Genomic DNA, 57,671 nt, shown 5'->3' on the forward strand with positions numbered 1-57,671 from the left:
AGACCCTCACCGCCGGCGAGCTGAGCGTCAACGGCGAGTCGCGCGCGAAGGGCGTGCGGCGGCTGCCGGACCGCCGGCGCTGGGCGCGCGAGGTGCAGTACGTGTTCCAGGACCCGTACTCGTCGCTGAACGGCCGCCAGCGCATCATCGACACGATCGCGTCGTCGGTCGCGCTGCACGCGCACCGCTCGCCGCAGGACGCCAAGCGCACGGCACAGGAAGTGCTCATCAGCGTCGGGCTCGGCACGATGTTCTGGCAGAAGTTCCCGCACCAGCTCTCGGGCGGCCAGCGTCAGCGCGTCGCGATCGCACGCGCGCTGGCGGCGAACCCGTCCGTGATCGTGCTCGACGAGGCGGTGGCGGCGCTGGACGTCTCGATCCAGGCGCAGATCCTCAACCTGCTCGCCGACATCAAGAAGGACCGCAAGGTCAGCTACCTGTTCATCTCGCACGACCTGGCCGTGGTCAATCAGATCTCGGACCGCATGATCGTGATGGAGAACGGCAAAGTGGTGGATGCCGGGGTGACGGCCGAGATCCTCGCCAACCCCGTGCAGCCCTACACGCGCGCGCTGCGCGCGGCGGTGCCGCGTGCGGGGTGGAAGCCGGTGCGGCGCGAGCGGCTCGCCTCGTGACGATGCTGCTGACCGCCGACCACGTGCTCGTCTCGCACGGCGGCTCATTCCGGCTGCAGCGGCGCGGCGCCGTGCTGGTCGACGGCGACAGCGTCGCCTGGGTGGGCGCGGCATCCGACGCCCCGCCGGCCGACGAGCGCGTGGACCTGGGCGAAGCGCTGCTGATGCCGGGGCTCATCGATCTCGAGGGGCTCGCCGACATCGACCACCTGCAGCTGGACTCGTGGAGCGACGAGGATGCCTCGCCCCACCTGCGCTGGTCCCGCTCCTGGGCCGCGCACCCGGTGAGCGCGCTGAGCGCCGAGGACCGCCGCACGATGCGCCGCTACGCCGTCGCGCAGCTGGCCCTGCACGGCGTGACGAGCTTCATGCCGATCGCGTCCGAGATCCACACCGCCTGGGCCGAGACCCACGACGACCTCGTGGACGTCGCCCGCGCGGCGCAGGAGTTCGGCATCCGCGCCTTCCTGGGCCCGTCGTACCGGTCGGGCGTGCACATCACGGCCGACGACGGCGCTCCGGAGATCTTCTGGGACGACGCGCGCGGCGAGGAAGGGTTCGCCGAGGCCGTGCGCTTTCTGGACACGGTCGCCGCATGGGACGATCCGCTCATCACCGGGGTGCTGGCGCCCTGCCGCATCGAGACGCTGCGCGAGAGCCTGCTGGCCGCCACCGGCCGGGTCGGCGCCGAGCGTGGTGCGCTGGTGCGCGTGCACGCGTTCCAGTGGCTCGGCGAGCGGGCGCACTTCCGCCGCGAGTCGGGCGCCACCCAGCTCGAGGTGCTCGCCCGGTGCGGGCTGCTGAACGACCGGCTGATCATCGCGCACGGGGCGTATCTCGACCTGCACAGCTCGGTGGACGGCGCCGACGACGGCGAACTGGCGGCGGTCGCGGCATCCGGAGCCTCGATCGTCCACTGCCCGCTCACCAACGCGCGCTACGCGATGTGGCTCGAGGACTTCGCGCGGTACCGGGCTGCCGGGGTGAACCTGGCCCTGGGCTCGGACTCGTTCCCGCCTGACATGATCCGCTCGATCGACCAGGGCGTGTCGCTGGCCAAGGCGCAGCGGCCCGACCGGCCCACCGGATCGCTCGCCGAGTACATAGAGGCGGCGACCCTGGGCGGGGCCGCGGCCCTGCACCGGTCCGACCTCGGGCGCATCGAGGCGGGGGCCTGCGCCGACCTCGTGGCGTTCCGGCTCGACGACCCGCGCACCGGCGCCGTCGAGGACCCGATCCGCACGCTCGTGCTCGCCGGCACGGGCCGCGACGCCGTGTTCTCGATGGTCGCCGGCCGCGTCGTGATGCAGGACGGCGTGCTGCCGGGTGTCGACCTCGAGCAGCTGCGCCGCGACGGACAGCGCATCTTCGACCGGCTGCGCGCCTCGTACGCCGAGCGCGACTACGCCGGGCTCGGCGTGGACGAGCTGTTCCCGCCGGTCTTCCCTCCTGCGGGCTGAACCGGGGCGGGCTGAACCGGGGGGCCGGTGCTCGCGCGCACGATCAGGGGCGCCGGGATCGTCTCGACCACGGGCGGCACGACTCCCTCGATGCCCGAGATCAGGATGTCGACGGCGCGGGCGCCGAGCGTGTCGAAGTCCTGCCGCAGGGTGGTCAGCGGCGGGCGGTACTCGGCGGCGTCGGTCACGTCGTCGAACCCGACCACGCTCACGTCCTCGGGCACACGGCGACCGGTCTCGGCGAGCGCCCGCAGCAGGCCGAGCGCCATCTGGTCGTTCGCCGCGAACACGGCCGTCACCGCGGGATCGGCGGCGAGCGTCTCGCCGAAGCGGTGGCCGGATGCCGCGGTCCAGTCGCCGCGCAGCGGCTCGGGGGCCATCGCACCGGCCGCGGTGAGCGCCGCACGCCAGCCGCGCTCGCGCTGATCGGCCGAGAACGATCCGCTCGGGCCGGCGAGGTGGTGCACGGTCGCGTGACCCAGCGACAGCAGATGCTCGACGGCGCTCCGGGCGCCGCCGGCGTGATCGGTCTGGACGACATCGAACCCGCCGGCCGCGGCGGCCTCGGGTGCGCCGGCGGCGCGATCGGCGATCGGCGCGTCGACCACGACCAGGCGCAGGTCGTCGGGAACAGCGGCTCCGCGCACGAGCGCGGTCGCCTCGTTCAGCACGATCGCGCCGTCGACGCCCTGGTCGCGCAGCCGTTCGAAGGCCGTCCCGATCCGGTCCGCGCCGAGCGTCACGACCACGAGCGCATAGCCGCGGGCGGCCGCGGCATCCGCCACCGCCTGCAGCATCCGCGAATTGCCCACCGTCGCGAGACTCGCGGCCACCAGACCGATCGTCTGCGTCCGCCCGGTGCGCAATGCCCGCGCGCCCCGATGCAGCCGATAGCCGAGCTGGACCATCGCCTGCTCGACGCGGGCGCGGGTCGCCGGGTCGACCCGCGGGCTCGCGTTGACGACGCGCGACACCGTCTGGCCCGACACCCCGGCGCGGGCGGCGACATCCGCCATCGACACCCGCCGCACCGATTCGGCCATGTCCCCGTCCTCCCCGACCCTGCCGACGCCTGCCGAGCCCCCGACCCCGTCGAGCCTCCGATCCCCGTGCAGAACTCCGGTGATCCATCCGTGTTGACGATAACACAGCGCGATTGCTACCGTGTGATCGTCAACATTGAGGAGTTCTGCACATGCCCGTGAACGTCCCCGCAGACGGACCGACCACCCTCGCCGCCGGCGTCGTCAAACGCCCCGCGCGACTGGCCGACGGGCGCGAGCTCATCTATTACGACGACCCGGGCACGACGCTCGGCCCCGACCGGGCGATCGACGCCCGCGCCCTCGATCCGCGCCCCGAGACGGCCACGATGCGCCAGGACGTGCTCACCGGCGACTGGATCTCGGTGGCCGCGGCGCGGCAGAACCGGGCGTTCCTGCCGCCCGCCGAGCTCGACCCGCTCGCGCCGCAGTCGGCCGCCAACCCGAGCGAGATCCCGTCGCGCTACGACGTCGCCGTGTTCGAGAACCGCTCGCCGTCGTTCGGGCCCGCCCTGGCCGAGCGCACGCCGTCCACGCCCGCGCCGGTGAATCCCCCCGAGGATCTGGCCGACCTCGCCGCGCTCGGCCTGGGCCGTGAGCGCACGAGCGTGGGTCGGTGCGAGGTCGTGTGCTTCAGCCCCGAGACGACCGGCTCGTTCGGCACGCAGACCGAGACCCGGGCCCGCACCGTGATCGAGGCCTGGGCCGACCGCACCGCCGCCCTGTCGGCACTGCCCGGCATCGAGCAGGTCTTCCCGTTCGAGAACCGCGGCGAGGCGATCGGCGTGACCCTCGGCCACCCGCACGGGCAGATCTACGCCTACCCGTACGTCACGCCGCGCACCATCCGCACCCTCGCGAGCATCGAGCGCACCGCCCCGACGATGTTCCAGGATGTGCTGGACTTCGAGCGCGCATCGGAGCGCGTCGTGCTCGAAGGGCTGCGCTGGACCGCGTTCGTGCCGTTCGCCGCCCGCTGGCCGCTCGAGGTGCACCTGATGCCCAATCGCCACGTCGCCGACTTCGCCGAGACGACCGATGCCGAGCGCGACGAGCTCGCCCGTCTGTACCTGCTGCTGCTGCGCGGCGTCGACGCGCTCTACGACTCGCCGACGCCGTACATCGCCGCCTGGCATCAGGCGCCTGTGCACATCGCCCGCGACACCTACCGCCTGCACCTCGAGCTGACGAGCCCGCGCCGCGCGGCCGACAAGCTCAAGTACCTGGCCGGGTCCGAGGCCGCGATGGGCGCCTGGATCGCCGACATCCCGCCCGAGACCGCCGCAGCCCGGCTGCGAGCGGCGCTCGAAGGAGTCGCCCGATGACCGCCGGGAAGGAAACAGATGCCGCGGCCCGCGCCCTGTTCGCGACGTCGTTCGAGACCGTCCCGGCCGGCGTCTGGTCGGCCCCGGGCCGGGTGAACCTCATCGGCGAGCACACCGACTACAACGACGGCTTCGTGCTGCCGTTCGCGATCGACCGGCGCACCCACGTCGTCGCAGCCCTCAACGGCACGGGCGACATCCGGGTGGGATCGACGTTCGCCGACGCCCAGGTCGTCGTGCACGTCGACGAGCTGGATGCGATCTTCCCCACTGCGAAGACGCCGGCGGTGCCGGAATGGGCGGCCTATCCCCTGGGCGTCGCGTGGGCCCTGCGGCAGGCCGCGCGGGCGGCCGCCACCATCGTCACCGCGTCCGGCGTCGACATCGCGATCGCCTCGGACGTCCCGGTCGGGGCAGGGCTGTCGTCGTCGGCAGCGATCGAGGGGGCCGTGGCATCCGCCCTCGACGACCTCTGGGGCGCAGGGCTCGACCCCGTCGCGCTCGCGCAGGTCGGCCGCCGCGCCGAGAACGAGGCCGTCGGCGCGCCCACCGGGATCATGGACCAGATGGCCGCGATGCTCGGCCGCGCCGACGCCGCGATCTTCCTGGACTGCCGGACACTGGCCACCGACGTCGTCGATCTGGGCTTCGCCGCGGCGGGACTCGAGATCGTCGTCATCGACACGCGGGTCTCGCACGCGCACGCCACCGGCGGCTACCGCGAGCGCCGCGACGCGTGCGAGCGGGGAGCCGCCCTCATGGGCGTGTCCGCCCTGCGAGACGTGTCGGTCTCGGACCTCGATCGTGCGCAGCAGGTGATGGATGCCACGACCTTCCGCCGCGTGCGCCACGTCGTCACCGAGAACCAACGCGTGCTCGACGCCGTGCGCGCGCTGCGATCCGACGGACCGGCCGCGATCGGCCCCCTGCTGGACGCCTCGCACGCGTCGATGCGCGACGACTTCGAGATCTCCACCCCCGAGCTCGACCTCGCCGTCGAGGCGTCCCGGGCCGCGGGCGCGATCGGGGCGCGGATGACCGGCGGCGGGTTCGGCGGGGCGGCGATCGCGCTGACGCCGCACGGTCGGGTCGACGCGGTCGCCGAGGCCGCGGCGTCCGCGTTCGCGACCGCCGGCTTCGGCGCGCCGCACGTGTTCACCGTGACCCCGTCGGACGGCGCCCGCCGCGACGGCTGAGGGCCGGCCCGCGCTCCGCGCTCAGGCGAGTGCGGGGATGACCTCGCGCTCGAACAGCTCGATGCCCGAGGTGTCGTAGGCGAGCTCGGGGAAGTAGTGGATCGAGTACCCGAGCCCGTGCGCGGCGCGGGTGGTGAGCCGCTCGACGATCTGCGCGGGCGTGCCGAACGCGTACGAGCCGAGGTAGTCGTGCTCGATCCTGTCTGCGCGCTCCTGCCCGACGTGCGGCAGCAGCCGGGCCTTCACCGCGGCCAGGCGCTCGCGCGCCTCGGCCTCGGTCGCCCCGACGATCGTGTTGACGTTCGACGATCGCACGATCTCGGCCTGATCGCGGCCGAGATCTGCACAGTGCGCGCGGAGCGCGGCATCCTTCCGGTCGAACTCCTCGAGCGTGCCGGTGAAGTTCGTGTACGACGCGTAGCGTGCGGCGATGCGCAGCGTGATCTTCTCGCCGCCGCCGGCGACCCAGAACGGCACGCCACCGGGCTGGATGGGCAGCGGCCGCACGATCGCACCGTCGACCTGGTACTCGCGTCCGTCGAGCGTGGCCGACCCGGTGGTCCACGCCTGGTGCATGATCTCGACGCCCTCGCGCAGCTTGCGCAGGCGCTGCGGCACCTCGGGGAACCCGTAGCCGTAAGCCCGCCACTCGTGCTCGTACCAGCCGCCGCCGATGCCCATCTCGAGCCGGCCGCCCGAGACATGGTCGACGGTCGCGGCGACCTTGGCGAGGTACGCGGGGTTGCGGTAGCCCATGCATGTGCACATCTGGCCGAGCCGGATCCGTTCGGTGGACGCCGCGAACGCGGCCATCAGGGTCCAGGCCTCGTGCGTTGCCTGGTCGCTGGGCACCGGCGAGGTGTGGAAGTGGTCGTACACCCACAGCGACTCCCACGGCCCGGCGTCGGCTCGCTGCGCGAGCGAGCGCATCGTCGTCCAATGGTCGGCGGGGTCGATGCCGACCAGATCGAAGCGCCAGCCCTGGGGAAGGAAGGTCCCGAATCGCATGGCGCCAGCCTACGTCGGGGCGCCGGTGCGCGGTGTTCGGTGCACGGAGCTCGGTGCGCGGAGCTCAGTGCACGGAGCTCCGTGCACGGTGGCCCGCGGCATCCTCTGCCTCATGACCTCGATCGCGTCGGCGTTGTCGTCCACGAGCACGGCGTGCCGCCCGAGGGCCGCGGCGACCGCGCCGGTGGTGCCGCTGCCGGCGAACAGGTCGAGCACGCGGTCGCCTTCGCGGCTGGATGCCTGGACGATGCGCCGGAGGATCCCCTCGGGCTTCTGCGTCGGGTAGCCGGTCTTCTCGCGCCCCGTGGTCGGCACGATCGTGTGCCACCAGACGTCGGTGGGGAGCTTGCCGCGCGCGGCCTTCTCGGGGGTGACCAGGCCTGGGGCCATGTAGGGCTCGCGGTCGACCTCGGACGAGTCGAACCAGTAGCGGTCGGGGTCCTTGACGTAGACCAGGATCGTCTCGTGCTTCGTCGGCCAGCGGCGACGGCTCTTGGCGCCGTAGTCGTACGCCCAGACGATCTCGTTGAGGAACTTCTCGCGGCCGAACAGGGCGTCCATCAGCACTTTCGCGTAGTGCACCTCGCGGAAGTCCAGGTGCAGGTACAGCGTGCCGTCGTCGGCCAGCAGCCGCCACGCCTCGCGCAGCCGCGGCTCGAGGAAGCCCCAGTAGTCGTCGAACCGGTCGTCGTACGCGCGCAGATCGCCGCGCAGCCGCTCGTACTCCCGCCCGTGGAACCCGCGCCGCACGACCGGATCGGGCCCGGGCTCGGCGGCGGGCTCGGTTCTGAACATGGATGCCGCGGACCGGGCGCTCTCGACGGCCCGGGTGCGCATCCGGCCGGTGTTGAACGGCGGGTCGAGGTAGACGAGGGTGAACGAGCCGTCCCGCATCGTGCGGGCGATCTCGAGGTTGTCGCCGTGGTGGATCTCGACGGTGCCCGTACCCGGCGCGCGGGTCGCGGCATCCGTCACCGCGCCCGCGGCACCGCCCGTCACGGCACGCGGTACAGCCACGCGTCCGTCGCGAACTTCGAGGCGACGAGGGCCTCGGCCTCGGCGTATTCCTCGTCGGTGATGTGCCCGATCGTCGCGCCGTAGAGGTTCGCGAAGGTCTGGACGAACCGCTCGATGATCTCTTCGCGGGCAAGACCGGTCTGGCTGCGCAGCGGGTCGACGCGCTTGGCCGCCGACACGGTGCCCTTGTCGCTGAGCTTCTCGCGGCCGATGCGCAGCACCTCGGTCATGACCTGGCCGTCCATGTCGTAGCTGAGGGTCGCATGGTGCAGCACGCCGCCGTTCGCGAGGCGCTTCTGCGCGGCTCCGCCGATCTTGCCGCTGGGGCCGGCGATGTCGTTCAGCGGCTGATACACCGCATCGATCCCGAGCGAGCGCAGCGCCTGCAGCACCCAGTCGTCGAGGAACGCGTATGAGTCCGCGAACGTCATGCCGGCTACGAGCGACGCGGGCACGTACAGCGAGTACGTCACGATCGAGTTGGCGCCCATCATCATGGCGCCGCCGCCCGAGATGCGCCGCACGATGTCGAAGCCGTGGTCGCGCGCGCCGTCGGGGTCGACCTCGTTGCGCACGGACTGGAACGATCCGATCACGACGGCCGATTCATCCCACTCCCACATGCGCAGCGTGGGGTTGCGGCGACCGTCGCCGACTCGGGTGGTGAGCACCTCGTCGAGGGCGAGGTTCATGCGCGGCGAGACGGGCTTGTCGTGCACGATCTCCCACTCGAAGTCGCGCCAGCCCGGCGCGGTCACCAGCGCCCGGCGCACCGCGGTGCCCACCGACTCGGGGGTGAATCCGAGCAGCTGGGCGCCCGCGGGCAGCGCCGAGCGGACGGCGGCGGCGATCGAGGCGGCGTCGGTCGTGTCGGGCAGGCCGTTGACCGCGGCGTCGATGTCGGCGAGGGCGTCGTCCGGCTCGAGGAAGAAGTCGCCCGCGAGATGGAAATCGGCGATGCGCCCGTCACGCACTTCGAGATCGACGACGACGAGCTTTCCGCCCGGGACCTTGTACTCACCGTGCATGCTCACAGCCTAGGGCGGCGCGGACCGGTAGGGTGGATGCTGCGGCCCTGCCGCTGCGTCGTCGATACGCTCCCCCGGCCCGGGCATCAGCCCGCCGCGGTTTCTCTCGAACGGCGAACCGATGCGCACACCTGCGCCGTCGCCATCTCGCGCGTCTTCCACGCGCCCTGCCCGAAAGCACCTCTTTGTCTTCCTTCACCTCGCTCGGCGTGCCCGAGAACCTGGCCGCCGTGCTCGCCGCCTCCGGCAAGTCCGAAGCCTTCCCCATCCAGCGCGACACGCTGCCCGACTCGCTGGCCGGCCGCGACGTGCTCGGCCGCGGCCGCACCGGCAGCGGCAAGACGATCGCGTTCGCCGTGCCGCTGGTGGCCCGGCTCGCCGGCACGACCGCCCGCAGCCGCCGCCCGCGCGGCCTCGTGCTGGCCCCGACCCGCGAGCTCGCCTCGCAGATCGCGGCCACCGTCAAGCCGCTGGCGGATGCCGCCGGCCTCAGTGTCACGACCGTGTTCGGCGGCGTCAGCCAGCGCCCGCAGGAGCAGGCCCTGAACCGCGGGGTCGACATCGTCGTGGCCTGCCCCGGCCGCCTCGAAGACCTCATGAAGCAGGGCGTAGCCGACCTCGGCGACGTCGCGATCACCGTGCTCGACGAGGCCGACCACATGGCCGACCTCGGATTCCTCCCCGGCGTGAAGCGCATCATGGCGGCCACGCCCGCGAACGGGCAGCGGATGCTGTTCAGCGCGACGCTCGACCGGGGCGTCGACACGCTCGTGCAGCGGTTCCTGCACGATGCCGTCACGCACTCGGTGGACGAGGCATCCGTCCCGCAGGGCCAGATGACCCACCGCGTGTTCGTCGTCGACGCCGACGAGAAGGCGGCGCTCGTGCGCCACCTCGCGTCGGGCCGCGGACGGCGCATCCTGTTCACCCGCACCAAGCACCAGGCCAAGAAGCTCGCCAAGCAGCTGACGGCGGCGGGCATCCCCTCCGTCGACCTGCACGGCAACCTGTCGCAGAACGCCCGCGAGCGCAACCTCGCTGCGTTCGGCGCCGATCCGGACGCAGGCGGCGTGCGGGTGCTCGTGGCCACCGACGTCGCCGCGCGCGGCGTGCACGTCGACGACGTCGAGCTCGTCGTGCACGTCGACCCGCCCGTGGAGCACAAGGCGTACCTGCACCGCTCGGGCCGTACCGCGCGCGCCGGCGCCGAGGGCGCCGTTGTGACCGTGACCCTGCCCGAGCAGCGCCGCGACGTGAACGACCTGCTGCGCAAGGCGAAGCTCAAGGTGCCGTTCGAGGCGGTCGGCGCGCGCGATGCCGCGGTCTCGACGCTCGTCGGAGAGCCCGCCCCGCACGTGACCCCGGCTGCGCCGGCGGCCGCTCCCGCCAAGGGCGGCCGCAGTGGGGGCGCCGGTGCGGTTGTGGGTGGCCGCCGCGAGGGCGATGCGAACGCCCCCCGGCGCAACGGCCGGCGCGGCGGCGCGCGCACGCCGGAGCAGCGCGGCACGCGCACGCCGGAGCAGCGCGGCGCGCAGGAACAGCCCCGGACGCAGGAGCAGCCGCGTAACAAGGACCGCCGACGCAGCGAGCCGCGCCGAGGCGGCGAGCAGCGCGGCCAGCGGGCGACCGGACGCACGTCGGCTCCGCAGGCCGGTCGCACCGCGTCGGGCAAGCCGACGATCGGCGCGACGGTGGGCAGCGTCCGCTCGCGCGGCTCGCGCCGCGCCTCGCACCCCGGCGGCCGCTGAATCCGACGCGTTCAGACGACAGGAACATCTGCAACGGGGACGGGTGGATGCCGCAGCGGCGCGCAGCGCGCGGGCTGCGGCATCCGTCGCCTTCTGTGCGGGCGGCCGAACGGCTCGGCCCCGCATGTCAGACGATGCGGATCGTCCGCACCTGGGTGTTGCCCTTCGTCTCGACGTAGACCTTGTAGGCGCCGACGGTGTAGGTGCCGGTGGCGTTCTTGCCGATCCTGAACGAGTCCCGCACCGTCGTCACGCTGCCGTCGACGTGCGTCTCAGCCACCGTGACGGTCAGGTCGTTCTTGTCACCCGCGCGCCCGGTGACCACCGCCGACGGCTCGGCGCCGACCACCGCGTTGTCGACGGTCACGAAGACGGCCTCGGGCGAGGAGAACTCGGCGTTCTTCTGTCCGTCTCCGAACAGGAAGAAGCCGCGCTGCTCGACGGCTCCGCGCCCGGGGAAGGGATCCGGGTTCGAGGCCAGGAACGTCGGGTTGACCGTGTACAGATCGGTCTTGGAATCGGCGAGCACGCTCTTGACGCCGGCGTACGGCGCGTCGGTGATCGCGAGGTTGACCGACAGGTAGATCGCGTCGGGGTTGGTGGCCGAGATGCGCGACGAGAAGTACTTGTCGGCGCTCTGCCCCGCGGGCACGGCCAGCGGCACGATGTCGTCGCCCACGCGGATCTTGAACCGGAAATCACCGTAGCCGCCGGCTGTGAACCTCGCCCAGGCCGCGTCCGACATGTGGTCGGGGCGCTCCACCTTGAACTCGAGCCGCATCGGCGCCACGTACGTGGAGTCCAGGTACTCGGCGTCGGTCAGGGGCAGATAGACCCCGCCCGGCTCGTGCCCCAGCGCGAACGCCGAGGCCGTGGGGGTCGAGTTGCCGCGGCCGTTCCACATCGGGATGTCGAACGAGGTGGCCCCGAGCAGCGCCTGGCCGCCCAGCCGGCTCTCATCGACCGCGGCCGACGCGTCCTTGAAGGTCCCGATTGTGACGTCCAGCAGGTCGAGGTCCGACCGGTCCGCGTTCAGCCCCGGCATGTCGGCCCACATGAACTTGGCGCCGGCCGGCCCCGAGTACCGTGCCATCTCGAGCATGCCGTCGGCCATGATCTTGGTCATCTGCACGGCCGAGTCGACCTTCATCCGCTCGTTGGCGGTGTGCCACCAGCGCTCGTTGCCCGGGATCACCGCGCCGAAGGCGGTCATCTTGTTGCGGAAGCTGCTGGCCAGGGTGCCGCCGGTCGTGCCCTGCGGGAAGACCACGTCGCGAAGCGCATAAGGATCCGCGAAATCGGCGGGACTGCGGTCGATCGTGGCCTGGTAGCTGCCGAACTGCAGTGCCGTCAGCGGGTTGTCGTGGGTGACGTACAGCCCGGCACCGACCGGCGAGCCGAGCGAGCCGATCGTGAACCCCTTCGCCTCGAAGGCGGCCGTGACCGCCGTGGTCGCCCGGGTGGAGTCCGCCGCCGTGACGTGCATGCTGCGCACGTACATCGGAATGCTGAGGCTTGCGGTGTCGTCCGTGTAGAAGCTCGTCGGGGTCTCTGAGCGGATGCCTCCCATGAGGGCGAACGTGAGGTTCGGAGTGCCGTTGCTCGGATTGCGCAGCAGCTCCGACGGGATCCCCATGTATCGGCCGATGTAGGCCTCGCCTTCGACGCCGCCCTGGAAGAACAGGTCGGTGATGCCCTCGGCGGCCTTCTTCAGCTGCAGGTCCGCGGCTGTGACGCCCACGGCGTCGAGGCCCGCGGAGAGCAGGTACATCCCCCACACCACGGCGTTCTTGCCGTACTGCGGCGTGGGCATCTCCATCGCCACGTCGGTGTTGACCTCGAGGGTCAGCGCATCGCCGTCGACCATGGCTTGCACCTTCGGGGTGGTTCCCGCAGCGGTCGGCAGCCAGCCCTTCGCGGTCGCCGCAGCCTCGACCGTCGACACGAACCGGTCGCGTTCGGTCGATCCCGCCCCGGTCAGGTCGAGCGTGAAGATCGCGCGCGACGCGATCTGCGTCGTGCTGCCGTAGGCGATGTCCTTGAGCGTCGGATCGCCTTCGCGCAGCGTCACGCCGGCCGCGGCATCCGTCAACCGGAAGGCTTTCGCGCTGTCTGCAGACAGATCCATCGACACCGACGGGGTCACGGCCCCGGAGTTGCCGACGATGACCGGGAAGCGCGAGTCGGACGTGTATGCGGCGATCGGGATCTCTTCGCGGTTGAGGTTCTTGTATGCCCAGTTGTCGTAGAAGCCCGGGTTCGAGTTGTACGGGATCGACTGGAAGGTCGCGGTGTTCGTCGTCGACGGCGTGCCGGGTCCGCCGTCCTCGTAGATGCCCATGACGATGCGAATGCGCCGGTCGATGGGCAGCCCCGCCTCGAGCAGCGCCTTGGCCGCGAGCAGCGTCGCGAGCGTCGGGCCGCTGTCGTCCTGCATGCCCGCGCCGTAGATCCATCCGTCCTGGACATACGGCGAGTGGTACGCGCCCGGCGCGCCGAGAACACCGTCGGCGTCACGCCAGCGGGCCAGCTGCTCGGGGGTGACCGAGGCCTTGGGCGAGTCGAGGTGGCTCAACGCCATGACCATCTCGGGGGCGTCGGGGTCGCCGATCTCGGCGTAGACGTACTTGTCGGGCTGGCGCTGGACGACCACCGGGAAGCCGAGAGCGGTGGCGAGCTTGACGACCCAGGCGAGCTTGGCGACCTTGCGGTCGTACTCGTTCTGGTTGGCCTCGGTGTTGCTCACGGGGAACGGGTAGGCCGTCGCGGCCGTGCCGCCGCGCGAGATGGAGTCGTAGCTGGACCCGTCCAGCATCGCGCCCACGAGGCTGAGCGGGTCGTAGCTGCCGTCGCCGGAGCGCGCGCTGCTGACCCGTCCGGCCAGCGCCTCGACCTCGGCGTGGATCGCGTCGCGCTCGGCGTCGGTCACCGACAGGTCGTAGGTGACGCTCGGTTCGAAGCGCTCCTGGCCGAAACCGGCCGCGGGGACATTGGCCGAGACGCCCATCGACACGAGCAGTGTCATGCCGAGCGTCAGTGCAAGGGGCTTCTTTCGCATCACCGTGATCTCCCTGAACGGTCAGAGCCCCAGATGACGTGGATTCGTTTACGCGAGACCCTGTCAGGGTTCTCTCAGCTTGTCAATGGCGTGCGCATAGAAAAGCCACCGACCCGGCCGTGTCAGTCGCGCGCGGCGAACCGCGCGTCGAGCCACGCGAGCACGTCGGCGCGCACCTCGGCCTGCATGACCTCGTTGAACAGCTCGTGGCGCGCGTCGGGGTAGACGAGCGTCGTCACGTCGGTCAGGCCCGATCGCGAACGGTACGCATCGGCGAGGCGGTGCACGCTGCGCGGGCCGCCGACCGGATCGTCGCGGCCGACGATCAGCAGCAGCGGGATGTCGTGGCCGAGGTTCCTGCGCGGACGTCCGAACAGCTGCGCGGCGTTGATCGGGCCGAACAGGCGCAGCAGCGGCAGCGACACCGTGAGCGGATCGGCCAGGAACGCGTTGGCCACGCTCAGGTCGGAGGAGAGCCACTCCAGGCCCGTGGCATCCTTCGTCTTCCACTTGGCGTTGAGGTCGCCGGCGTTCAGCGCCCCGGGCACGCGCAGCGCCGAGCCAGACAGGATCACGCCGTCATAGGCTTCGGGATGCTCGTTGACGAGGATCTGCGTGAGGAACGACCCCCACGAATGCCCGAGGATCACCAGCGGCAGCCCCGGGTTCTCATCGCGGATGAGCTGCGTGAAGCGCCAGCACGCCTCGACCGCGGCGCGGTGCCCGCCCGGCCCGAGATGCCCGAGCCGCGCGGCGTCGCCATGCTGTCCCATCCCGGTACGGCCGTGCCCCCGGTGGTCGTCGGCGTACACGGTGAAGCCGTCGGCGGTGAGCGCGTCGATCAGCGCCCCGTAGCGGCCGGCGTGCTCGCCCACGCCGTGCAGCAGCTGGACGACGCCACGGGCCGTGCCTCGGGCCGGGTGGACGTCGTAGACGATCGCGATGCCGTGTGCATCGATGAACTCGGGCATGGCGCGAGCATATCGGCACTATTTACTTAGCAAGACTAATAAGCTATGCTAAATACTCAGATGGTCGACGCGCAACAACTCCCCCAGGCATCCCTGCACGAGCGCACCGCCGACGAGATCGACGTCCCCGAAGAGGATGCCGCGGCCGCCCGCGATCTGCGGATGGCCACCTTCCGCCTGAGCCGGCGCCTGCGTTCCGAGCGGGCCCTCGACACCATGAGCGACCCGCAGTTCGCCGTGCTCGCCACGCTCAACGGACACGGTCCCCACACGCTCGGCGAGCTCGCCGAGCGCGAGCGGGTGACGGCGCCGTCGATGAACCGCACGGTGAACTGCCTCGAAGAGGGCGGCTGGATCACACGCACCCCCGACGAGGAGGACCGGCGCAAGGTGAACATCGAGATCACCGACGCCGGGCGCGAGCTCGTCGGCGAGACCGTGCGCCGCCGCGACCTGTGGCTGGCCTCGGTCGTCGCGAGCCTGACCCCCGCCCAGCGGCGCACGCTCGCCAAAGCCGCCGAGATCATGCGCGAGGTGGCCGCACGATGAAGGCGATGTTCCGCTCCCTCGGCCTGTTCAACTACCGTGTCTGGTTCATCGGCGCCCTGATCTCCAACATCGGCGGCTGGATGCAGTCGACCGCGCAGGACTGGGTCGTGCTGACCGAGCTGACCCACAACGACGCCACCGCGATGGGCGTCACGATGGCGCTGCAGTTCGGTCCGCCGCTCGTGCTGGTGAGCATCACCGGCTGGGTCGCCGACCATTTCGACAGACGCAAGCTGCTGATGTGCACGCAGACGGCGCTGGGGCTGCTGGCGATCACGGTCGGCGTGCTGCTGCTCACCCACGTGATGACCCTCCCGATGATGTGGATGTTCGCGGGCCTGTTCGGCGTCGCCAACGCCTTCGACTCCCCCGCGCGGCAAGCGTTCGTATCGGACGTCGTGTCGCGCGAGAACGCGGCGAACGCCGTCGCCTTGAACTCGGCATCCTTCAACACCGCACGTCTGATCGGACCCGCCGTCGGCGGCATCATGATCGTGCTGGTCGGCACCGGCTGGATGTTCATCGTCAACGCCGCCACGTTCATCGCGATGCTGATCGCGCTGTCGATCATGCGGCAGAACGAGCTCGAGCCGCGCGTGAAGGCGACGGATGCCACGCGCCTGGCCGACGGGTTCCGCTACGTCGCGCGGCGCCCCGACCTCATCGTGCTGTTCGTCATGGTGTTCCTGATCGGCGCTTTCGGCATGAACTTCGCGATCTTCGCGTCGACGATGGCCCTCGAGTTCGGGATGAACGCCGACGGGTACGGAGCCCTCAGCTCGATGCTCGCGGTCGGTTCGCTCGCCGGCGCCCTGATGGCCGCCCGCCGCGACCGTGCCCGCCTGCGCGTGGTGATCTTCGCCGCCGGCGGGTTCGGCATCACGTCGCTCGTGTCGTCGGTCATGCCGGTCTACTGGATGTACGCCGTCGTCGTGGTGTTCGTGGGCTTTTCGACCGTGTCGATGCTGACCACCGCGAACGGCTATGTGCAGACGACGACCGAGCCGCAGCTGCGCGGCCGGGTGCTGGCACTGTACATGGCCGTGATCATGGGATCGACGCCGGTGGGCGCGCCGATCGCCGGATGGGTCGCCACGACGTTCGGGGCGCGGGCGGCGATCCAGGTCGGCGCCGTCGCGGGCCTGGTCGCCTGCGCGATCGGGGCGACGTGGCTGATCATGTCGGGTCGCCTGCATCGGACCGAAGCGCGCCGGTTCGCCCTCACGATCGACGAGACCCGGCCGATCACGATCGTCGAACGCCTCGCCCCCGAGGAGTTCAGCGACGAGATCGCACAGACCACGCCCATCCCGCTGGCCGACGCCGAGGTCCAGGCGCCCGCCCAGAGCATCGCCGACAGCGCGTCGCGACCGCGGCCGCGCGCGGCGGGCGAATCGGGAGCGTGAGCGCCGATCGTGCTGACCCCGGCCGACCTGGTGATGCGGTTCGTCGCGTGGCGCCTGGCCCGCACCGGCACGGCTGCGGATCCGCGCACCGACATCGACACCGCGTCGCTGCAGAGCCGCTTTCCGCGTCTGGCGAGCGTCGAGGTCGCCGACGTCGCGATCGCGGGCTCTGACGGAGGCGTGCCCGCGCGGCTGTATCGCGCGCACTCGGCGGCGGCGCGCAACGCGTTCGTGTGGGTGCACGGCGGGGCGTGGCTGGGCGGCGACCTCGACATGCCCGAGTCGAACTGGGTCGCGCTCGAGCTCGCGGCCGCGGGCATCCCGGTGCTGGCCGTCGACTACCGCAAGGCCCTGCGCGGGGTGCGGCATCCGGCCCCGCTGGAGGACGTGTGGGCGGCGTGGCGTCATGCGACCGCGCACGCCGAGGACCTGTTCGGCGTGGACGCGTCGCGCGTGCACCTGGGCGGAGCCAGCGCCGGCGGCGCACTCGCTGCGGGAGTCGTGCTGCGGGTGCGGGATGCCGCGGCCCACCGCGCGCCGGGTTCCACGGGCGACGACAGAGTCCCGGCATCCCTCGTCCTCGCCTATCCGATGCTGTATCCGAAGCTGCCGCCCAACACCGCCCAGACGAAGAAGCTGATGGCGAAGATGCCGACGCGGCTGCGGTTCGGCCCGAGCGTCGTGCGGGCCCTCGCGAAGCACTACGCGGGCGCGAAGGGGATGTCGGACCCGGCCGCTTTCCCCGGGCTCGCCACCGATCTGCGCGGCTTTCCGCCGACGTACGTCCTGGTCGCGACGATCGACGACCTGCGCTCGTCCGGCGACCGGTTCGCCGAGCGGCTGCGGGCGGCGGGCGTGCGCGTCGAGCTGTTCGCCGAGCGCAGCGCCACCCACGGGCACCTCAACCACCCCGAGGCCGCATCGGCCCAGCGCAGCGTCAGGCGCATCGTGACCTGGATCGACGGATTCGGCTGAGCGCGACGCCCGCGGAGCGTCCGATCAGGCCTCCGGCGCCGGTTCTGACGCCGCCAGCAGGCGGGAGGCGGCCGTCGCCATGTGCACGGCCATCGCCGATGCCGCGGCATCCTCGTCGGCCGCCCGCACCGCGCGGAAGACCACCTCATGCTCGTCGACGGCGATCCTCGCGTCGCTCTCGTCGTGAACGGCCCGATCCGCGTAGACCTGCAGCAGCGAGCGCACCACGTGCAGCTGGTCGAGCAGCACCGGGTTGCCGGCGGCTTCGGCCAGCGCATTGTGGAAGTCGGCGTCGGCGCGCGCGAACGCGAGCAGATCGTCCGCGCTCGCCCGCATCCGCTCGAGGGCGCCCGCGAGCGACTCACGGGCGGCGGCGTCGGCGCGGGAGGCCGCCAGCCGGGCCGCGAAGATCTCGAGCCCTCCGCGCAGCTCGAGCAGCTGCAGCGTATTGTGCTCGCCGATCAGCAGACCCCAGCGCAGCGTCTGCGGAAGCAGCTCGCTGGCCTGCCCGCGCAGGTACGTGCCCGATCCCGCTCGCACGTCGACGATGCCGAGGATCTCGAGCGCGGCGAGCGCCTCGCGCACCGCCGAGCGGCCGACCCCCAGGGTCGCCGCGAGCTGTCGTTCGGGGGGAAGACGCGTTCCCGGCGCGAGCGAGCCGCCGGTGAACAGATCCAGCAGGCGACGGGCGACCTCCGACACCGGAGTGCCGGCGGGGAGGGCCCCCAGCGCCGCCGTGATCTCGTCGGAACGGTCGTCGGGAAACGCAGGCATGCGAACAACCTACAGCGCCAGGTTCGACAAAACTCTTGCAATTGGTCAACCGGTTTGCCAAAATGACATCCGGTATCACAGCCATCGTCAACGTCGATCAGGAGCCACCGTGGACCAGTCCCCTCCCCCCGCCCCGACCGCAGCGCAATCGCTCGCGAAATCCACCATCCGCAAGGTCGCCTGGCGCCTGGTGCCGTTCGTCGCGCTGATGTTCTTCATCAACTACCTCGACCGCACGGCGATCGGATTCGCCGCGCCCAACGGCATGAACGACGACCTCGCCCTGTCGGCCGCGCAGTTCGGGTTCGCCTCGGGCGTGTTCTTCGTGGGCTACATCCTGCTCGAGGTGCCCTCCAACCTCGCGCTGCACAAGTTCGGCGCACGGCGGTGGCTCGCCCGCATCATGGTCTCATGGGGCGTCGTCGCGATCCTGTTCACTTGGGTGCAGAACGTCGAGCAGCTCGTCGCGCTGCGGTTCCTGCTCGGTGTGGCCGAGGCCGGGTTCTTCCCCGGCGCGATCCTCTTCCTCAGCCTCTGGGTGCCGGCGAAGTACCGCGGCCGCATGCTGATGCTCTTCTATCTCGCCCAGCCGCTGACCACCGTGATCGGCGCGCCCCTGGCGGGCTGGCTCATCCAGCAGCACGGTGTGTTCTTCGGACTCGAGGGCTGGCGTTTCATGTACCTCGGCGTCGCGATCCCCGCCATCGTCATCGGCGTCATCGCCTGGTTCTACCTCAAGGACAAGCCGACCGACGCGAAATGGCTGACCCCCGACGAGCAGGCCTGGCTCACGGATGCGCTGCAGCGCGAGAAGGACGAGACCGAGACCCGCGAGAAGCACGTCTCCCTGCGCTTCGCGTTCTCGAGCGGCCGCGTCTGGGTGCTCTCGTTCATCTACTTCGGCTTCATCTACGGGCTGTACGCGCTGGCGTTCTTCCTGCCCACGATCATCGAGGGCTTCCAGACCCAGACCGGCGCGACCTTCGACGTGCTGCAGAAGGGCATCATCACGGCCGTGCCGTACGTGCCGGCTGCCATCGCGATGTACTTCTGGTCGCGCGACGCGACCAAGCGGGGCCTGAAGACCTGGCACATCGCGGTGCCCGCCGTGGTGGGCGCGGTGACGATCCCGCTGGCACTGTTCGCCGGCTCGCCGGCGCTGACCATCGCGGTCATCGCGCTGACGGCCATGTCGATCTTCGCGGCGCTGCCGAACTTCTGGACGCTGCCCACGCGGTTCCTGACCGGCGTGGCGGCGGCCGCCGGAGTCGCGCTGATCAACACGATCGGCAACCTGGCCGGCTTCAGCGCGCCGTACATCACCGGCGCCGTGCACGACTGGACCGGCGGCTACGAGATCCCGATGACCATCGTCGGCCTGTTCATGCTGCTGTCGGCGGTGCTCATGGTGCTGCTGGCCCGTCACGACCGTGCGTCCCGTGCGCAGGCGGCCGCCGAGCCGGCCGCGGAGGAACTGCGCCGATGAGCCGCCCGCGGAGCGCGCCCGATCACGTCGCCGGCGAGGTGGCGCCGTGATCGGGTTGGGCACGTACGCGTTCTTCTGGCAGCACTCCGACCATGTTCCGCAGCCGCTGTCGCTGGTCGGGGCGTTCGAGGCCACCCGCGAGCTCGGCGTCGGCCTCTTCCAGATCTGCGACTACGCCCCGCTGGAGCGCATGACCGACGCCGAGCTGGCCGACGCCGCAGCCGCCGCCCGTGACCTCGGCTTGACGATCCAACTCGGCACGAAAGGGATCGAGCCCGGGCGCCTCGCGCGGTTCCTGGAGCTGGCCGCCGTGTTCGACGCCGCGCTCGTGCGCTCGATGCTGTACGGCCCCGACTCGCACCCGACGCTCGCCGACGCCGAGACGCTGCTGCGCGCCGCCCTCCCCCGGTTCGAGGCCGCCGGCGTGACCCTCGCGCTGGAGACGTACGAGCAGGTCGCCACCGACGACCTCGCAGGCCTGGTCGAGCGGATCGGCAGCCCGCACCTGGGCGTGTGCCTCGACCCCGCCAACGTCGTCGCGCGGCTCGAAGCGCCCCGCGACTGCGTCGAGCGCGCCGCACAGACCACCAGGAACGTGCACGTGAAGGACTTCGCGTTCGCCCGGCAGCCCGGCTGGGTCGGCTTCACCTACAGCGGCGCCGCGATGGGCACCGGACTGCACGACTACCCGCACCTGCTGCGCACCGTGCACGTCCGCGAGCGCGACATCGACGAGATCGTCGAGCACTGGCTGCCCTGGCAGGGCGACGCACAGACCACCATCGAAACCGAGCGGGAGTGGACCCGCATCACCCTCGAGTATCTGAGGAGCACATCATGACAATCGCCGACACCCACAAGATCGCCGTCATCGGAGCGGGCGGGAAGATGGGCATGCGCGTCTCGGACAACCTCGCGCGCACCGCGCACACCGTCTGGTATGTCGAGAACTCCTCGGCCGGTCAGCAGCGCACGATCGACGCGGGCCGTGCGCTGACCGACGCGGGCACTGCCGTCGCCGACGCCGACATCGTCGTGCTGGCCGTGCCCGACCTGGCGCTGCAGTCGGTGACAGCCGACCTCGTGCCGCAGATGAAACCGGGCGCGGTCGCACTGACGCTCGACCCCGCCGCCGCGTACGCCGGGCTGCTCACCGACCGCGACGACGTCATCCGCGCCGTCGCGCACCCGTGCCACCCGTCGATCTTCCTGCAGCGCACGACCCCGGAGGAGTATGCCGACACGTTCGGCGGCATCGCCGCCCCTCAGGACGCCATCGCCGCCGTGGAGTCCGACGATCCGGCGGTGCGGGCTCTCGTCGAAGCCACCGTGCGGGCGATCTACGCACCGGTGATCGACGTGCACTTCGTCACCATCAAGCAGCTCGCGCAGCTCGAGCCGACGCTCGTGGAGACCGTGGCGTGCATGATCGGCGCCCTGCTCAACGAGGCGCTCGACGAGGCGATCCACACGATGGGGGTACCGGAAGCCGCGGCCCGCAGCATCCTGTACGGCCACACGCAGGTGGCGCTGGCCAACGGCCTGCGCGGCGACAATCCGTTCAGCGACGCCTGCCTGATCGCGATGGACTATGGTCGCGAGAGCATCATCAAAGAGGACTGGAAGAAGATCTTCCGCGACGACGAGCTCGACCGGAACCTCGCCCGCATGCTGCACCTCGACCGCATCGAACGCTGAGGAGTCGCCATGGCATCGCTTCGGGGCAAGACGGCGCTGGTCACCGGCTCGGCCAGCGGCATCGGGCGCGGCATCGCCGAGCGGTTCGCCCGCGAGGGGGCGCGGGTGGTCATCGCCGACAGAGATGAGGATGCCGCGACCGCCGTCGCAGGGTCGCTCGGAGCGGACGCGCGGGCGATCGTGGTCGACATCTCGGACGAAGCGTCGGTCGCCGCGGCGTTCGGCGAGCTGGAAGGGGCCGGGTGGGCGCCCGACGTCGTGGTCGCCAACGCCGGCGTGCAGCTGTTCGGGCAGGATGCGAAGGCAGCCGACCTCGACCTGGCCGTCTGGCGGCGCACGGTCGACATCAACCTGACCGGCACGTTCCTGACGATCAAGCACGCGGTGCGTTCGATGCTGCAGCGCGGGGGCGGCTCGATCATCCTCACCGGCAGCCCGACCGGGCTGAACGGCGAGGGCGCCGATTTCACCGCGTACAGCGCCACCAAGGCCGGCATCCACGGTCTCGCACGCACGGTCGCGGCGGCGTATGCGAAAGACAACATCCGGGTCAACACGGTCGTCCCCGCCTACACCGAGACGTCGCTGGTCAGCACGATCACCGACGACCCCGCGGCGCGGGAGGCGATCATCGGCCGCATCCCGCTGGGGCGCGCCGGAGCGCCGCGCGACGTCGAGGGCATCATGGTGTTCCTCGCCTCCGACGACGGCGCGTTCGCGACCGGGTCGCTGTTCGCCGTGGACGGCGGGATGTCGACGCTCTGATGGGCTGGCGCCACCCCTCCCGCACCTGGGCGAGCGGCCCCTGGGCCCTCGCGCTGCGCGGCGACGAGCTCGCCGACATTTCGTTCGACGGCCGCATCGCGCTGCGCGGCATCCGCGCGGTGGTGCGCGATCGCGACTGGGCGACGGCGACGCTCGTGGTCGACGAGCTCACCGAGGGCGACACCGAGGACCACGGCCTGCTGCTGCGTGTGCACACCGAGGGTCTGGATGGGCACCTCGCCGGGACGCTGCGCGTGTCCGCGACCGCGTCCGGCCTGACCGCGGATCTGGATCTCGTCGTCCGTGACGAGTTCTGGACGAACCGCACCGGTCTGGTCGTCCTGCATCCTCCGGGCGTCGCCGGAGCCGAGGCCCGGGTGCGGCATTCGACGGGTGCGCTCGAGACCACCCGGTTCCCCACCCTGATCAGTCCGCACCAGCCGATGAAGGACATCGCGGGCCTCGCCTGGACGGCGGGCGGACTCGAGGTGGATGTGCGCTTCGCCGGCGACGTGTTCGAGATGGAGGACCAGCGCAACTGGACGGATGCCTCGTTCAAGACGTACAACCGCCCGCTGGCGCTCCCGTTCCCCTACCTTCTCGCCGCCGGCTCGCACGTGCGGCAGAGCGTCGAGGTGCGCGCGCGGACGGCGCCCCCTTCGGCATCCACCGCGCCGACCGATGTCATCGTGCTGGAGCAGGCGGCGGCGTTCCCCGAGATCGCGCTGGGCGCGGCCACGGCGCCGGATCCGGCGCCGTGCTTCGACCCGGTGGGCGCGGCGGTGCTCGTCGAGCTCGACCTGGCCACACCGACCTGGCGCGCGGCCCTGGATCGCGCGGGCAGCGCGGGGCTGCCCCTGGACGTGCGGTTCGTGCTGTCGGACGCCGATCCCGCGGCGATCGCCGCCGGGGCTCAGGCGCTGCGCGGCCGTCGGCTCGACCGCGTCGCCGCCTTCCGTCCGACCGGACCGGCGCGGCACGTCTCCGACGGCGACGCGACGGCCGCGCTGCGGACCGCACTGGCCGAGGCGGGGATCGCCGTCCCGGTCGTCGGGGGTGCGAGATCGCATTTCACCGAGCTCAATCGCGAGCGCCACCGCCTGCCTGAAGACCTCGACGGCATCGTCTTCGCCATCACGCCGCTGTTCCACAGCCTGGGCACCGAGCAGCTCGTCGAGTCGCCGGCCATGCAGCGACTGGTGGCCGCACAGGCCGTGGGCCTCGCCGGCGGCACGCCCGTCCACATCGGCCCGGTGACGCTGCGACCGCGGTTCAACGACGTCGCGACGACGCCGGCGCGCATGCCGGACCACGACGATCTGCGCGACGGCTACGGTGCACAGTTCGTCGACGCGGACGACGAGCGGCAGGATGCCGAGCAGCTCGCCGCCTGGACGATCGCCGCAGCCGCTGCCCTTGCCGTGCCGGGCGTGGCCTCGATCGCGTTCTTCGAGGAATGGGGACCCCGGGGCATTCGCACGGGCGACGGCCGCGATCGGCCGGCCGCCGCTGCCGTGCGCGCCCTGGCCGCGCTGCGCGGCACGCGACTGCTGCAGGGGGCGAGCCCCGACGGCTCCGTCTGGGCGATCGGCGGCGCCGGCGAAGAGCACGAGACGGTGCTGGTCGCCAATCTCGACGACACCGCGCGCACCCTCGACATCCGGACCCCGCGCCGCCGCCTTCACGTCGTGCTCGAGCCCGGATGCTGGACGCAGGCCGTCGTGCGATAGCCGGCCCCGCCCTCCGGGCGCGAGCGCGTTCTGCGACCTCACCCCCGTGTGGAATCGCGCACCACGAGTTCCGGAACATATCGGATGGTGCGCGGGGAGTCTCGGTGCGAGCGCAGGGCGAGCTCCATCGCGGCCGCGCCGATCTCGGTGGCAGGCTGACGGATCGAGCTGAGCGGAACGATCGACGTCGCAGCGAAGTCGATGTCGTCGTAGCCGATGAGCGCGATGTCGCCCGGGATCGTGACACCGCCGACGAGGAGGGTCTGCATCAGACCCAGCGCGAGCAGATCGTTCGCGCAGAAGACGGCGTCGGGACGCTCGTGCGCGGGCCGCGCGGCCAGCACCTCACCCGCCCGCTGACCGTCCAGCACCGTCGAGGCGCCGTAGCCGAGGACTTCGAGCGTCACTCCGGGCGCCTCGGCGACCGCCCGACGCGCCCCCGTCAGCCGGTTCGCGACCTGGGCGAGCGAGAGCGGCCCGCCGACGAACGCGATGCGCCGCCGGCCGCCCTCGATCAGATGCCGCGTGGCCATCCAGCCGCCCTGCACGTCGTCGACCGTCACGGCGTCACCGTCGAATCCGGGGATCTCCCGATCCACCAGGACCACGGGAGTGCCGGATTCAGCGAGCCCGGTCAGCAGCTCGAGGCTCGAGCCGACCGGGGTGATCAGCACCCCTGCGAGCCGCTGCTCGCGGAACACCTCGAGATAGGCCTTCTCTCGAGTGACGTTCTCGGCGCTGTTGCCGACCAGCACCGCGAGACCGGATTCGGCCGCGCGGTCCTCGGCCCCGTGCAGCACCTGCGCGAAGAACGGGTTGGCGACGTTGAGCACGACGAATCCGACGCACCGGCTGTTGCCCGCGCGCAGCTGCCGTGCCGCATCGTTGCGGGCGAATCCGAGCTGGGCGATGGCCTGACGCACCCGTTCCGCCGTCGCCGTCGAGACCTTCTCCGGCCGATTCAGGACATTCGAGACGGTGCCGACCGACACGCCCGCCAGCGCCGCGACATCCTTGACACTCGCCCCCACGACGAGCCTCCCCTTCATGGTCGACTACCCAGCAGGCTATAAGAACAGTCCTATTGAAACGTCTCAATTCAACTGCTAGCCTACCGCTACGACACACCACAACCTGCGGCGCTGCCATGTCATCGACGACAACAGAAACTGTGGAACCTATGAAGCCATCCAGACGCCCGTCGGCATAGCCGGCTCTGTGTGCATCAGGCCTCGTCCGCCCCGCGTCCGCCTCCGGAGGCCGCGTGAGGACGGGCGATGAGGAATGACTCGAAGCATTCCGTCTCGCCGAGGCATCCATTCAAGACGCCTCGCCCCACACATGCGCCTCACCCATCGAGGCGCTCGCACCTGTTCCCGCAATCAACGAAAGACTCTCCCATGTCCATGAAGCGCGCACTCCTCGCCGTGACGGCCGCGGTCGTCGCGGGATTGACACTCGCCGGCTGCTCGCAGTCCGCTTCTCCCGGCAACTCGGGCGCATCTGGCGGAAACGCCCAGGCCAAGAACATCACGGTGGCGTTCGTCCCCAAACTCCAGGGCATCCCGTACTTCCAGGCCATGAACACCGGCGGGATGAAAGCGGCCAAGGACCTCGGGTTCACCTGGGAGTATCAGGGCCCGACGACCGCGGATGCGGCGGCCCAGGCGAACATCGTGCAGTCCTTCATCCAGAAGCACGTCAGCACATTGTTCGTCGCACCCAATGACCCGAACTCCATGGCCCCGCTTCTGCAGCAGGCCAAGACCGCCGGGATCAAGGTGGCCACGACGGACACGGATGCGCCGAACTCCGTTCGCGAGCTCTTCGTCGAACAGGCCACGAACACCGCACTCGGAAACGCCATCGCGAAGGGCCTCGGCGACGCGATGAAGGGCACCGGGGAATGGGCGATCGTCTCCTGCGGACAGACCGCAGAGAACCTGAACTCGTGGATCGCCGTCGAGAAGTCGTATATCGCGAAGAACTATCCGGGAATGAAGCTCGTCGACACCGTCTATGCGGGTGAGGATCAGAACAAGGCGACCCAGATGGCGACCAGCCTGATCAACGCGCACCCGAACCTCAAGGGCCTGATCGGCCAGTGCACGTCCAGCGCCCCGGCTGTGGCGCAGGCGGTGGCCAACACCCACAACATCGGCAAGATCTTCACCGACGGCCTGGGCACGCCCCAGTCGATGGCACCGTACCTGAAGTCGGGCGCATCGACCGTGTCGGTCCTGTGGGACGTCGAGAACCTGGGCTACCTGACCGGATGGGCAGGCGTGCAGCTCGCCGAGGGCAAGACGATTCCCGCCAGCCCGACCGTCGGTGACATCAAGGGGGTCTCCTACGACGCCAGCACGCACATCCTGCTGCTGGGCGACCCCCTGCTGATCACCAAGGACAACGTGGGGCAGTTCAACTACTGACCGTCACCTCGTCGGCGGCCGCCGTCCCGGGCTCCATGAATCAGCCCCCATGGATCGGCCCCCATGGATCGACCAGGATCAGCGGCACGGCGGCCGCCCCACCCGCGGTATGGAGAGCGATGGACGTCTCGCAGGAACGGCTCCAGATGGCCGGGATCTCGAAGCACTACGGCGGCGTGCGCGCCATCCGGCACGCCGATCTGACCGTCAGACGCGGCGAGGTGATGGCCCTGGTCGGCGAGAACGGCGCCGGCAAGTCGACGCTGATCAAGATCCTCTCCGGGGCCGAGTACGCCGACACCGGGACGATCACCCTCGACGGCGAGGATCTGCGAGTCCGGTCGACGACCGACGCGATGCAGGCGGGGATCCGCACGGTCTACCAGGAGCCGCGGCTGTTCAAGGACCTCACCGTGGCCGAGAACCTCTTCATCGGCCGCGAGGTCACCAAGGGGCCGATGGTGGACTGGTCGCAGCAGGCCCCGCTGGCCACGGACCTGCTGACGACCGTCGGCCTCGATCCCAAGGTCGCGACGATGACGGCCGGCTCGCTCACGATCGCCGACCAGCAGCTGGTCTCGATCGCGAAGGCCCTCTTCGGGGACGCCAAGGTGCTCATCCTCGACGAGCCCAGCGCCATCCTCGCCGAGAGCGAGATCGCCATCCTGTTCCGGGTGATCCGCAACCTCACCACCCACGGCGTCTCGATCATCTACATCTCGCACCGCCTCGACGAGCTGCCCCGGGTCGCCGACCGCATCACGATCATGCGAGACGGTGCGACGATCACGAGCCGCGAGATGGCGGGACTGAGCATCCGCGAGATCGCCGAGATGATGGTCGGCAACCGCGACCTCGGCGTCGATCCTGCCGAGCGGCCCGCCGCCGGGCCCGTCGTGGCCGCGCTCGAGAACGCGTCCACGCGCACGCTGCTGCGCGACGTGAGCCTTGCCGTGCACGCCCGCGAGATCGTCGGGATCTACGGACTGGTCGGATCGGGCGTCCACGAGATCGGCGACGTCCTGTTCGGGATGCAGCGGCTGTCCTCCGGCACGGCCACGATACGCAGTGCCAACGGCAGGACCACCCACATCCGCACGACAGCGGGCGCGCGCCGCCGCGGGATCCGGCTCCTCCCCTCGAACCGGGGAACGTTCGGGATCTTCAGCTTCCAGTCGGTTGGATTCAACATCACGATCGGCTCGCTGTCCAAGCTGTCGCGTTTCCCGGGCCTGGTCAGTCCCACTCGGGCCCGCGCGATCGCGGACGAGGGGATCGCCCGCTTCGCGATCAAGACGCCCAGCGAGAGACAGCTGGTCAGCGCGATGTCGGGCGGGAACGCGCAGAAGGTGATCCTGTCGCGACAGCTCGTGACCCCGCCCAAGCTGCTCATCCTCTCCGAGCCGACCCAGGGCGTCGACGTCGGCGCGAAGCAGGAGATCTACGACTTCATCGTCCAGCTCGCCGACGACGGCGCCGCCGTCCTGGTGCTGACCACCGACATCGGCGAGGTGCAGCGGATCTCGGACCGCATCCTCATCATGCGGCAGGGCCAGCTCGTGCACGAGTTCCCCGCGAACACCGACCAGGCCGACATCCTGACGGCGGCGGCCGGAGAGACGGCCGAAGAGACGGGCGGCGCCGACGATGACTGATCAGACCCAGACCGAGGACACGGCCCCGCACAGTCCCCGCCCGGCCGCGCGCGTCGTGATCTCGCGCCGGCGCTTCCTCAGCCCCATCCTCTCCGGCCAGGAGTACGTGCTGATCGCCGTCGTCGCCGTCCTCTGGGTGCTGCTCGGGATCTTCACGCCCTCGTTCCTCTCCCCCGCATCGATCGGCCCGCTCTTCGTGTCGGTGGCGCCGATCGCCCTGGCCGGCGTGGGCATGACGCTCGTGATCATCACCGCCGGCATCGACGTCTCGACCGAGGGCGTCCTCATCGTGACCGCCGTGGTCGTCGCAAAGCTCATGGTCGCGTGGAACATGCCGCTGCTGCTCGTCCTTCTCACAGCGCTGGTCTGCGGCGCGGTGCTCGGCGCGTTCAACGGGCTGCTCGTGTCGACCACCGGAGTCCACCCGATCATCATCACCTTCGCGACGTGGAACATCTTCCTGTTCATCGGCTACGCCGTCTTCAACTCGAGCACGGTGAACAACATCCCCGACACCCTCGCCGTGGTCGGGCCGGGCAGCGCAGGTCGCATCCTCGGCGTCCCCTCCATCCTGATCGTGACCCTCATCGCGGTGGCCGCGGCGTGGTGGATGCTGCGCTACACGCGATTCGGCCGCAGCCTGTACGCCATCGGGAACGATCCCGACGCGGCCCGCCTCGCCGGCGTCCCCGTCCGCACGCGTCTGTTCATCATCTACCTGGTCACGGGGGCGCTGACCGGCCTCGGCGCGTGCGCGATCATCGCCAGCGGCACCTCGACGCTCGACCAATCCGTCGGGAACGGCGACGTGCTGCTGGTGATCGCGTCGGTGGTGATCGGCGGCACATCGATCGTGGGCGGCCGCGGATCGGTCATCGGCACATTCCTCGGGGCGGTCCTCGTGCAGTCGGTGACCAACGGGGTGACCCAGCTCAACTGGCCGTCGCAACTGGCGCCCTTGTTCGTCGGCATCTTCATCATTATCGCGGTCGGCGTGGACATCGCTCGAGCCCAGCTCAGGAGGCGAGCAGAATGACATCGCAGGCGACGCGTGAAGGCCCGATGCCGACGACGCCGGCCCGGCCGCGCAGACATTCCTGGCGCGCCATCGGCGGCCGCAATGCCCTGCTCGTCGGCCTGATCGTCCTGCTGATCGTGCTGATGTACCTCATCAAGACGCAGAACCTCAACGTGCAGGCCTTCAGCGCCTCGTATCTCGCCTCGACCCTCACCAACTACATACCGATCGCGCTGCTGGCCATCGCCGAGCTGTTCGTGATCGCCACCGGAGGCGGCGCGATCGACCTCTCGGTGGGCGCGATGGTGTCGCTGTGCGGAATGATCTTCGGGGTCCTCTACCAGACCCTGGACATCCCGTTGTGGCTGGCCGTCGTCCTCGCGCTCGGATTCTCCGGCGTCCTGGGTCTGATCAACGGAGTGCTGACCGCCTACCTGAGGTTCCCCGCGCTCATCGCAACTCTCGCGACGTTCTACGCCTATGAGTCGATCTCTCTGGTCATGACGAATGCGCAGCCCATCTCGGGCCAGCGGATCACCCAGATGTTCGACGCCGTCGCTCCGCGCCCCCTTCCGCTCGTGGGCGGATTCGTGCCGCCGATCCCGATCGGCCTGTTCCTGTTCCTTCTGCCGGTCGCCGTCGTCACCTGGGTGCTGCTGAACCGGACGATCTACGGCAACAATCTGTACGCGATCGGCACCAATTGGACGGCCGCACAGTGGGTAGGGCTCAAGGTCCGCGCGACCCAGTTGCTGGCATTCGTCCTGGCCGGGCTGATCAGCGGCGTGGCGGCCATCTACACGGTGGCGCAGTTCGCCTCGGCTCGCGCCGATGCCGGCACGAGCGGATCGGGCATGGCGCTGCCCGCTATCACGATCGCGGTGCTCGGCGGAGTCGCGATCACGGGCGGCGTCGGGCGCCTCAGCGGCGTGCTGCTGGCTGCGCTGCTGATCCAATGGCTCGACTCGTCCCTGCTCCTCCTGGTTCCCGGCAACATGGGCGTGCAGCTGCAGTTCCTCGCCCTGGGCGTGGTGCTGCTGATCGCTGCGATCGCCGACAGCTCACTGCGCACGCGACTGTTCCATTGGATCCACGTGAAGACGCGAAGGACGACATGACTGTGCAGACTCCCGGGGAAGGCCCGAGCACGCCCACGATCGGCATCCACGCGAACGTGTTCGCGGGCGAGATGGACGCCGAGGGGATCCGCGTCGCAGCCGAGGGCGCGAAGAAGGCTGGCTACGCGCTGCTCGAGCTGCCGATGCTCTCCGTGGGCGAGGGCGTGAGCGGAGCGGACGCGCGCCGCGTGATCGCCGACGAGTTCGGTCTCGCGATCTCAGGCTCTCTCGGTCTCGACGAATCCACCGACATCTCCCGTACGTCCACTGCGGAGCGCGAGGACGATCTCGCCCGCAAGGCGAGATCGTTCATCGCGGCGCACATCTCGCGGGCGTACTCCTGACGCCCCGCGTCCGCCCCGCGCCGAACCCCCGAAAGAAGTACATGATGACCACGCTCACCCCCGACATCCTCAGCACCCTCGAGCAGCAGGCGATCGAGCTGCCCAGCTGGGCGTTCGGCAACTCGGGAACCCGGTTCAAGGTGTTCACCACACAGGGCACGCCACGTGACCCGTACGAGAAGATCGCGGATGCCGCGCAGGTGCACGAGCACACGGGCCTGGCCCCGTCGGTCGCGCTGCACATCCCGTGGGACCTGGTCGACGACTTCGCAGCGCTGCGCCGGCACGCCGAGGACCTGGGCGTGCGCCTGGGTACGGTCAACTCCAACGCGTTCCAGGACGACGACTACAAGTTCGGCTCTCTCACCCACAACGACGAGCGGATCCGCCGCAAGGCGATCGACCACCATCTTGCGTGCATCGACGTGATGGACCAGACCGGGTCGCGCGATCTGAAGATCTGGCTCGCCGACGGCACGAACTACCCCGGGCAGGGCGACATGCGCGCCCGGCAGGAGCGTCTGCACGACTCGCTGCAGACCATCTACGAGCGGCTCGGCGACGACCAGCGGCTCGTGCTGGAGTACAAGTTCTTCGAGCCCGCTTTCTACCACACGGATGTCCCGGACTGGGGCACCTCGTATGTGCAGGTGTCCGCGCTCGGCGACAGGGCGAGGGTGTGCCTGGACACCGGGCATCACGCGCCGGGCACGAACATCGAGTTCATCGTGATGCAGCTGCTGCGCCTCGGCCGCCTCGGCTCGTTCGACTTCAACTCCCGGTTCTACGCGGACGACGACCTCATCGTCGGTGCCGCCGACCCGTTCCAGCTGTTCCGGATCCTCGTCGAGGTGGTCCGCGGCGGCGGGCTGAACAGCCCCGACGTGGCGTTCATGCTCGACCAGTGCCACAACATCGAGAAGAAGATCCCCGGGCAGATCCGATCGGTGCTCAACGTGCAGGAGATGACCGCCCGCGCCCTGCTGCTCGACCGCGCGGCACTCGACGCCGCGCAGGCCGAGAACGACGTGCTCGCCGCGAACGCGATCTTCATGGACGCGTTCCAGTCCGACGTGCGGCCCGCGCTGGCCGCGTGGCGCGAGTCGCGGGGGCTGCCGGCCGACCCGATGGCCGCCTACGCGGCATCCGGGTATCAGGAGCAGGTCGAGGCCGACCGCATCGGCGGCACGCAGGCCGGCTGGGGCGCGTGAACGCGATGGAGGACATCATGTCGAATCAGACCGTCGTCGAGTTGATCGCGCGCAGCAATCGCTTGGGTGCGGACCCGGCGAACACGAATTATGCCGGGGGGAACACGTCGGCGAAGGGGGTCGAGACGGACCCGGTGACGGGGCGGCCGGTGGAGCTGTTGTGGGTGAAGGGTTCGGGTGGCGATCTGGGCACGTTGCGGCCGGAGGGTCTTGCGGTGCTGCGCGTGGATCGGGTGCGGGCGCTGGTGGACGTGTACCCGGGGGTGGAGCGTGAGGACGAGATGGTCGCCGCGTTCGACTACTGCCTGCACGGCAAGGGCGGGGCGGCCCCGTCGATCGATACCGCGATGCACGCTCTGGTGGATGCCGCGCACGTGGATCATCTGCACCCGGACGCGGGGATCGCGATCGCGACCGCCGCGGACGGTGAGGCACTGACGGGTGCGATCTTCGGGGGCAAGGTGGTGTGGGTGCCGTGGCGGCGGCCCGGGTTCCAGCTGGGCCTGGACATCGCCGCGATCAAGCAGCAGCACCCGGCCGCGGTCGGGTGCATCCTGGGCGGGCACGGGATCACCGCGTGGGGGGACACGTCGGATGAGGCCGAGGCGAACAGCCTGTGGATCATCGGCACCGCGCAGGCCTACATCCAGGAGCACGGCGCACCGACCCCGTTCGGCGCAGTTCGCGCCGGGTACACGGCGCTGCCGGACGCGGAGCGGCGGGCGAAGGCCGCGGCCCTGGCCCCCACGATCCGGGGCATCGCGTCCACGGACAAGCCGATGGTCGGGCATTTCACCGACACCGACGTGGTGCTGGAATTCCTCGCGTCGGAGAAGGCCCCCGCATTGACGGAGTTGGGCACGAGTTGCCCGGATCATTTCCTGCGCACGAAGGTCAAGCCGATGCTGCTCGATCTTCCTGCCGACGCCGCCGTGGAGGCATCCCTGGACCGCCTGAAAGAGCTGCACGAGGCCTACCGGGCCGACTACACCGCCTACTACCAGCGGCACGCCACCCCGGACTCCCCGGCGATGCGCGGCGCCGACCCGCTGATCGTCCTGGTGCCCGGGGTGGGCATGTTCTCGTACGGGAAGGACAAGCAGACCGCGCGGGTCGCCGGGGAGTTCTACGTGAACGCGATCAACGTGATGCGCGGCGCCGAGGCGCTGTCGACCTACCAGCCCATCGACGAGGCGGAGAAGTTCCGGATCGAGTACTGGGCGCTGGAAGAGGCGAAACTGCAGCGGATGCCGAAACCCAAGACGCACCAAGGCCGGATCGCGTTCGTGACCGGGGCGGCGTCGGGGATCGGCAAGGCCATCGCCACCCGGCTCGCCGCCGAGGGTGCCTGCGTCGTGGTCGCCGACCTGGATCTCGCCAAAGCACAGCAGGTGGCCGCCGAGCTCGGCAGCACCGACGTTGCGATCGGGGTGGCCGCGAACGTGGCCGACGCCGCCGCGGTGCGGGCCGCGATCGACGCGACCGTGCTCGCGTTCGGGGGTGTGGACCTGGTGGTCAACAACGCCGGCCTGTCGTTGTCGAAGCCGCTGCTGGAGACCACCGAGGCGGACTGGGACCTGCAGCACGACGTGATGGCGAAAGGCTCGTTCCTCGTCTCCCGCACCGCGGCGAAGGCCCTGATCGAGCAGGGTATGGGCGGGGACGTGATCTACATCTCCTCGAAGAACAGCGTGTTCGCCGGCCCGAACAACATCGCCTACTCCGCCACGAAAGCCGACCAGGCCCACCAGGTGCGCCTGCTCGCGGTCGAACTCGGCGAACACGGCGTGCGCGTGAACGGCATCAATCCCGACGGCGTCGTCCGCGGCTCCGGCATCTTCGCCGGCGGGTGGGGCGCGCAACGCGCCGCCACCTACGGCATCAAAGAAGAAGACCTCGGCAGGTTCTATGCGAACCGCACCATCCTCAAACGCGAAGTCGTGCCCGAGAACGTCGCCGACGCCGTCTACGTCCTCACCGGCCCCGAACTCTCCCGCACCACCGGCGTCCACATCCCCGTCGACTCGGGCGTCGCCGCCGCCTTCCTGCGATGACCGCACCGGCCGGCGCGATAGCCGCGGTCGATCTGGGCGCCACCAGCGGCCGAGTCATGATCGGCCGCGTCGGGCCCGACACACTCGAGCTGGAGCAGGTGTCACGCTTCCCCAACGGCCCGGTCGAGGGCGCCGACGGGCTGCACTGGGACTTCGACACGCTGTACGCGCACATCCACGTCGGCCTCGCCGAGGCGGTGCGTCGGGAGCCCGCGATCGTCAGCATCGGCATCGACTCGTGGGCGGCCGACTACGGACTGCTGCGGCACGACCACCTGCTGGGGCCGCCGTTCCACTACCGGGACGACCGCACCGCGCGCGGGGTCGAGGCCGTCCACGCGATCGTGGCGTTCGACGAGCTCTACCGGCGCAACGGCCTCCAGTTCCTCGCCTTCAACACGCTGTACCAGCTGAGCGCCGACACCCGGCTCGGCCAGGCCGACACCGTGCTGCTGATCCCCGACCTCGTCGCCCACCTGCTCACGGGCGCACGCGTCGCCGAGCGCACGAACGCGTCGACCACCGGGCTGATGCGCGTCGACACGCGCGAGTGGGATCGCGAGCTGGCCGCGCGACTCGGCATCGACGACGGCATCCTGCCCGCGCTCGTCGACCCGGGCACGCCCCTGGGCACGGTGCGCGGGCCCGCCGCCACGCAGATCGGCGCCGCGCTGCCGGTGATCGCGGTCGGATCGCACGACACGGCCTCGGCCATCGCTGCCGTGCCGATGACCTCACCCGACACCGCGTACATCTCGTGCGGCACGTGGGGACTGGTGGGACTCGAGCTCCCCTCCCCCGTGCTCAGCGACGCTGCCCGCGACGCGAACTTCACGAACGAGCTCGGCATCGATGGGCGCATCCGCTTCCTCCACAACGTCACCGGTCTGTGGCTGCTGAACGAGACGGTGCGGGCGTGGGAGGACGAGGATGCCGCGGCCGTCGAGCTGGCGCCGCTGCTCGCCGCGGCGGCCGAGGTGACGGGCGACATCCCGCGCTTCGACGCGAACGACGCGTCGCTGAGCACCCCCGGCGACATGCCGGCACGGATCGCCGCAGTGCTGCGCGCCGCCGGCACCGCCGTGCCCGAGAGCCGTCCGGCACTGATCCGAACCATCGTCGAGAGCATCGCGGCGGCGTTCGTCGACGCCGTGCGCACCGCAGCGGCGCTGACCGGACGCCGGGTCGACAGCATCCATCTCGTCGGCGGCGGGTCGCTGAACCGGCTGCTGTGCCAGGCGACCGCCGATGGCTCGGGGCTCGTCGTGCACGCCGGCCCCGTCGAGGCCACGGCCCTGGGCAACGTCCTCGTCCAGGCCCGCGTGCACGGTTGGCTGGGTGCGGATGCCACGCTCGAAGACCTGCGGGCGCTGGTGTCGCGAACCCACCCTCCGGTGACGTTCGCACCGCGCGTCCGGTGAGCACACGCACGACCGGGCACGGATGCGTGACGCAGCCCATCGATCCGCCCCGCGTGCCGCCGGGGGTCGTAGGCTCGGCATCGTGGGCGCATCGAGGCTGCGCGCAGCCCTTGCCGGGATCGCCGCCGTCGTGCTCGGCGCGGGCGCGGGCGAGCTCGTCGCCGCGTGGCTCGCGCCGTCGTCGAGTCCCATGGCGGCCATCGGCGCAGCGCTGATCGACCTCTCGCCGGGGTGGGCGAAGCAGATGGCGATCGCCGTGTTCGGCCATGCCGACAAGGCCGCGCTGCTGATCGGGATCGCGATCGTGCTGCTCGCGATCGCGGCGGGCCTCGGCATCCTCGAATCCCGCATCCCCCGCACCGGCGCACTGCTGTGCGGCGTGCTGGGCGTCGCGGGCATCGTCGCGGCGGCGACGCGGGCGGATGCCTCGCCCGCGGCCTGGGTTCCGTCGGCGCTCGCCGCAGCCGTCGCGGCGTTCGCGATCGGCCTGCTGGTGCGCGCCGCCGATGTCTCACGAGGCCCGCGAGCCTCGATGCCGCGGCCGGCCGGGCCGCAGACAGCGCCGCCCGCGATCGATCGTCGCCGCTTCTTCGTCGTGACCGCCGCCGTCGCGCTCGTCGGGGTGGCCGCCGCGGCCGGCGGGGCGCTCCTGCAGACCGGCGCCCGCGCCGCCGATGCCGCACGCCGTGCCCTGCGCCTGCCGGCGCCGGTGCGCCCTGCCGCCGCGGTTCCCGCCGGCGCCGACCTGCGCATCCCCGGCCTTGCCCCGCTGGTCACACCGAACGCCGACTTCTACCGCGTCGACACCGCCCTGCTCGTCCCGCAGGTCGACCCCGCGCAGTGGTCGCTGCGCATCCACGGCATGGTCGATCGCACCGTGACCGTGACGTGGCGCGAACTGCTCGCCCTCCCCCTCGAAGAGAGCTGGACGACCCTCACCTGCGTGTCGAACGAGGTGGGCGGCAACCTCATCGGCAACGCGAAGTGGCTCGGCTACCCGGTCCGCGACCTGCTCGCCCGCGCGGGCCCCCACCCCGACGCCGACATGGTGCTGTCGACCTCGATCGACGGGTTCACGGCATCCACTCCCCTGCCGGTGCTCACCGACCATCGGGCGGCGATCCTCGCGGTGGGCATGAACGGCGCGCCACTGCCGCCCGAGCATGGCTTTCCGGTGCGGATGGTCGTGCCCGGCCTCTACGGCTACGTCTCGGCGACCAAGTGGGTCACCGACCTCGAGGTCACCCGGTTCGACCGGGCGACGGCGTACTGGACGAACGAGGGCTGGGCGCCGCGCGGCCCGATCAAGCTCGAGTCGCGCATCGACGTGCCGCGCACGACCGGCGACGTCCCGGCCGGCGACACGGTGATCGCCGGCGTCGCGTGGCAGCAGCACACGGGGGTGTCGAAGGTCGAAGTGCAGGTGGATGCCGGAGCCTGGCAGCAGGCGCAGCTGGCGCCCGCGATCTCGGACGACACGTGGGTGCAGTGGCGCCTGCCCTGGCGGGCCGAGCCCGGCGACCACACCATCCGGTGCCGCGCGACGAACCGGCGCGGGCAGCTGCAGACGGCCCGTCAGGCCCCGCCCGTGCCCGACGGCGCGTCGGGCTGGCCCGCCATCAGCGTGCACGTGGCGTGAGCCCGCGCGCCTGGCGCGCCGCCGCGACACGCATCGGCCTGCCCTCGCGAATCCCCCACGCGCCGTCGGCCGCCCCGCCTGCCCTTGCGAATCCATAGGGATTCGGCGAATCCATATGCGCTGGGCCATGGACTCGCCGAATCACTATGGATTGGGCACGCGACTCGGAGCCGCATGACTCCTCAGCCGGCGAGCACGAGCGTGAGCTGCTCTACCGCCCAGTCGAGCTCGGTCGCCCGGATCGTCAGGGGCGGCGCGATGCGGATCGTCTGGCCGTGCGTGTCCTTCACGAGCACACCGCGCGACAGCAGCCGCTCGGCGATCTCGCGGCCCGTGCCGAGCGACGGGTCGATGTCGACACCGGCCCACAGCCCCGCCACGCGCACCTTGGTGACGCCGTGGCCGATCAGCTCGTTCAGCTTCTGCGCCAGGTGCTCGCCCAGCAGCGCCGCGCGCTTCTGGAACTCGCCGGTCTTCAGCAACTCGACGACCTTGAGTCCCACGGCGGCGGCGACCGGGTTGCCGCCGAACGTCGACCCGTGCTCGCCGGGGTGGATGACGCCCAGCACATCCTGGTTCGCCGCGACCGCCGACACCGGGACGATGCCGCCGCCCAGCGCCTTGCCGAGCAGGTACATGTCGGGCACGACCTGTTCGCGATCGCACGCGAACGTCGTGCCGACGCGGCCGAGCCCGGCCTGGATCTCGTCGGCGATGAACAGGACGTCGTTGCGGGTGCAGATCTCGCGCACGGCCTTGAGGTACCCCTCCGGCGGGATGATGACCCCGGCCTCGCCCTGGATCGGCTCGATCAGCACCGCGGCGGTGGACGGCGTGATGGCCGCCTCGATCGCGGCGGCGTCGCCGTACGGCACCGAGACGAAACCGGGCGTGAACGGGCCGAACCCGTCGCGCGCCGTCGGGTCGTCGCTGAACCCGACGATCGTCGTCGTGCGGCCGTGGAAGTTGCCCTTCGCGACCACGATGGTCGCGGCATCCTGCGCCACGCCCTTGACCCGGTACGCCCACGCGCGCGCCGTCTTGATGCCCGTCTCGACGGCCTCGGCGCCCGTGTTCATGGGCAGCACGAGGTCCTTGCCGGTGAGGTCCGCCAAGGCCGCGGCGAACGCGCCGAGCTTGTCGTTGTGGAACGCGCGGCTGGTGAGCGTGAGGCGCCCGAGCTGCTCGGTCGCGGCCTCGATGAGAGCGGGATGCCGGTGCCCGAAGTTCAGCGCGGAGTAGGCCGACAGCAGATCGAGGTAGCGCTTGCCTTCGACGTCGGTCACCCACACGCCCTCGCCTTCGGCGACCACCACCGGCAGCGGGTGGTAGTTGTGGGCGACGTGCTCGTCCTCGTCGCGGATGATCCGCACGGCCGTCGTGTCGAGAGTCGTCGGAGTGGTCATGACCTGCCTCCTCGCAGTTCGAGCGTGCAGCACTTGATCCCGCCGCCGCCGAGCAGCAGCTCCGACAGATCGATGTGCACGGGGTTGTAGCCGCGTTCGCGCAGCTGCGCGTCGTACCCGGTCGCGCGGGGCGAGATGAACACGTTCTTGCCGTCGCTTGCGCTGTTCAGGCCGAACACGGCGCCGTCGGCGTCGGCGACGCGGATCGCGTCGGGGAAGCGCTCGTCGAGGATGCCACGGCTGCGCTCGTCGAACGCGCTCGGCAGGTACGCGATGTTGGCCCGCTCGACGCCGCCGGGGCCGACCACGGGATCGAGGACCGAGATCGCGGTGTCGAGGTGGTAGAAGTTCGGGTTCACGAGGTGCAGCGAGACGACCTCGCGGCCGAACACGTCGGCGATCTCGCGGTGGCTCTCGATCGACGAGCGGAAGCCGTAGCCGGCGAGGATCACCTCGCCCGCGAGCAGGATGTCGCCCTCGCCCTCCTGCGTGGCGATCGGCTCGACGACCTCGAAGCCGTGGCCGGCGAACCAGTCCATGAACGGCCGCTCCTCGCCGCGGCGTTCGTCGACGCTGAAGCGCACGCCCAGGGCCTTGCCGTCGATGATGAATCCGCCGTTGGCGGTGTAGACCATGTCGGGCAGACCCTCGATCGGGTCGATCAGCTCGACCTCGTGACCGAGCGACAGATACGTGTCGTACAGCGTCTGCCACTGGCGCACGGCCTTGGGCGTGTCGGTGGGATCGGCCTTGTGCATCCACGGGTTGATCTCATAGCTCACCGTGAAGTAGGCCGGTTTGCACATCAGGTAGCGACGGTGCTGCTGGATGCGCGCGGACGTCTGCGCTTCGTCGACGGCGGTCTCGGAAAGGGACATTCTGCTCCTCACTGGACGTGATTGGCGGACGCTGTCCTCGGGCCCGGCGGAAGTTCGACCCAGCACGATGGGGAAGATGCGACACGGGCACGCCACGTCCATTCTCTCACCGCCGCCCGGGCCAGCCTCTCAGCGACCTTCGGGTGAGCTGGTCGGGACCTGCTCGATGGATGTCGGAGGTCGCATATAGATTCGATTCATGTCTGACCAGAGCGAAGGCGGATGAGCGGCACCCTGCACCGTGTGCGGTGATTGCGCGGGCCAATCACTGACGATAGACCAAAGATCGCTCTTGACTATCAAACATAGCTTCGATACTCTTGAGACTGCAGATCAAAGGAGAGGAGACCCTGATGTCGATGACGTTGGACAGAGGCCTGTCTCCGGTGATCAGTGAGCTGGATGAGATCGTGGACTCGCTGGCGGCGTCCCGGGAGCGGGCGGCGTCGGCGTTCACGGCGGAGATGTTCTTCTTCGAGCGCGTCGCCGGTCTGGTCGAGCGGCGCGAGCGGGAGCGCGCGGCGCGGGACGACGGGGCGATCACGCGCACGTCGCAGCTGGGGATGCGGGAGGTGTTCGCCGAGATCGGCGCCGCGCTGCGGTTGAGCGAGTGGCAGGTCGCGCGCAAGGTGTCCACCGCGTGGACGCTGATGAACCAGTTCCACGAGACGCTGTGCGACGCCAGTTGCGGCGTGTTCTCCGGCGAGCACGCGACGCTGATCGCGGATGCGGGCGGCGTGATCGACGATGCGGCGATCCGTGGCGAGTACGAGTCCATCGCCCGCGACATGGCTGTCGCGATGACGCCAGGGCAGCTCAAGCCCGCCCTGGCCGGGCTGGTGGAGCGCCTGGACCCCGAGGGCACCCAGCGGCGCGTGCGAGAAGCGGTGGCACGCCGCAAGGTCACCGCCCGGCAACTCGAGCCGGGGCTGACCCGGATCACCGCGGACGTGCCCACCGCTGAGGGCGTTGGAGTCATCGACCGGATCCGCGAGATGGCCGCCGAACAGCTCGACCAGAACACGGCCGAGAAGACCGAAGCCGGAGCCGCTGCCGAAGCCACGTCGGAGAAGGCCGCGGCCGAGCCGATCGGAGCCACCGAAGCCGAGTCCGCCGCCGAAGCCGCCGCCGACGCCGAAGCCTCCGGCGAGGCACCGGTGTTCGATGAGCGCACGCACGCGCAGATCATGGCCGGCATCTTCTGCGATCTGCTGCTCACCTCCGCCGCCGACGGGCACGGCAACACCCCAGAAGGGCGCGACGCGATCAACGCGATCACCCCTACCGTGCACGTCACCGTGCCCGCCACCACCCTCGCCGGCGCGACCGTCGGCGGGGCCGCGGTCACCGGGTTCGGACCCATCGACGACGACACCGCGAAGCACCTCGCCGGCATGGCCCGCACCTGGGTTCGGGTGTTCACCGACGTGTGTACCGGGGTGCCGATCAGCGTCGACCGGTACCGGCCCTCGAAGAAGCAGAAACTGTTCCTGCGGGTCAGGGACGAGCACTGCCGGTTCCCCGGCTGCCGCCGTCCCGCGCACAGATGCGACACCGATCACACCATCCCCCATGCCCAGGGCGGACCCACCTGCCTGTGCAACCTCGAGCATCTCTGCAAACGCCACCACACCCTCAAGCACGAAACGGACTGGTCCGTGGAGCAGCTGGCCGGCGGGATCCTGCGCTGGACCGCGCCCACCCGCCGCATCCACACCACCCGACCACCAGGCACCGTCAGATTCGACCCCGTCGAGCTGATCAAGCCCGACCCGCACCTGAAACACCGGCTCGAGCAGCAGCTCGCGCGAGATCCCGCACCCTTCTGACGCGATCCGGCATGGGCCGGCGCGCCCGGCGAATCGTGTCCCGGTCAGCTCCGGTGGATGCGCAGCGTGCGGATCTGGAACGGCCGCAGCTCGAGTGCCACCTCGGCGCCGCCGTCCGTCGGCACCGAGGCCACCGCCTCGCCGGGCCGCTCGAGCAGATCGGCCTCCATGACCGAGCCCGCCGGCAGCGTCAGCACCGTCCGCGCCCGTCCGCCGCGCGCCTCGTACACGCGCAGCACGACGTCGCCCGACCGGTCGTCGGCGAGCTTGACGGCGCTGACCACGACGGCGTCGCTCGACGAGCGCACCAACGGCTCGACGCTCGCCCCCACCGCTTCGACGACCGGCGCGGTGAATCGGGATGCCGCGGCCGCGGCATCCGCGACGCCTGCACCGACCACCAGGCCGAAGCGCATCCGCTGCATGCCCTGGTCCGTGCGCGGATCGGGGAAGCGAGGCGCGCGCAGCATCGAGAAGCGCGCGTGCTGGACGATGCGCCCGTCGTGCTCGACGCGCGTGGCGTCGAACCCGTAGCTGCTGTCGTTGAGGAAAGCGACCCCGAACCCGGGCTCTTCGAGCAGGAACCATCGCTGGGCGTGCTGCTCGAACTTCGCCGCATCCCACGACGTGTTCTCGTGCGTCGGGCGGGTGTGGTGGCCGAACTGGGTCTCGGCGACGACCTGGTCGGTGAACACATCGACGGGGAAGGCGAGCTTGAGGAACTTCTCGGTCTCGTGCCAGTCGATCGAGTTGTCGATCACGAGCGTGCGCCCGTCGTCCGACAGGGTCAGGCGCTGGCCGATCGTCGAGTCGCCGACCTCGGTGCGCACCACGATCGCGTCGCCGTGCAGGCTCGCCGCTCCTCCGGCGATGTCGCGGCCCATGCCGCGGTAGTGCTTGTCGACGTCCCACGCGTCCCACATGTTCGGGAAGTCCTGGTGCAGCTGCAGCAGGTTGCCGACCGTGCCCGCCGGGATCGCGTCCCGGCCGCTCGCCTTGTCGACGGCGCTGGTCACGTGCCCTGCGGGGTCGACGACGATGCGCACGGCGTCGCTCTCCAGCACGAACGCGTCGCCCTCGACAGAGGCGTGCACGCTCGCGCGCGGCTCGGCCGCCCCGACCGAGCCGGCCGGCACGCCGCGTTGCGGCACGGCGGCGGGGTTGACGATCACATGACCGGCCGGCGGACCCCCGGCATCCACCGCCCGCACGCCCAGGGCGGCGAGCGCGGCGTCGATCACGCCGTGCAGCGTGTGCACCAGGCGCTCGTAGCGCTCGGCGGCCTCGCGGTGCACCCATGCGATCGACGAGCCGGGCAGGATGTCGTGGAACTGGAGCAGCAGCACCTCGCGCCACGCCGCGTCGATGACGTCGAAGGGGTACGGATGCCCCACCCGCACGGCGGCGGTCGCCGCCCACAGCTCGGCCTGGCGCAGCAGCTGCTCGCTGAAGCGGTTGCCCTGCTTCATCTTGTGCTGGGTGGTGTAGGTCGCCCGGTGCAGTTCGAGGTACAGCTCGCCGCGCCAGACCGGGGGCTCGGGCAGCTCCTGCTTGGCGCGCGCGAAGAAGTCATCGGGCTTCTCCCACGTCACCCGCGCGCTGCCCTCGAGGTTCGCGAGGCGCGCGGCACGGGCGATCATCTCTCGGGTCGTGCCGCCGCCGCCGTCGCCCCAGCCGGTGGGGGCGAGGGATGACGAGGCCTCGGCCTTCTCGCGGAACTGGCGCGTGGCACGGGCGATCTCCTCGCCCGACAGCTGCGCGGTGTAGGTGTCCATCGGCGGAAAGTGCGTGAACATGCGGGTGCCGTCGATGCCCTCCCACAGGAACGTGTGGTGCGGGAACGCGTTCTGCTGGTTCCACGAGATCTTCTGCGTGAGGAACCACTCGTACCCGGCGCCGGCGAGGATCTGCGGCAGCGCGCCCGAGTAGCCGAAGCTGTCGGGCAGCCACGCCCCACGGCACTCGACGCCGAACTCCTCGCGGAAGAAGCGCTGCCCGTAGGAGATCTGGCGGATGAGCGACTCACCGCTCGGGAGCACGGCATCCGATTCCACCCACATGCCGCCCACCGGCACGAACCGGCCCTCGGCGACCGCCTTCTTCACGCGGGCGAAGACCTCGGGCCGCTCGTCGCGCAGCCACGCGTACTGCTGCGCGCTCGACATCGCATAGACGAACTCGGGGTGCTCGTCCAGCAGCGTCACCATCGAGCTCGTGGTGCGCGCGACCTTGCGCACCGTCTCGCGCAGCGGCCACAGCCACGCCGAGTCGATGTGGGCGTGGCCGACGGCCGTGATGCGCTGCGCGCTCGCGTCGGCGGGGGCGGCCAGCACCTCGACCAGCTCGGCGCGCCCGGCGGTGGCGGTGGCGGCCACGTCCTGCAGGTCGACGCGGTCGAGCGCCCGGTCGAGCGCCCGCAGGATGCGGGCCCGGCGGGTGGAGTCCTCGGGCAGCTGCTCGGCCAGCTGCAGCAGCACCTCGACGTCGTGCACGAGCTCGAAGACCTCGGGCTCGAACACGCACACGTCGACGCGGCGGATGCGGTACAGCAGCTCGTCGCTGGAGGTGTCCCAGTCGCCCTGCTCGGTCGGCAGGAACGGGTGGTAGTCCAGCAGCACCGGGTTCGAGGCGCCCTCGATGAAGAACTCGATCTCTTCACCGGCATCCCGGTCGATCGGCACCCACTGCGCGCGCGGGTTCAGCGAGCGCACCGGCGTGCCGTCGGCGAGATAGACCAGCCCCTCGCACTGGAACCCCGGCATGTCGACGTCGAATCCCAGGTCGACGACCGCCTCGACGCGCTTGCCCGCGAAGGATGCCGGCACCCGGCCGGTCACTCTGAACCAGGTCGTGTCCCAGGCCCGGCCCCAAGCGCTGCCCACCGGCAGCGGCTCGAACGGGCCGACCAGCCCCTCGGCGACCGGGATCGGCTCGCCGTTCACGCGATGGAACGCGAGCTCGAGCGGGTGCGGGTCGGAGTGGATCGCGGGACGCAGGCGCTCGGCGAGAACGCGGGTGGCGCGGCCGATCGTCAGCTTCTGGTCAGCGTGCATGCGCTCAGGTTCGCAGACTCGACGGCCTCACGCGAGGGCCTGTGCGCGCACGCTCGTCTCGCGCACGATGAGTTCGCTGGGGATGGCCGCTTCGGGATGCTCGGGCTCGGACTCGATGACGCGCAGCAGCAGGCGCGCACTGCGTTCCCCCTGCCGGCCCGGGTGCCGGGCGAGGGCCGTGATCGACGGCACGGAGATGTCGCAGAGCATCGAATCGTCCCAGCTGATCAGGGCCATGTCGGCGCGGCCGGCGGCGATCAGCGTGCGCTGGATGCCCAGGGCCATGACGTCGTTCGAGCTGATCACGGCCGTCGCGTTCCGCCACTGCGCCACGTTCTGCTCGACGAGCCGCTCGGCGCCCGTGCGCGTATAGTCGCCTTCGACGTACGTGACGTTCACTCCGCGTACCGCCGCCTCGGCGGCGATCGCCTGTCGTCGCTCGACCTCGTGGACCAGGTGCAGCGGGCCGCTGATGTCGACGACGTCGGTGTGGCCGAGTTCGGACAGATGGTCGACGATGAGACACGCGTCGGTGACCAGGTCCTCGACCACGTGGCGGCCGGTCGCCGGATCGATGCGCAGCCCGTGCATGACGAACGGCATGTCCAGCGATCGCAGCAGCGCGGGGCGGGGATCGTCGACGAGCCGGTCCAGCACGATGACGCCGTCGACCCGGCGCTCGAAGCTCCACCGCCGGTAGACGTCGAGGTCGCGGCCGGGCGCGGTGCCGACCATGCGCAGCATGAGCGACAGACCGGCATCCGACAGCACGGACTCCACCCCGCTGAGCAGACTCATGTAGTACGGCTCGTCGCCCAGAAGCTCGGGGTCGCGGCGCAGCACCATGCCGATCGTCTCGGTCCGCGAACGCGACAGCGCACGGGCCGAGGAGCTCGGGTGCCAGTCGAGCTCGCGCGCGAGGGCGAGGACGCGCTCGCGGGTGGCGTCGCCGACGCCCGGCCGGCCGTTGAGCGCGTACGAGACCGAGGCGACCGAGATCCCGAGCCGCCGGGCCATCTCGTGGATGGTCACCCGGGCGCCGGGGTTCTTCTTGCTGCTCATCGATGCCACTCTTGCACGCCGGCGCCCACGATCCGGGCACGTCAGCGGATCTGTCGCACCGCCGTGCCGTATCGCCCCAGCGCCACGACGTCGCCGCCGGCGCCCTCCAGGTCGTACAGTGTCCTTCCGACAACCGTCGGAGTCACCGTGCACTCCTGCGGGTGCTGGCTCGAGAACACCGCGAAGACCCGTCCGTCGGCGTGCTCGAGCGTGTCCACGAACACCCCGGGGTCGTCGACCGAGACCGGGCGCCGCACGCCCGCCCGCTCGGCGAGCGCGTCGTACAGCCGCCACGTGTCCTCGGGATTCACGCGGGCGCTGCGGGCGGCCAGGTACTCCAGCGGGTACGTGCACAGCACCGCGTACCCGTCGCCGTGGCGGCGGCCGATCAGCGCCGGCCGGCCGTGTGCGTCGACGGCGAGCACGTCGCCTGCGGTGACCGTCACCGGCAGGAACGCGCGGGCGTCGGCCGTGCCCGCCGCACGCACGTGCAGGCGGTCCCCGATGTGCAGCGCGCCGAGGTCGGCGGTCATCTCGATCGTGACGACGTCGTCGACGATCGGCTCCACGAGCCCGTAGGCCGTGCCGACCTGCACGCCGAACAGCTCTTCGGTGAACGCCCACCACGGCCCGCGCTGCCCCGCGGTCTCGCCGGCGCAGTACGACGCGTAGACGACCGCTCCGTCTTCGGCGAGGACCCGCAACTGCCGCCACGTCGGGCCGCACAGCTGCTTGACCGACGGCACCAGGTACAGCCGGCGGCCGGATGCCACGCCCCCGTCGGCGCGCTCCCGCAGGGCGACGACCGGCACGTGCGCTTCGCGCGCGGCCGCGTAGGCCTGCTCGCCGACCGCGACGATGTGCTCGGCCTCGGTCTGCTGCGTGAACGGATACCCGTCGGCGAGGTGCGACGCGAGCACGATCGCGGCGTCGGCGTGCGACGGACGCAGGCCCGCGGCATCCATCGCCTTCAGGTCTGCGGCGAAGCGCGCGAGCTCCCGCAGCGCGGGCTTGGGCGCACCCGTGGCATCGGTGATGCCGAAATGCATCTCGAACGGGTGGTGCGAGTACGGCCGCTCCGCGACGAGGTCGTCGAAGTCGGTGTTGTTCCACGCGATCCAGCCGGCGGCCCCCGCCGTCAGCGTGTTGTACAGCTGCTGGCGGTAGTAGTCGGCCGCGCCCTCCGGCGACGTGTACGCGTCGGTGACCCCGAACTCCTCGAGCACCACCGGCAGGCCCGCGATGCGGCACAGCTGCGCGACCCACGCCGACTTCAGGTTCTGGCGCACCTGGTCGCTCTCCATCCGGTACACGTGGGGGCCGGTGAACTGCGACAGCCGCGCGAGCTCGCGCAGCCGGAACCCGTTGTCGTGCCCGGTCGTCTCGATGCCCCACGCGCCGTCGCCGGTCGAGACCGGCTGGGTGGCGCCCGCCGCACGGATCGCGTCGACGAGCAGCTGCGCCCAGGCGGTCACGGCCTCGTGCGGCGCCTCGCCGCCGTAGATCGGCACCTCGTTGCTCAGCAGCCAACCCGCCACGGCCGGGTGCCGATGGAACCGGGCGGTCAGCTCCCGCACATACCACGCCTGCCGCGCGACGAACCAGACGTCACGGTACAGGTCCCGCCCGCCGCGCCAGACCGGGTCCCAGTTCTCGCCCGACATGTGCCCGACGATGAACGTCGGGATGGTCGTCATCCCGGCCTCGACGTGCGCGTCCAGGAAGTCGGCGAACCGCGCGATGCAGTCCCCGTCGAGTCGATCGGGCTCAGGATGGAAGTCCGGCCAGAAGAAGAACGAGCGCGTGACGTTCAGGCCGTGCGCGGCCAGCACCGCCAGCTCTTCGCGCACGACGACCGGGTCGTAGCGCTTCGTCCACATGCGCGGCCCGCCCGCGCGCGACCAGAAGTTCGCGCCGAGCCAGACCGGCAGCGGCCCGGTCGCGGCATCCGTCATTTCACCGCGCCCGCCGTCAGGCCTGCCACGAAGCTGCGCTGCAGCAGGAGGAAGGCGACCACCACGGGAACGCTCACGACGAGCGAGGCGGCCATGATCTGGTTCCAGTACACGTTCACCTGCGTGGAGTACTGCTGCAGCCCGATCGCGAGCGTCTGGGTCGACCCGTTGGTCAGCACCGACGCGAACAGCAGCTCGCCCCAGCTGGTCATGAAGCAGTAGATGCCCACCGCGACCAGGCCCGGCCGGGCCGCCGGCAGCAGCACGTGCCACAGCGCCCCCATCGCGCCGGTGCCGTCGACCTTCGCGGCCTCGTCGAGGTCGTGCGGGATGCCGTCGAAGTAGCCGGCGAGCATCCAGATCGAGAACGGCAGCGAGAAGGTGAGGTAGGTGATCACCAGTCCCAGCCGGGTGCCGATGAGGGGGATGCCGGTGGCCTGGGTGACATTGATGAAGATGAGGAACAGCGGCAGCAGGAACAGGATGCCGGGGAACATCTGCGTGGACAGCACGGTCGTGGTGAAGACGCTGCGGCCGTGGAAGCGCCAGCGCGAGACCGCATAGGCGGCGAACACCGCGATCACCAGGCTGATGACGGTGGCGATGCTGCACACGATGAGGCTGTTGACGAAGTAGTCGCCCAGCGGCACGGTCTGCCACATCTGGATGTACGGCTCGATCGTGATGTGTTCGGGCCACCACGTGAAGCTGTTCAGCACTTCGCCCAGCGGCTTGATCGACGAGGTGATCATCACCCAGATCGGAAAGAGGGTGAACAGGCTCAGGATGACGATCGTGACGACGCGGAAGACCCGCGTCCCTTTCGTCTCACGCACGCTTGGACCTCCGGTTCACGAACAGCAGATACGCGATCGTCACGATCAGCAGGAACACCAGCAGCAGCACCGACATCGCCGAGCCGTAGCCGAAGTTGAACGTGAGGAACGACGCGTTGTAGATGTGGAACGAGATCAGGTCGCCCGCGGGTGGCTGGGCGGTCTGGCCGAACAGCACGAACGGCGTGTTGAAGTCGTTGAACGTCCACAGGAACATCACCAGGACCAGCACGACGTTCACCGGCCGCAGCATCGGGAGCGTGATCGACCGCCACTGCCGGAAGGGCTTGGCCCCATCGACCGCGGACGCCTCGTACAGGTCCTCGGGCACGGACTGCAGCCCCGCCATCAGCATGAGGAATGCGAACGGCCACAGCCGCCAGATCGCCACGATCACCAGCGCCCAGAACGCGTTGCCGCCGATGAGCCAGAACGGCTTGTCGCCAGGCAGGTGCAGATCGTCGAACAGCAGATGATTCAGCGCGCCGGTGTCTTTCTGGAACATGAACTTCCAGGCGATGACGCCGGCGTAGATGGGGATCGCGTACGGGATCAGGAACAGGGTTCGGAAGATGCCGCGGCCGGGGAACCGCTGCTGCAGGGCGACGGCGGCCGACATGCCTGCGATCCACGAGATGCCCACCACCAGCACGGTGAATGCGCACGTGATGAGGAACGAGTGCAGCAGGGCCTGCCCGACGACCCCGTTCACGTCGACGATGACCCGGTAGTTGCCCAACCCCAGGAACGGCGCCTCGCTCCAGTTGCGCAGGTACTGCTGGGTCAGCTTGATGAGGCTGATCCAGATGCCGGTGACCATCGGGATGAGGTGCACGAGCAGCTCGAACACGATGGCCGGCACCAGCAGGACGTACGGCAGCCACCAGCGCACGCGTCTGCCGCGGCGGGGCCTGGGCACCGTCTTCGGCGAGCCGGTGGCCGGACCGCTCGCGGTCCGGACGGGTGCGTTCGCGGACATTCCGCGCCTCCTCCCTGTCGCCCGCAGCCGGGTACGGCGCTCGCCCGAAGGGGTGGCCCGTACCCGCCTGCGCGCGGTCGTCGAGCGATCAGCCGGCGGCTTCGACCTGCTGCTGGGCGGTGTTCAGCATCGAGGAGATGTCGGTGTTCGAGACCGTCTTGCCGGTCGCGATCTGCGCGAACAGCGTGCTCAGGCCCTTGCCGATCGTGCTCTCGAAGTCGGCCTCGCTGGCCACCTGCGGCAGCGGCTTGGAGTGGTTCTGATACGCGTCCATGAAGGCCTTGGCCTCGGCGGCGTCGGTCGTGAAGTCGGCCTTGGCGCCCTGCAGCACCGGCAGCACCGAGTACGGCACGGCCAGTTCGGACTGCACGGCCGAGCTCGTCATGTATTTGACGAAGTCCAGCGCCTGCGGCAGGTGCTTCGTGTACTTGAACACCGAAAGGTTGATGCCCGCGGGGAACGTCGAGATCTGCGCCTTCGCGGCCGCCGGCGCCGGCAGCGCCACCACACCCCAGTCGCCGACCTTCATCCCGTCGGCCTTCAGAGTCGTGTCGGCGTTGTTCTGGCTGAGGAACATGGCCGCCTTGCCCGAGGCGAAGTCGCTCGACGGCTGCGCGTCGCTGTCGTACTGCGCGTTCGAGGGATTCACGACCTTGTCGGTCTGCATGAGCGCCAGGTACCGCTGCAGCCCCGCGACGTTCTCGGGGGTGTCGAACGTGGGCTTGCCGCTGGAGTCGTAGAACGCGCCGCCGTTCTGGGCTGCGGTCAAGAACGCGAAGTGGATGTTCTCCGTGTAACTGGCCGCGGCCAGCGTCAGCCCCCACTGGCTGCCGTGGGTGAGCTTCTTCGCGTCGGCGACGAAGTCCTCCCATGTCGTCGGCGGCTGCAGGTTCGCCTTCTGGAACAGCGCCTTGTTGTAGTACAGGCCGTAGGCCAGGCCGTACAGCGGCACCGAGGTCGGCGTCTTGCCCGGAGCGCCGCCCGCGTCCAGCGCCGTCTTGACGAAGCGGTCGAGCCCGCCGATGGCGGCCGCGTTCTTCGAGTCGAACGGGACGAACGCGCCCGTCGACTGGAAGGACGTGCCCCACGTGTTGCCGATGTTGACGACGTCGGGGCCCTGTCCGCTCGTGATGGCGGTCTGGATCTTCGTCTGCAGATCGTTCCACCCGATCACCTGCAGGTCGACCTTGATGCCGGTCTGCTTGGTGAACGTCTGCAGGATCGGCGTGAGCACCTCTTTGTCGTTCTGCAGGCTGGAGCCCTGATTGCTGGCCCAGTAGGTGAGCGTCGTGCCGCTGTTGCTGCCGGACCCGCCGCCACCGCCGGAGCACCCCGCCAGCAGCAGGGACATCGTCGCCGCAGCGACCGTCGCCGCGATCGCCTTCTTCTTCGCTTCCACCCCTGACTCCTTCGTCTTGTACGGCCGGCCCGCGGCCGCCACCGCCTCGGCGCGGTAACCGGACGGTGGCCGCTTCCTTGAGGAGGATCTGGGCGGTAGTCTAACTTAACCGGTTAGGTAAACACCATCACGATTTGGATTCGAAGGACGGCGAGGCGGACATGACCACTCCATCGCAGGCGGATCGCGGGCGGTTCCCCACTGGATTCCTCTTCGGCACGGCCACTGCGTCGTACCAGATCGAGGGCGCCGTGCACGAGGACGGACGCGGCCCGTCGATCTGGGACACGTTCAGCCACACCCCCGGCAAAGTCGCCCACGGCGACACCGGCGATGTCGCCTGCGACCACTACCACCGACTCGACGCCGACCTCGATCTGATGGCGTCGCTGGGCATGGACGCCTACCGGTTCTCGATCGCCTGGCCGCGCATCCAGCCGACCGGCCGCGGGCCGGCCGTGCGGCCAGGGCTCGACTTCTACGAGCGCCTGGTCGACGGGCTGCGGGGGCGCGGCATCCGTCCCGTCGCCACGCTCTACCACTGGGACCTGCCCCAGGCCCTGCAGGATGTGGGCGGGTGGACGCAGCGCGACACCGCGTCCGCGTTCGCCGACTACGCCGCAATCGTCGCCGACGTGCTCGGCGACCGCGTCGAGGTGTGGACGACCCTGAACGAGCCCTGGTGCTCGGCGTTCCTGGGGTACGCGTCGGGTGTGCATGCGCCCGGGGTCACCGACCCCGTCGCCGCCCTGCGCGCCGCCCACCACCTGAACCTCGCCCACGGCCTCGGCCTGCAGGCGCTGCGCGGCCGGATCGGCGACGCGCAGACCGCCGTGTCGCTGAACCTGCACGTCGTCCGCCCCGACCGCGAGGGCGATCCCGGCGATGTCGACGCGGCACGGCGGATCGACGCCGTCGGCAACCGGGTGTTCACCGGTCCGATGCTGTCGGGCGCCTATCCCGACGATCTTCTGGCCGACACGGCATCCCTCACCGACTGGTCGTTCGTCCACGACGGCGACCTGGCCGACATCTTCCAGCCGCTGGACGCGATCGGCATCAACTACTACTCCACCAGCCGGGTGCGCCGCAGCGACGGGACCGCCGGCACCAACCACTCCGCCGGGCACAACCCGTCGAGCGTCTCGCCGTGGCCGGGGGCCGAGTCGGTGCAGTTTCTGACCCAGCCGGGGCCCTACACCGAGATGGGCTGGAACATCGACCCGAGCGGCCTGTACGACCTGCTCATGCGCATGCACCGCGAGCACCCGCGGCAGTCGCTGCTGGTGACCGAGAACGGTGCGGCGTTCGCCGACGCCGTGACCGGGTCGGACGGCACCCGCAGCGTGCACGACCCCGACCGCGTCGACTACCTGCGGCGGCACCTGGACGTCGTACGCCAGGCGATCGCCGACGGCGCCGACGTGCGGGGCTATTTCGCCTGGTCGCTGCTTGACAACTTCGAGTGGGCGTACGGGTACGAGAAGCGCTTCGGCCTCGTGCGCGTCGACTTCGACACCCTCGATCGCACCCCGAAAGACAGCGCGCACTGGTACGCGCAGCTCGCCCGGACCCACGTGCTCGAGGGCTGAGCCGGGGGGATCCGACGTCCGATCGGATGCGGTCGGACGTCGGCGGAGCGCGATCCCTTGTTGTTAGGAAACTTTCCTGTTATATTCAGGACACGCTTCCGACGAAGGGAACGCGATGGCCCGTACGAGGACGGTTCCGGGAACACCCGCATGGTTGCGGGCGCACAACGATCGCGCAGCCTTGCAGCTGCTGCTCGACCACGGCGCACTCACCCGCAATCAGCTCGGCGAGCTGACCGGTCTGTCCAAGCCGACGGCATCGCAGATGGTGCAGCGGCTCGAAGCCGTCGACCTCATCACCGCGTCCGGCGAGATCTCCGGCGGTCGCGGCCCGAACGCGGCCACCTACACGGTGCGCACCGATCAGTCGCTGGGCGTCGCGATCGACATCGACGCCCGCAGCATCCGATCCACCGTGGTCGACGTGACCGGAGCCTCCTACCCGCTGGCCGAGACGCCGGTCACGGCGGGCGATCGGACTCCCGTCGACGACGTCCGCGCCGGCATCGAACACGCGTGCCGGGCCGCCGGCTTCGAGCTCGACCGCATCGACGCGGTGTCTGTGGGCGTGCAGGGATCGGTCGACCCCCGCACCGACGAACTGCGCTTCGCCGACACCCTCGGGGCGTGGCCGCGCACGGCTGTGCGACGCAGCATCGAAGAGCAGCTCGGGATCTCGGTCGAGATCGAGAACGACGTCAACCTCGCAGCGATCGCCGAGAGATCCGTCGGCGCCGGACAGGGGGCGGGCGGCTTCGCCCTGCTGTGGCTCGGCGAGGGCCTGGGCCTGGCCATCGATCAGGGCGGGTCCCTTCAGCGCGGCACGACCGGCGGCGCCGGTGAGATCGGGTACCTGCCCGTCCCCCGTGCCGCGGCAGCCCTCGACCCCGACGCCGCCGAACTGCAGGACCTCATCGGCGGGCCCGCGTTCGTCGAGCTCGTCCGCCGCGCGGGAGCTGCGGCATCCGACTACGCCACCGCGATCCGTGCGATCGAGGACGACGCCGCCGTCCGCCGGGAGGTGGTCGCCGCGCTCGCCCCGCGCGTGGCGCTCGGGGTCATCCCGGTGCTCGCCGTGCTCGACCCCGAGCGGGTGATCCTCGGCGGCGAGACCGGCCACGCCGTCGGGGCGGCCCTCGCCGCCGCCGTCGCCGAGCAGATCCGCAGCACCACGGCGTGGACCCCCGACATCGCCACGAGCGACGTGCCGCTGCATCCGGTGCTCACCGGAGCGCGCGCGCAGCTGCTGACGACGCTGCGGACCACGCTCTTCGACCGTCTCGCCGACTGAGACCCATCGACGCAGTACCCACCCCCTGGAACAGAAAAGAGGTCACCACGTGATCATCACGAAGCGGCTGGCCGCCGCAGCCACCATGGCGGTGGCAGGGGCCATCGCATTGGCAGGATGCTCGGGCCCCGGCTCGAGCTCGGACGCAGGCAACGTCGCCTCGGCCGCCCCGACGCATCTGAAGGGAACCGTGTCGCTGTGGCACTTCTTCACCGATCGTGAGGCGGGCGTCATCCAGTCCGTCGTCGACGACTTCGAGAAGAAGTACCCCGACGTCACGGTGCAGGTGCACTCCGGGCAGGACGACGAGAAGCTCACCAAGGCCATCGCCGCCGGGCAGAACGTCGACGTCGGCATCTCGTACTCGACCGACATCGTCGGCACGTTCTGCTCGTCCGGGGCGTTCATCGACCTGAAGCCGTACATCGCCCGCGACAAGGTGAACCTCGACGACATCACGCCGATCACCCGGTCGTACACCGAGTTCGACGGCAAGCGCTGCGCCATGCCGATGCTCGCCGACGTCTACGGCCTGTACTACAACAAGGACATCCTGCAGAAGTACGGGTACACCGCGCCGCCCAAGACGCTCTCCGAGCTCGAGACGATGGCGCTGAAGATGACGACGTACAACGCCGACGGCTCGATCAAGACCCTCGGCTTCAACCCCCTGATGGGCTGGAACGAGAACACGCCCGCACGTCTGGGACCGGCCGCCGGCGGCAAGTGGTTCGACGACAAGGGGAAGGCTGCGATCGCCTCGTCGCCGGGCTGGACGGCGCTCATCCAGTGGCAGAAGGCGTTCGTCGACAAGATCGGCTACGCCAAGCTGCAGGCGTTCAGCGCCGGGCTCGGCCAGGAGTTCTCGGCCGACAACGCCTTCCACACCGGTCAGGTCGCGATGAACCTCGACGGCGAATGGCGCACCGCGTTCATCAAGGACCAGAAGCCCGATCTGAACTACGGCACGGCTCCGTTCCCGGCCGCCGACGACCACGCCGATCTGTACGGCGGCGGGTACATCAGCGGCAACATCGCCGGCATCGGCAAGGGTTCGACGCACCCGGAGCTCGCCTGGGCGCTGCTGAAGTATCTCACCACCGACACCGACGCGGTCGTGAAGCTCGCGAACGGTCTGGGCAACGTGCCCACGACCAAGAGCGCGCTCTCCTCCCCCGAGCTGAGTCTGCCGCCGCAGTTCCAGACGTTCCTGGACGTCATGGCCGACCCGCACTCCGACACGACCCCGCCCAGCCCCGTGGGCGCCGGCTACCAGACGACGTTCAACGACTTCTGGACGAAGTACCAGTCCGGCAAGGGCGGCGACCTCGCCGCCGGCCTGACGCAGGTCGACAAGCAGATCGACGACCAGGTCGCCCTCTCGACGGGACCGTGATGTCGGTCGAGACAGCGCCGGCCCCCGGACGGGCGGCCACGGCCGCCCGTCCGGCACCCCGGCGGCGCCGTCCGCGGCGAGGCCGGGCACTGATCGTCCTCGCGTTCACGGGGCCGACGATCCTGGGCATCCTGATCTTCTTCGTCTACCCGCTGGTGGCGAACGTGTTCTACTCGATGACCCGGTTCAACCTCGTCTCGCCGCCGGAGTGGATCGGGCTGCGCAACTACGTCTACCTGTTCACGCAGGACCCGTTCGTGCTCACGGCGGCGCTGAACACGCTCTGGTTCGTCGTGTTCCTGGTGCCGATCCGCATCGTCACCGCGCTCGGCGTCGCGGGGCTGCTCGCGCGCGCGAGGCATGCGTCGGGCTTCTGGCGCACCCTGTTCTACCTGCCCTCGCTCGTGCCGCCGGTGGCATCCGTCGTCGCGTTCGTGTTCCTGTTCAACCCCGGCTCGGGCACGGTCAACCTGATCCTCAAGCAGTTCGGCATCACCGGTCCGCTGTGGTTCAACGATCCGTCGTGGGCGAAGCCCTCGCTGGTCGTGCTGGGCGTGTGGGTCATGGGCGACATCATGATCATCTTCCTGGCATCGCTGCTGGACGTGCCCGCCGAGCAGTACGAAGCGGCGTCGCTGGACGGCGCGAACGGACTGCAGAAGGTGCGGTACGTGACCCTGCCGACGCTGTCGCCGGTCCTGCTGTTCGCGGTCATCACGGGTGTGATCGCAGCTCTGCAGTACTTCACCGAGGCGGCCGTGGCATCCACCGTCGCCAGCGGCAAGGCCACCGTCGGCGGCGGCACCGGGAGCGCGATGGGCTACCCCGAGAACTCGCTGCTGACGTACACCCTATGGCTGTACGTGCGCGGCTTCAGCAACTACCAGCTCGGCTACGCCGCGGCGCTCGCCGTCGTGCTGTTCGTGATCGCCGGCATCATGCTGGCGCTGCTCATGAGCCGGTTCAAGGCGTTCACCCCGGAGGGCGCACGATGACGACGACGGATGCCGCGGCCGTGCTGCCGGCCGCAGCCCCGCCGGCACGACGGCGGGCGCACCAGCGGGGCGGCGGCCTGCTGCTGTGGATCGGCGAGCATGCACTGCTGGTCGGGCTGGCCGTGCTGTTCCTGTTCCCGGTGGCGTTCGTGCTGCTGACCTCGCTCATGACGGGCACGCAGACCCTCACCGGCGCGCTGTGGCCGGCGCCGTTCACCGGCTCGAACTACGTGCGCGCGTTCACCGACGCGCCGCTGGCACTGTGGTTCGGCAACTCGCTGCTGTATGCGGTGCTGGCGACGGCCTTCATGCTGATCTCGTCGGTACCGGCTGCGTACGCCCTCGCGAAGATCCGGTTCCGCGGATCGAACGCCCTGTTCCTGGCGGTCGTGGTGGCGATGCTGCTGCCGCCGCAGGTGACGATCGTGCCGCTGTACGTCATGTGGGCGCAGCTGGGGCTGACCGGGACGCTGTGGCCGCTGATCCTGCCGAACCTGCTCGGCGACGCGTTCAGCATCTTCCTGCTGCGCCAGTTCTTCCTCACGATCCCGTCCGAGTACGCCGATGCCGCCCGGATCGACGGCGCCGGCGAGTTCGGCGTGCTGTGGCGCGTGATCATCCCGATGGGCCGGCCCGGCATCGCGGCCGCCGGCATCTTCCTGTTCTTCCATTCCTGGAACGACTACTTCGGTCCGCTGCTGTACACGTCCGAGAACAACGCCGCATGGCCGGTCGCGTACGGCCTGGCGACGTTCCGCGGTGCGCATGGCACGGATTGGGGCATCACGATGGCGATGACCCTCATCATCACGGTGCCGGTCGTGATCGTGTTCTTCTTCGCGCAACGCGCGTTCGTCGAGGGCGTGACCCTCACCGGAGTTAAGGGATGACCGAATGAAACTCGCCGTCGTCGGTGGCGGATCCACCTATACGCCCGAGCTGGTGGACGGGTTCGCGCGGATGCGCGACGCTCTGCCCGTGGACGAGCTGTGGCTCGTCGACCCCGACCCCGACCGTCTGCGACTGGTGGGCGGCATGAGCGAGCGCATGTGGCGCGCCGCCGGCCATCCGGGCCGCATCGTCACCACCGACGACCTGGTCGCGGGTGTCTCGGACGCCGACACCGTGCTCATCCAGCTGCGCGTGGGCGGTCAGGATGCCCGGCGCCACGATGAGACGTGGCCCCACGACTGCGGCTGCATCGGACAGGAGACCACCGGCCCCGGCGGCTTCGCGAAGGCCCTGCGCACCGTGCCGGTGGTGCTGCGCGTCGCCGACGCGGTGCGCCGCCACGCCAAGCCCGATGCGTGGATCATCGACTTCACCAACCCGGTCGGCATCGTCACGCGGGCCCTGCTGCAGGAGGGGCACCACGCCGTCGGCCTGTGCAACGTCGCGATCGGATTCCAGCGCCGGTTCGCGCGCATGCTGGACGTCGCGCCCGAACGCGTGCAGCTGGGCCACGTCGGGCTGAACCACCTCACGTGGGAGCGTCACGTCCTCGTCGACGGGCGCGACGCGCTGCCCGACCTGCTCACCGCGCATCGCGAAGAACTCGCCGACGAGGTCGAGCTGCCGGCATCGCTGATCGACCTGCTCGGCATGCTGCCCTCGTACTACCTGCGCTACTACTACGCGCATGACGAGGTGCTGCGCGAGCAGCGGGACGCCCCGACCCGTGCCGAGGTCGTGCAGCAGGTCGAACGCGATCTGCTCGCCGTCTACGCAGACCCCGCCGAGAACACCAAGCCCGAAGCGCTGTCGCGCCGGGGCGGTGCGTTCTACTCCGAGGCGGCCATCGACCTGATGGCGTCGCTGCGCACCAGCCGCGGCGACGTGCAGGTCGTGAACGTGCGCAACGACGCAACCCTGCCGTTCCTGCCGGACGACCACGTGATCGAGGTGCCGGCCACGGTCGGGGCCTCCGGCCTCACCGCCCTTCCGGTCGAGCCTCTGCCGGACGACCTGACCGGACTCATCGCGCATGTCGCGGCGTACGAGCGGCTCGCGCTGGACGCCGCGGTCCACGGCGGACGGGACCGTGTGCTGCGGGCGATGCTCGCCCACCCGCTCGTGCAGCAGTACGACCGGGCCGAGAAGCTCACGGACCTGCTCCTGGCCGCGAACCACGAGCATCTGACGTGGGCGTGAACGGGCCGGTGATCCTCGCCCTCGACGGGGGCGGGAGCAAGACGGACGCCGCGGCGCTCACCCGGGACGGCCGGGTGCTGGCGCG

General features: G+C 70.4%; 46 protein-coding genes (2 of these 46 only partly in view). 30 read left to right on the forward strand and 16 right to left on the reverse strand.

Annotated elements, in window-relative coordinates; translation table 11 throughout:
* Nucleotides 1-635, forward strand: the 3' portion of a protein-coding gene (locus AC3RX0_RS15085; RefSeq protein ID WP_491506808.1) for an ATP-binding cassette domain-containing protein. The gene continues 193 nt to the left of window position 1, outside the view; only the last 635 of its 828 coding nucleotides appear in the window; the start codon falls outside the window, past its left edge; the stop codon is at nucleotides 633-635.
* A gap of 2 nt (nucleotides 636-637) precedes the next feature.
* The gene (locus tag AC3RX0_RS15090; protein ID WP_491506873.1) at nucleotides 638-2,095 is read left to right on the forward strand and encodes a chlorohydrolase family protein; all 1,458 of its coding nucleotides are present in this window, start codon (nucleotides 638-640) and stop codon (nucleotides 2,093-2,095) included.
* Here the strand turns inward: AC3RX0_RS15090 and AC3RX0_RS15095 are convergent.
* Nucleotides 2,038-3,138: a LacI family DNA-binding transcriptional regulator gene (locus AC3RX0_RS15095; RefSeq protein WP_491506809.1), complete on the reverse strand. Its 1,101-nt coding sequence runs from the start codon at nucleotides 3,136-3,138 to the stop codon at nucleotides 2,038-2,040. The genes AC3RX0_RS15090 and AC3RX0_RS15095 overlap by 58 nt on opposite strands.
* Before the next feature lie 152 nt (nucleotides 3,139-3,290).
* Here AC3RX0_RS15095 and galT point away from each other — a divergent pair, with 152 nt between their 5' ends.
* Both galT and galK read left to right on the forward strand, forming a co-directional pair.
* On the forward strand, nucleotides 3,291-4,463 hold the full coding sequence (gene galT / locus AC3RX0_RS15100; protein ID WP_491506810.1) for a galactose-1-phosphate uridylyltransferase: 1,173 nt from the start codon (nucleotides 3,291-3,293) through the stop codon (nucleotides 4,461-4,463).
* Entirely contained in the window at nucleotides 4,460-5,659 is a 1,200-nt protein-coding gene (gene galK / locus AC3RX0_RS15105; RefSeq protein WP_491506811.1) for a galactokinase, read from the forward strand. Before galT ends, galK begins: the two co-directional genes overlap by 4 nt.
* A gap of 21 nt (nucleotides 5,660-5,680) precedes the next feature.
* Here galK and AC3RX0_RS15110 read toward each other — a convergent pair whose 3' ends face one another.
* The 3 genes from AC3RX0_RS15110 to lplAB are packed head-to-tail and all read right to left on the reverse strand — an operon-like array spanning nucleotide 5,681 to nucleotide 8,712.
* Entirely contained in the window at nucleotides 5,681-6,667 is a 987-nt protein-coding gene (locus AC3RX0_RS15110; RefSeq protein ID WP_491506812.1) for an LLM class F420-dependent oxidoreductase, read from the reverse strand.
* A 9-nt stretch (nucleotides 6,668-6,676) separates the two neighbouring features.
* The gene (locus AC3RX0_RS15115; RefSeq protein ID WP_491506813.1) at nucleotides 6,677-7,684 is read right to left on the reverse strand and encodes a DNA-methyltransferase; all 1,008 of its coding nucleotides are present in this window, start codon (nucleotides 7,682-7,684) and stop codon (nucleotides 6,677-6,679) included.
* Nucleotides 7,663-8,712: a lipoate-protein ligase LplAB gene (lplAB, locus tag AC3RX0_RS15120; RefSeq protein WP_491506814.1), complete on the reverse strand. Its 1,050-nt coding sequence runs from the start codon at nucleotides 8,710-8,712 to the stop codon at nucleotides 7,663-7,665. The genes AC3RX0_RS15115 and lplAB overlap by 22 nt, the downstream gene beginning before the upstream one ends.
* A gap of 185 nt (nucleotides 8,713-8,897) precedes the next feature.
* Here lplAB and AC3RX0_RS15125 point away from each other — a divergent pair, with 185 nt between their 5' ends.
* Entirely contained in the window at nucleotides 8,898-10,460 is a 1,563-nt protein-coding gene (locus AC3RX0_RS15125) for a DEAD/DEAH box helicase (protein ID WP_491506815.1), read from the forward strand.
* 127 nt (nucleotides 10,461-10,587) lie between these two features.
* On the opposite strand, the gene AC3RX0_RS15130 is transcribed toward AC3RX0_RS15125, so the two are convergent.
* Both AC3RX0_RS15130 and AC3RX0_RS15135 read right to left on the reverse strand, forming a co-directional pair.
* Nucleotides 10,588-13,518, reverse strand: coding sequence for a M20/M25/M40 family metallo-hydrolase (locus AC3RX0_RS15130; protein WP_491506816.1), 2,931 nt, complete (start codon nucleotides 13,516-13,518; stop codon nucleotides 10,588-10,590).
* Nucleotides 13,519-13,640: 122 nt separating this feature from the next.
* Nucleotides 13,641-14,489: an alpha/beta fold hydrolase gene (locus tag AC3RX0_RS15135; protein ID WP_491506817.1), complete on the reverse strand. Its 849-nt coding sequence runs from the start codon at nucleotides 14,487-14,489 to the stop codon at nucleotides 13,641-13,643.
* 162 nt (nucleotides 14,490-14,651) lie between these two features.
* On the opposite strand from AC3RX0_RS15135, the gene AC3RX0_RS15140 reads away from it, so the two are divergent.
* From AC3RX0_RS15140 to AC3RX0_RS15150, 3 genes are read left to right on the forward strand one after another with little or no spacing between them, the layout of a single operon-like run.
* Nucleotides 14,652-15,038, forward strand: a complete 387-nt coding sequence (locus AC3RX0_RS15140) for a MarR family winged helix-turn-helix transcriptional regulator (protein WP_491506874.1) — start codon at nucleotides 14,652-14,654, stop codon at nucleotides 15,036-15,038.
* Nucleotides 15,039-15,043: 5 nt separating this feature from the next.
* A complete protein-coding gene (locus AC3RX0_RS15145) occupies nucleotides 15,044-16,444 on the forward strand; it encodes an MFS transporter (protein ID WP_491506818.1) in 1,401 nt (466 codons plus the stop codon).
* A gap of 9 nt (nucleotides 16,445-16,453) precedes the next feature.
* Complete coding sequence (locus tag AC3RX0_RS15150; protein WP_491506819.1) at nucleotides 16,454-17,419, forward strand: alpha/beta hydrolase fold domain-containing protein; 966 nt, start codon at nucleotides 16,454-16,456, stop codon at nucleotides 17,417-17,419.
* A gap of 24 nt (nucleotides 17,420-17,443) precedes the next feature.
* Here the strand turns inward: AC3RX0_RS15150 and AC3RX0_RS15155 are convergent, their stop codons facing one another.
* The gene (locus AC3RX0_RS15155) at nucleotides 17,444-18,193 is read right to left on the reverse strand and encodes a FadR/GntR family transcriptional regulator (protein WP_491506820.1); all 750 of its coding nucleotides are present in this window, start codon (nucleotides 18,191-18,193) and stop codon (nucleotides 17,444-17,446) included.
* A 109-nt stretch (nucleotides 18,194-18,302) separates the two neighbouring features.
* On the opposite strand from AC3RX0_RS15155, the gene AC3RX0_RS15160 reads away from it, so the two are divergent.
* From AC3RX0_RS15160 to AC3RX0_RS15180, 5 genes are read left to right on the forward strand one after another with little or no spacing between them, the layout of a single operon-like run.
* Nucleotides 18,303-19,679 carry an MFS transporter gene (locus tag AC3RX0_RS15160; protein WP_491506821.1) on the forward strand — a complete coding sequence of 459 codons (1,377 nt, stop codon included), beginning with the start codon at nucleotides 18,303-18,305 and terminating at the stop codon, nucleotides 19,677-19,679.
* Between the two features lie 46 nt (nucleotides 19,680-19,725).
* Nucleotides 19,726-20,520, forward strand: a complete 795-nt coding sequence (locus AC3RX0_RS15165; RefSeq protein WP_491506822.1) for a sugar phosphate isomerase/epimerase family protein — start codon at nucleotides 19,726-19,728, stop codon at nucleotides 20,518-20,520.
* The gene (locus tag AC3RX0_RS15170) at nucleotides 20,517-21,377 is read left to right on the forward strand and encodes a phosphogluconate dehydrogenase C-terminal domain-containing protein (RefSeq protein ID WP_491506823.1); all 861 of its coding nucleotides are present in this window, start codon (nucleotides 20,517-20,519) and stop codon (nucleotides 21,375-21,377) included. The genes AC3RX0_RS15165 and AC3RX0_RS15170 overlap by 4 nt, the downstream gene beginning before the upstream one ends.
* Before the next feature lie 9 nt (nucleotides 21,378-21,386).
* Nucleotides 21,387-22,142, forward strand: a complete 756-nt coding sequence (locus tag AC3RX0_RS15175) for an SDR family NAD(P)-dependent oxidoreductase (protein WP_491506824.1) — start codon at nucleotides 21,387-21,389, stop codon at nucleotides 22,140-22,142.
* Nucleotides 22,142-23,872, forward strand: coding sequence for a D-apionate lactonase family protein (locus AC3RX0_RS15180; protein ID WP_491506825.1), 1,731 nt, complete (start codon nucleotides 22,142-22,144; stop codon nucleotides 23,870-23,872). The genes AC3RX0_RS15175 and AC3RX0_RS15180 overlap by 1 nt, the downstream gene beginning before the upstream one ends.
* 38 nt (nucleotides 23,873-23,910) lie before the next feature.
* On the opposite strand, the gene AC3RX0_RS15185 is transcribed toward AC3RX0_RS15180, so the two are convergent.
* Nucleotides 23,911-24,903 carry a LacI family DNA-binding transcriptional regulator gene (locus tag AC3RX0_RS15185; RefSeq protein ID WP_491506826.1) on the reverse strand — a complete coding sequence of 331 codons (993 nt, stop codon included), beginning with the start codon at nucleotides 24,901-24,903 and terminating at the stop codon, nucleotides 23,911-23,913.
* A 375-nt stretch (nucleotides 24,904-25,278) separates the two neighbouring features.
* Between AC3RX0_RS15185 and AC3RX0_RS15190 the strand changes: the two genes are divergently transcribed.
* The 9 genes from AC3RX0_RS15190 (at nucleotide 25,279) to AC3RX0_RS15230 (ending at nucleotide 36,764) form a co-directional block, all read left to right on the forward strand.
* Nucleotides 25,279-26,304 (forward strand): autoinducer 2 ABC transporter substrate-binding protein, encoded by a 1,026-nt coding sequence (locus AC3RX0_RS15190; RefSeq protein ID WP_491506827.1) that lies wholly within the window; start codon nucleotides 25,279-25,281, stop codon nucleotides 26,302-26,304.
* Between the two features lie 119 nt (nucleotides 26,305-26,423).
* Nucleotides 26,424-27,959 carry a sugar ABC transporter ATP-binding protein gene (locus tag AC3RX0_RS15195; protein ID WP_491506828.1) on the forward strand — a complete coding sequence of 512 codons (1,536 nt, stop codon included), beginning with the start codon at nucleotides 26,424-26,426 and terminating at the stop codon, nucleotides 27,957-27,959.
* Nucleotides 27,952-28,995: an ABC transporter permease gene (locus AC3RX0_RS15200; protein WP_491506829.1), complete on the forward strand. Its 1,044-nt coding sequence runs from the start codon at nucleotides 27,952-27,954 to the stop codon at nucleotides 28,993-28,995. The genes AC3RX0_RS15195 and AC3RX0_RS15200 overlap by 8 nt, the downstream gene beginning before the upstream one ends.
* The gene (locus AC3RX0_RS15205; protein ID WP_491506830.1) at nucleotides 28,992-30,095 is read left to right on the forward strand and encodes an ABC transporter permease; all 1,104 of its coding nucleotides are present in this window, start codon (nucleotides 28,992-28,994) and stop codon (nucleotides 30,093-30,095) included. The genes AC3RX0_RS15200 and AC3RX0_RS15205 overlap by 4 nt, the downstream gene beginning before the upstream one ends.
* A complete protein-coding gene (locus tag AC3RX0_RS15210; RefSeq protein WP_491506831.1) occupies nucleotides 30,092-30,439 on the forward strand; it encodes a hypothetical protein in 348 nt (115 codons plus the stop codon). Before AC3RX0_RS15205 ends, AC3RX0_RS15210 begins: the two co-directional genes overlap by 4 nt.
* Nucleotides 30,440-30,483: 44 nt before the next feature.
* On the forward strand, nucleotides 30,484-31,650 hold the full coding sequence (gene rhaI / locus AC3RX0_RS15215; RefSeq protein ID WP_491506832.1) for an L-rhamnose isomerase: 1,167 nt from the start codon (nucleotides 30,484-30,486) through the stop codon (nucleotides 31,648-31,650).
* A gap of 17 nt (nucleotides 31,651-31,667) precedes the next feature.
* Nucleotides 31,668-33,704: a bifunctional aldolase/short-chain dehydrogenase gene (locus AC3RX0_RS15220; protein ID WP_491506833.1), complete on the forward strand. Its 2,037-nt coding sequence runs from the start codon at nucleotides 31,668-31,670 to the stop codon at nucleotides 33,702-33,704.
* A complete protein-coding gene (locus AC3RX0_RS15225; protein ID WP_491506834.1) occupies nucleotides 33,701-35,125 on the forward strand; it encodes a rhamnulokinase in 1,425 nt (474 codons plus the stop codon). The genes AC3RX0_RS15220 and AC3RX0_RS15225 overlap by 4 nt, the downstream gene beginning before the upstream one ends.
* 79 nt (nucleotides 35,126-35,204) lie before the next feature.
* On the forward strand, nucleotides 35,205-36,764 hold the full coding sequence (locus tag AC3RX0_RS15230; RefSeq protein WP_491506875.1) for a molybdopterin-dependent oxidoreductase: 1,560 nt from the start codon (nucleotides 35,205-35,207) through the stop codon (nucleotides 36,762-36,764).
* Nucleotides 36,765-36,946: 182 nt separating this feature from the next.
* Here the strand turns inward: AC3RX0_RS15230 and rocD are convergent, their stop codons facing one another.
* Both rocD and ddaH read right to left on the reverse strand, forming a co-directional pair.
* Nucleotides 36,947-38,170 carry an ornithine--oxo-acid transaminase gene (gene rocD / locus AC3RX0_RS15235; protein ID WP_491506835.1) on the reverse strand — a complete coding sequence of 408 codons (1,224 nt, stop codon included), beginning with the start codon at nucleotides 38,168-38,170 and terminating at the stop codon, nucleotides 36,947-36,949.
* The gene (gene ddaH, locus AC3RX0_RS15240) at nucleotides 38,167-39,048 is read right to left on the reverse strand and encodes a dimethylargininase (RefSeq protein WP_491506836.1); all 882 of its coding nucleotides are present in this window, start codon (nucleotides 39,046-39,048) and stop codon (nucleotides 38,167-38,169) included. Before ddaH ends, rocD begins: the two co-directional genes overlap by 4 nt.
* A 359-nt stretch (nucleotides 39,049-39,407) precedes the next feature.
* On the opposite strand from ddaH, the gene AC3RX0_RS15245 reads away from it, so the two are divergent.
* Nucleotides 39,408-40,877 carry an HNH endonuclease signature motif containing protein gene (locus AC3RX0_RS15245; protein ID WP_491506837.1) on the forward strand — a complete coding sequence of 490 codons (1,470 nt, stop codon included), beginning with the start codon at nucleotides 39,408-39,410 and terminating at the stop codon, nucleotides 40,875-40,877.
* Between the two features lie 44 nt (nucleotides 40,878-40,921).
* On the opposite strand, the gene AC3RX0_RS15250 is transcribed toward AC3RX0_RS15245, so the two are convergent.
* From AC3RX0_RS15250 to AC3RX0_RS15275, 6 genes are all read right to left on the reverse strand, one after another.
* A complete protein-coding gene (locus tag AC3RX0_RS15250) occupies nucleotides 40,922-43,930 on the reverse strand; it encodes an alpha-mannosidase (protein ID WP_491506838.1) in 3,009 nt (1,002 codons plus the stop codon).
* 27 nt (nucleotides 43,931-43,957) lie between these two features.
* On the reverse strand, nucleotides 43,958-44,992 hold the full coding sequence (locus AC3RX0_RS15255; protein WP_491506839.1) for a LacI family DNA-binding transcriptional regulator: 1,035 nt from the start codon (nucleotides 44,990-44,992) through the stop codon (nucleotides 43,958-43,960).
* Nucleotides 44,993-45,033: 41 nt separating this feature from the next.
* A complete protein-coding gene (locus AC3RX0_RS15260; RefSeq protein WP_491506840.1) occupies nucleotides 45,034-46,947 on the reverse strand; it encodes a glycoside hydrolase 5 family protein in 1,914 nt (637 codons plus the stop codon).
* Nucleotides 46,944-47,783 (reverse strand): carbohydrate ABC transporter permease, encoded by an 840-nt coding sequence (locus AC3RX0_RS15265; protein ID WP_491506841.1) that lies wholly within the window; start codon nucleotides 47,781-47,783, stop codon nucleotides 46,944-46,946. The genes AC3RX0_RS15260 and AC3RX0_RS15265 overlap by 4 nt, the downstream gene beginning before the upstream one ends.
* Nucleotides 47,776-48,762 carry a carbohydrate ABC transporter permease gene (locus tag AC3RX0_RS15270; protein WP_491506842.1) on the reverse strand — a complete coding sequence of 329 codons (987 nt, stop codon included), beginning with the start codon at nucleotides 48,760-48,762 and terminating at the stop codon, nucleotides 47,776-47,778. The genes AC3RX0_RS15265 and AC3RX0_RS15270 overlap by 8 nt, the downstream gene beginning before the upstream one ends.
* Nucleotides 48,763-48,850: 88 nt before the next feature.
* A complete protein-coding gene (locus tag AC3RX0_RS15275) occupies nucleotides 48,851-50,161 on the reverse strand; it encodes an ABC transporter substrate-binding protein (protein WP_491506843.1) in 1,311 nt (436 codons plus the stop codon).
* Between the two features lie 161 nt (nucleotides 50,162-50,322).
* Here AC3RX0_RS15275 and AC3RX0_RS15280 point away from each other — a divergent pair, with 161 nt between their 5' ends.
* From AC3RX0_RS15280 to AC3RX0_RS15310, 7 genes are all read left to right on the forward strand, one after another.
* Nucleotides 50,323-51,753, forward strand: a complete 1,431-nt coding sequence (locus AC3RX0_RS15280) for a GH1 family beta-glucosidase (RefSeq protein WP_491506844.1) — start codon at nucleotides 50,323-50,325, stop codon at nucleotides 51,751-51,753.
* 115 nt (nucleotides 51,754-51,868) lie between these two features.
* Nucleotides 51,869-53,044 carry an ROK family transcriptional regulator gene (locus AC3RX0_RS15285; protein ID WP_491506845.1) on the forward strand — a complete coding sequence of 392 codons (1,176 nt, stop codon included), beginning with the start codon at nucleotides 51,869-51,871 and terminating at the stop codon, nucleotides 53,042-53,044.
* 49 nt (nucleotides 53,045-53,093) lie between these two features.
* Nucleotides 53,094-54,440, forward strand: coding sequence for an ABC transporter substrate-binding protein (locus tag AC3RX0_RS15290; RefSeq protein ID WP_491506846.1), 1,347 nt, complete (start codon nucleotides 53,094-53,096; stop codon nucleotides 54,438-54,440).
* Nucleotides 54,440-55,435 (forward strand): carbohydrate ABC transporter permease, encoded by a 996-nt coding sequence (locus tag AC3RX0_RS15295; RefSeq protein ID WP_491506847.1) that lies wholly within the window; start codon nucleotides 54,440-54,442, stop codon nucleotides 55,433-55,435. Before AC3RX0_RS15290 ends, AC3RX0_RS15295 begins: the two co-directional genes overlap by 1 nt.
* The gene (locus AC3RX0_RS15300) at nucleotides 55,432-56,325 is read left to right on the forward strand and encodes a carbohydrate ABC transporter permease (protein WP_491506848.1); all 894 of its coding nucleotides are present in this window, start codon (nucleotides 55,432-55,434) and stop codon (nucleotides 56,323-56,325) included. Before AC3RX0_RS15295 ends, AC3RX0_RS15300 begins: the two co-directional genes overlap by 4 nt.
* Nucleotides 56,326-56,329: 4 nt before the next feature.
* Nucleotides 56,330-57,586 (forward strand): 6-phospho-beta-glucosidase, encoded by a 1,257-nt coding sequence (locus AC3RX0_RS15305; RefSeq protein ID WP_491506849.1) that lies wholly within the window; start codon nucleotides 56,330-56,332, stop codon nucleotides 57,584-57,586.
* Nucleotides 57,577-57,671, forward strand: the beginning of a protein-coding gene (locus AC3RX0_RS15310; RefSeq protein WP_491506850.1) for an N-acetylglucosamine kinase. The gene runs 925 nt beyond the window's last position; the window shows 95 of its 1,020 coding nt (coding positions 1-95); the start codon lies at nucleotides 57,577-57,579; its stop codon lies beyond the right edge, outside the window. Before AC3RX0_RS15305 ends, AC3RX0_RS15310 begins: the two co-directional genes overlap by 10 nt.

The sequence above is a fragment of the Microbacterium sp. W1-4-2 genome (assembly GCF_058349885.2).

Bases quoted from the DNA above. Each gene is read 5' to 3' on its own strand.
- AC3RX0_RS15090 (WP_491506873.1), top strand. From the start codon at position 638: ATGCTGCTGACCGCCGACCACGTGCTCGTCTCGCACGGCGGCTCATTC.
- AC3RX0_RS15095 (WP_491506809.1), bottom strand. From the start codon at position 3,138: ATGGCCGAATCGGTGCGGCGGGTGTCGATGGCGGATGTCGCCGCCCGC.
- galT (WP_491506810.1), top strand. From the start codon at position 3,291: ATGCCCGTGAACGTCCCCGCAGACGGACCGACCACCCTCGCCGCCGGC.
- galK (WP_491506811.1), top strand. From the start codon at position 4,460: ATGACCGCCGGGAAGGAAACAGATGCCGCGGCCCGCGCCCTGTTCGCG.
- AC3RX0_RS15110 (WP_491506812.1), bottom strand. From the start codon at position 6,667: ATGCGATTCGGGACCTTCCTTCCCCAGGGCTGGCGCTTCGATCTGGTC.
- lplAB (WP_491506814.1), bottom strand. From the start codon at position 8,712: ATGCACGGTGAGTACAAGGTCCCGGGCGGAAAGCTCGTCGTCGTCGAT.
- AC3RX0_RS15130 (WP_491506816.1), bottom strand. From the start codon at position 13,518: ATGCGAAAGAAGCCCCTTGCACTGACGCTCGGCATGACACTGCTCGTG.
- AC3RX0_RS15135 (WP_491506817.1), bottom strand. From the start codon at position 14,489: ATGCCCGAGTTCATCGATGCACACGGCATCGCGATCGTCTACGACGTC.
- AC3RX0_RS15140 (WP_491506874.1), top strand. From the start codon at position 14,652: ATGGCCACCTTCCGCCTGAGCCGGCGCCTGCGTTCCGAGCGGGCCCTC.
- AC3RX0_RS15145 (WP_491506818.1), top strand. From the start codon at position 15,044: ATGTTCCGCTCCCTCGGCCTGTTCAACTACCGTGTCTGGTTCATCGGC.
- AC3RX0_RS15155 (WP_491506820.1), bottom strand. From the start codon at position 18,193: ATGCCTGCGTTTCCCGACGACCGTTCCGACGAGATCACGGCGGCGCTG.
- AC3RX0_RS15170 (WP_491506823.1), top strand. From the start codon at position 20,517: ATGACAATCGCCGACACCCACAAGATCGCCGTCATCGGAGCGGGCGGG.
- AC3RX0_RS15175 (WP_491506824.1), top strand. From the start codon at position 21,387: ATGGCATCGCTTCGGGGCAAGACGGCGCTGGTCACCGGCTCGGCCAGC.
- AC3RX0_RS15180 (WP_491506825.1), top strand. From the start codon at position 22,142: ATGGGCTGGCGCCACCCCTCCCGCACCTGGGCGAGCGGCCCCTGGGCC.
- AC3RX0_RS15190 (WP_491506827.1), top strand. From the start codon at position 25,279: ATGAAGCGCGCACTCCTCGCCGTGACGGCCGCGGTCGTCGCGGGATTG.
- AC3RX0_RS15195 (WP_491506828.1), top strand. From the start codon at position 26,424: ATGGACGTCTCGCAGGAACGGCTCCAGATGGCCGGGATCTCGAAGCAC.
- AC3RX0_RS15200 (WP_491506829.1), top strand. From the start codon at position 27,952: ATGACTGATCAGACCCAGACCGAGGACACGGCCCCGCACAGTCCCCGC.
- AC3RX0_RS15205 (WP_491506830.1), top strand. From the start codon at position 28,992: ATGACATCGCAGGCGACGCGTGAAGGCCCGATGCCGACGACGCCGGCC.
- AC3RX0_RS15210 (WP_491506831.1), top strand. From the start codon at position 30,092: ATGACTGTGCAGACTCCCGGGGAAGGCCCGAGCACGCCCACGATCGGC.
- rhaI (WP_491506832.1), top strand. From the start codon at position 30,484: ATGACCACGCTCACCCCCGACATCCTCAGCACCCTCGAGCAGCAGGCG.
- AC3RX0_RS15220 (WP_491506833.1), top strand. From the start codon at position 31,668: ATGTCGAATCAGACCGTCGTCGAGTTGATCGCGCGCAGCAATCGCTTG.
- AC3RX0_RS15225 (WP_491506834.1), top strand. From the start codon at position 33,701: ATGACCGCACCGGCCGGCGCGATAGCCGCGGTCGATCTGGGCGCCACC.
- rocD (WP_491506835.1), bottom strand. From the start codon at position 38,170: ATGACCACTCCGACGACTCTCGACACGACGGCCGTGCGGATCATCCGC.
- ddaH (WP_491506836.1), bottom strand. From the start codon at position 39,048: ATGTCCCTTTCCGAGACCGCCGTCGACGAAGCGCAGACGTCCGCGCGC.
- AC3RX0_RS15245 (WP_491506837.1), top strand. From the start codon at position 39,408: ATGACGTTGGACAGAGGCCTGTCTCCGGTGATCAGTGAGCTGGATGAG.
- AC3RX0_RS15250 (WP_491506838.1), bottom strand. From the start codon at position 43,930: ATGCACGCTGACCAGAAGCTGACGATCGGCCGCGCCACCCGCGTTCTC.
- AC3RX0_RS15255 (WP_491506839.1), bottom strand. From the start codon at position 44,992: ATGAGCAGCAAGAAGAACCCCGGCGCCCGGGTGACCATCCACGAGATG.
- AC3RX0_RS15260 (WP_491506840.1), bottom strand. From the start codon at position 46,947: ATGACGGATGCCGCGACCGGGCCGCTGCCGGTCTGGCTCGGCGCGAAC.
- AC3RX0_RS15270 (WP_491506842.1), bottom strand. From the start codon at position 48,762: ATGTCCGCGAACGCACCCGTCCGGACCGCGAGCGGTCCGGCCACCGGC.
- AC3RX0_RS15280 (WP_491506844.1), top strand. From the start codon at position 50,323: ATGACCACTCCATCGCAGGCGGATCGCGGGCGGTTCCCCACTGGATTC.
- AC3RX0_RS15285 (WP_491506845.1), top strand. From the start codon at position 51,869: ATGGCCCGTACGAGGACGGTTCCGGGAACACCCGCATGGTTGCGGGCG.
- AC3RX0_RS15295 (WP_491506847.1), top strand. From the start codon at position 54,440: ATGTCGGTCGAGACAGCGCCGGCCCCCGGACGGGCGGCCACGGCCGCC.
- AC3RX0_RS15300 (WP_491506848.1), top strand. From the start codon at position 55,432: ATGACGACGACGGATGCCGCGGCCGTGCTGCCGGCCGCAGCCCCGCCG.
- AC3RX0_RS15305 (WP_491506849.1), top strand. From the start codon at position 56,330: ATGAAACTCGCCGTCGTCGGTGGCGGATCCACCTATACGCCCGAGCTG.